This is a genomic window from Clostridium sp. BNL1100 (genome assembly GCF_000244875.1).
In the GTDB taxonomy this organism is placed as follows: Bacteria; Bacillota; Clostridia; order Acetivibrionales; family DSM-1351; genus Ruminiclostridium.
Genome location: NC_016791.1, coordinates 403,700 through 461,370 on the forward strand (window position 1 = coordinate 403,700; position 57,671 = coordinate 461,370).

A 57,671-nucleotide genomic window follows, 5' to 3' on the forward strand; every position below is an offset into this window, starting at 1 on the left:
ACTATTGTAGGTGCCGGAGCAGCCGAAGGTGCCATAGATGCCTCAAACATACTCAAACCATCTCTTGCAAGAGGTGAAATTCAGGTTATCGGTGCTACAACCTTAAATGAGTACAGAAAACACATAGAAAAGGACGCAGCTCTGGAAAGAAGATTTCAGCCTATAACCGTAGGCGAGCCTTCGAAGGAAGAGGCTGTTGAAATATTAAAGGGTGTTCGTGATAAATACGAGGCGCACCATAGAGTAAAGATAACCGATGATGCTCTTGAAGCCGCAGTTAAGCTTGGGGACAGATATATAACAGACAGATTCCTGCCGGACAAGGCTATTGACTTGATTGACGAGGCAGCTTCGAGAATAAGGCTCAAAACCTTTACTGCTCCACCTGATTTAAAGGAAATGGAGGAGAGGGTTGAAAAGCTTAGTAAAGAAAAAGAAGATGCCATCAGATGTCAGGAATTTGAAAAAGCAGCAAGAATAAGAGATGATGAACAAAAGCTTAAAAATGAGCTTGATAAAATAAGGGATCAATGGCACCAGAAGAATCAAACAAAAACAGATACTGTTACAGAAGACGAGATAGCTGATATAGTTGCCAGCTGGACAGGAATACCTGTAAAGCGGTTGGCTGAGGAAGAATCCGAGAGACTACTAAAAATGGAGGAAACTCTTCATAAGCGAGTAATCGGCCAGGATGAGGCTGTTAAATCCATATCAAAGGCAATCAGAAGAGGGCGTGTTGGACTGAAAGATCCGAAACGACCGGTTGGCTCATTTATATTTATGGGTCCTACGGGAGTTGGTAAGACTGAACTTTGCAAAGCATTGGCAGAAGCAATGTTTGGCGATGAAAAGTCAATGATTCGTGTTGATATGTCCGAGTTTATGGAAAAGCACAGTGTATCAAAACTGGTTGGTTCACCTCCGGGCTACGTTGGTTATGACGAAGGCGGACAGCTTACTGAAAGGGTCAGAAGAAAGCCGTACTCAGTACTTCTGTTTGATGAAATAGAAAAGGCACATCCTGATATTTTCAATATACTGTTGCAGATACTGGAAGACGGCAGACTTACTGATTCACAGGGACGTGTGGTAGATTTCAGAAATACCATCATAATCATGACCTCAAATGTGGGGGCAAGAACTATTACTGAGCCTAAGAGACTTGGATTTTCAGCTTCAAACGATGAGAGCGCAAAGAATTATGAGGATATGAAGAACAATGTAATGGGAGAACTCAAAAAGATGTTCAGGCCGGAGTTCCTTAATAGAATTGACGATATAATTGTTTTCCACCCGTTGAGCAAGGAAAACATAAAAGAAATTGTACGTCTCATGCTGGATGTTCTTGTAAACAGGCTAAAGGCTAATGAAATAACAATGGAAGTAAGTGAAGAGGCTATGGACTATCTGGCGCAAAAGGGATTTGACCCTGTGTTTGGAGCAAGACCCTTAAGACGTGCAATACAAAGCATGGTTGAGGATAAGCTTGCGGAAGACATGCTGGAAGGCAAGGTAAAGGCCGGAGACAGCATCAGAATAGACTTTGACGGAGAAAACATTGTTGTTAATAAAAAGTAAGGAAAAACTGTTATTTCCGATTAATTAAAAAACGAATATGAGAATATAAAACCTCTCTTTGGCGACAATAGCCAAACGAGGGGTTTTATAATGTCTTGATTATTTCCGATATGTTTGACGTCGTAACCTCACCGATATACAATTATTTACAATAAAGATAGAAATTGTAATAAACTCAAATATCGGAAAGGAAGTCTGTTTTATGATTATATATAAGCTTTTAAAGACTCCGTTACAATATTACGTTTATGACAGAAATAAGAACAAAATCCTAAATATAAGCAAGGAGGAATATCAGGAACTTGACAGATTAAGTAAAAAACAGATTACTGAAAAAGAAGCAGTCTGTCTTAAAAAATACCAGAAGTGCGGATATTTAAAAGATAATGTTGTTGAAAAAATAGTTCATCCGGAAACAAAATATATTAAACATTATCTAGACCACAGAGTACAGTTCCTCATATTACAGGTTACACAAAGCTGCAATCTCAGGTGTGATTATTGCACATATTCGGGCCAGTATAACACAAGAGTTCACTCCGGCAAGTCAATGACATGGGAACTGGCGAAAAAGTCAATTGACTATCTATATGATCATTCAAATGAAATTGAAAAAGTCAGAATAAGTTTTTACGGCGGAGAACCATTGCTTAGATTCGACTTAATAAAAAAATGCGTAGAATACGTCAAAGAAGCTTATCCCGATAGAATTACAAACTATGGTATCACTACAAACGGTACACTTCTTTCAGGTGAGATAGCTCAATTTCTAATAAATAATCAATTCTCTGTTACCATAAGCCTTGATGGCTCCAAGAAGGATCATGATGCAAACAGAAAGTTTGCAAATGGAGGAGGCAGCTTTGATACTATCATTAATAATATTAAAGAGATAAGTAAACATAACAAGGAGTTTATTGAAAATATCAGATTTAATACTGTTTTAAATCCAAAATCTGATTATGGTACAGTGAGAAACTATTTCAGTTCAGAAGATGTTGTATGCGATGCCGGAGTCGGTCTTAGTCTTATGGAGGAAATCAACTATAAGGGAGATATATCCTTTAGCAATGAATTTGTTAATATAAGAAGATATGACTACTTTCTATTATTAATGGCAATGGTAAAGAAATTAAAAAAAGAAGCAATACCAAAGTTTATGTCTGAAATAAAAGCAGGTATTGATATTGATTACTCTACAATGGAGGATATTAACGACCTGAATAAAACATGGCACCACGCAGGACCTTGTATTGCGGGCGCAATGAGAATGTTTGTGAATACAGATGGCGTAATATACCCCTGTGAAAAAGCGGTTGAAACCAGCAAAGCTACGAAAATAGGCAAAATGGATGAAGGTACCGATCCGGAAAAGGTGTCAAAGGTAATGAATATAGGAAGAATAACCGAAAAGGATTGTAAAAACTGCTGGGCCATAAACTGGTGCTCTGTGTGTGCATTATATGCTGAGAAGGACGGAAAATTTGACCCGGCTACCAAAAGGAAGAATTGTGCCAAATCTCTTATAGAAGCTCAAGACAAACTTCTAAACATATGTGCTTTAAAAGAATTCGGATATAAGTTCGGAAAGGAGGAAATGTATGTATAAGCTTCTGGTTTACCCCTTCAATATGGAGGATAATTGCATAACAAAATATTGTAATATGCTTCGTGGCTACGAGCTTACAAGTCTTGTATGTCTTGAGGGTGCATACGAAAACGGCAGAGATGCAGGAGAGTTTGACGAAGTTGAAACCGGTTTGATAATAACTGATGATTATAACATTGAAATTGATAAATGCGATGTAGTACTTTTGTTGGATAAAAATTTTAATGAATTGAAAGACACATACATTAAAAGGATTAACACTGCCGTAGCAAAAAACAAAATTGTTATGACAAATAAGAAGATATACGATTTTTGTCTCGAAGAATTTTCCTGCAATAAGAATATCAGAATACTGGACAATATTCAGGAGACCGGACTGAATTATTTTACATATGACAATAGTATGATACAGCCGGATATTCCTGTGATTACTGTCATGTCAATTGGAGAGAGCTGTAATAAATTTGAGGCACAGCTTGACCTGAGAAAAAAATTTCATGATAAGGGATACAAGGTGTTACAGTTTGGTACAAAGGATTATTGTGATTTATTCGACTTCAAAAAGATTCCGTCCTTTCTAATGTCAAAAGACATATCAATTGATAAAAAAATATACATGTTTAATTACTATATAAACAGAGAAGCATTAAAGGACGATTACGATGTGATTATAATAGGGGTCGCGGGAGGTCTACTTCCTGTTAACAGGTATGTCACAAATTATTTTGGAGAGATTCCTCTGATTGTATCTTCTGCGCTGAATATAGATATAAATGTTCTATGCTCCTATCATAATGATGAAATAAAGGTGGAGAATCTGTATGAATGTCGTAACTTCTGCAAAGGGAGGCTGGGATGCTTTACAGATTACTACTATATGTCTGACAGACAATTCAGGATTTCTTATGAACATGATATAGAATACTTTATTCTGGACAGAAAGAACTGTGTAAATAATATACCGGTTATTAATGATGAAACACTTAAATTCTGTCATGTGTTGGATACTGATGTCAAGGATAGCCTGCTGGATTCCTTAGTAGAAGAATTAGAAGGCAATGTGGCACTTGTTTAAAAAGGGGGAACCTATGAATAAAAGGGAAGTAATGAATGAAATAAAAGAAACCGTTTTGAAGATAACAGGGATTAATATAGAAGATGAAAATGATAATATTATTGGATGTCATCATAAATATCCGATTGTATATGCCATCTATATTGTTGAAGAACTTGAAAAAATATTCGGAAAAGAGATTTCAAATATATTTGCTGAAAATGATTATACCGTTTGGAAATTATCTAATCTGGCAGAGGCCATAATAAATATATGCAGTAATTCTTCGGATAAGCTTCAAGCAGTTTAATGATAGCAGGGGTATATCATTTATTTAATTAAATGATTACATAAAAAAACTTTTAAGGAGGTATTTTTATGAAGAAACTATCAAAAAGAAGTAATTTAGTTTTTAACACAATTACGGCATTTGACCTTTGCACTAGTTCATGTCAATGCTGGAATTTCTGCACTTCACATTGCGGTGGTAACGGAACAGCCCAATCAGCTATAAGCAGCAGTCTCAGTAGTAGCTTATACAGTGATGTAAAAGCATACGCAGGATAAGTCAAAACTCATACTTACAAACCCAAAAGAGGAGTGCCCCATGGCATTCCTCTTTTGGGTTTGTAAACACTTATGAGAACGAAGCCATAGAGTTATCCGTTGCTGTTCTCCAATTCACTTATACTAATCTGTCTTGTATGGACAGTGTGGTTCCACTCTTTGTTGTTTTTCTCCAGAAAGCCTTGTATTGTAATGGGAACCCATGTAAGGCAGTAATAGGGATATATAATAAAACCAAGTATAACTTTAAGACTGAACTTCTTCTCTGCGAGAATAATCAAAGGCCCGTAGAGTACCTCAAATAGGCCCATTAAATACCACACCTGAACGGGAAACACATATTGTACACTGTAAAGAGGAAATTGGGGATAAACCGTTTGAACCCACATCATAACAGTCATTAATCCCACAAAAATAAATCTTATGGGTTGAAACAAATATAAGGCACAGTCAAGAGATGTAAGGTCACCTTTAAAAAAAGCTTTCTTAAATAAAGCTCCAAGATATTTCTGAGCACACTCCGCATGTCCCTGCATCCATCTTTTTCGTTGGTGCCATGACTGTCTAAGGGTAATGGGTTTTTCATCATAAACCACGGCTTCGTGGGACCATCCTATTTTAACTCCATTTAAGGCAAGTTTCATGGTATATTCCAGATCCTCGGTCAGACATGTGGCTCCCCATTTTAAAGATTTAAGTATGGAAGTATCAATACAAAATCCGGTTCCGCACAGCCCACAGCTTAGCTTGAGATAGTATCTCGGCAACTGAAAAATTCTGTTTGAAAGCCAGAAGGCAATGGAATAAGAGCAGGTTATCCAGCTGTCATACGGGTTTTTACTGTCAATGTAGCCCTGAACTACCTTGAAGCCCTTGCACATCTGCTTGTTCATTTCCAGCAGAAAGTTTGGCGAGACCAGATTATCAGCATCAAAAACAGCAACGGCATCATAATTTGTGTCCATATCAAAAATCCTGTTAAACATCCATTCAAGTGCATGTCCTTTTCCCCTTTTCGAGGCATCCTCACGGATATGTACCTTGGCTCCGAACTTTCGGGCAATTAAAGCAGTATTGTCTGTACAATTATCAGCTATTACAAAAACATCATATAAATTTCTGGGGTAGTTTAGTTTAAAAAGGCTGTCTACAATGTGGCCGATTACAAGCTCCTCGTTATGGGCGGCTACTACAAGAGCAAACTTTTTTGCAGGGACAATAGTTCGTGAGAGTTTTTCCTTTCTTTTAATCCAGCCGAAAACAGATATTCCAAAAAAATAGCAGCCTGCTATGAATACCAATATCTGTATAAGCTCACTAATATAAAAAATTAAATTAATAAATAAAGTATGCATTTTTTCCTCCATAATAGTATTTATCCGAAATAGTTTGTGCATAAACTGATTAAATTATTTATATAATTTGATACTCTGTAAATTCAATATGCTATAATGAGGTAGTAAAATGCGGAGGTTTTTATGCAAAAATCATATTATAACAACGCAATCTCAGGGAATTCTTCAATGCTGGCATGTTTTAGCGAAAAAGCAGAACTTTTAAGACTTTTTTGGCCTGATATTGATTACGTACAGCATTTAGATAAAATGTTTCTGGGGCTATTTGACAAAAACAAAATCGGAAGCACTGTATGGCTTAATGATATCCGATGCGATAATCATCAGGAATACCTTCCTGATTCCAATATAATTAAAAACACGGTTACAAATTTTTTTGAGGGATACAAGGTAGTACTATATGACTTTGTACATCCTGAAATGGATGTTTTGGTACGAAGACTTGAAATTGAGAATCTTCATAATGAGAGCAGGGAATTGGGACTAATGAGTTTTTCAGCCGCCGCCAGTAGTGATTCCGAGGTGGCATGCAGCTTGTTTGATTTCATGAATGAAGCAATGGTTCACTATAAGCCGGATAGCTATATTGCCATTACTTCAGATATTCCGGTATACCAGTTCCAAATCGGGAATAATGCCAATGATGCCGCAATTAATACATATCTGTACGGCAAGGACGATATAGGAATGATGAAGGATGCAGCCGTCTCATGGGATCTGGGAGTTTTTCAGCCTCACACCGTAAAGACCGTTAATGTATATCTATGTGCATCAGATAGCTTAAAATCATGTAAAGCTCTTGTAAGAAAAGTAAAAACAGTAGGAGGGCTCACGGCCTTCAGGGAAACGGGACAGTACTGGAAGAACTATCTGGAGAAAACAACACAACTAAAGTCAGGTAACACATTTTTGGATGAATTGTACAAAAGGTCACTTCTTGTATTCAAATTAATGTACAACAAAAACAGCGGAGGGTTAATGGCTGCTCCCGAAGCCGATGAATACTTTACGAAATGCGGTAAATATGCTTACTGTTGGGGAAGGGATGCTGCCTTTATAACAGGTGCATTGGATATTGGCGGGTTAAGCGAAAGTGTAGCCCATTTCTATAAATGGGCTGTAAAGGTTCAGGATGAGGATGGCAGCTGGCAGCAGAGATATCATATGAATGGTAATTTAGGCCCGTGCTGGGGTCTTCAGGTGGATGAGACCGGGACAATTATATGGGGAATGTTAAGCCATTACAACTATACAAAAAACACAGATTTTCTGAAATCCGTATGGGATAGTGTTAAGGCAGCGGCAAATTTCCTTGTAAGGTTTATAGACAGTGAAACAGGTCTTCCAAGCCCTAGCTTTGACTTATGGGAAGAAAGGTACGGCGAACATGCATACTCTTCCGCTTCGGTATGTGCAGGACTCAGGTCCGCTGCGGAAATAGCACGTATACTTGGAAAAGCACCGGAAGATTTTACTATATGGCATCAAACAGCAGACAATATTAAAAAAGCAATAGTAAAATACTTCTGGAAAGAAGATTACAGACGATTTATCAGAAGCATTAGGGTAAAACTAAATGGCTTCGGACAGGAACCATCCGGCGATACAATGTTAATTACAGTAAATCCAAAGGGTTACGTGAGGGATGTAACCAAAGAGGATTGGATTGTAGATGTAAGCCTTGTTGGGCTGGGTATACCATTTGGAATTTTTGATTTGGATGATCCTATGCTGAGAGATACGGTTTCTTTAATCGAACAAGTCCTCACAGTACAAGGAGTCGGAGGTATAAAGAGATATGAAAACGACACATATATAGGTGGGAATCCATGGATTCTTACCACCCTTTGGATAGCATTGTACCATGCGAAATCAGGCAACTATGAAAAAGCAAAGGAATACCTTATATGGGCTGTAAACGGAAAAACAGAAATGGGACTGCTGCCGGAACAGGTTAACAAGGACACGGGAAAACCCGAATGGATAATTCCCCTTACATGGTCTCACGCAATGTACGTACACGTCTATTCAGAGCTTATAAATGCAGGTGTGCTGTGATGTGCAATATATAAGGATAAATTAAAAGTAAAAAATGGGGTTGGTTAACATAAAAAATAAGACGGTTTTCAAATGCAGCAATTGTGGTTACGAATCCTCAAAATGGGTGGGGCGATGTCCGGAGTGCGATAGCTGGAACACCTTTGAAGAAAAGGAAATACAAAATCAAAAGAATACCCGGTCTGCTTCGGCAAGGGTAACAAAGCCCATAGTAAAGCTGACTCACGTTAAGGCCGGTAACAGTGACCGTATTGTAACGGGCATCAGTGAGTTCAACAGGGTTATGGGCGGAGGAATAGTCAAGGACTCAATAACTATCATCACAGCTAAACCCGGTGCAGGAAAATCCACTCTGCTTTTGCAGGTTGCTGGAGATGTTGCTTCAAAAGGGCTGAAGGTGCTTTATGCATCCGGTGAGGAAAGCGAAAGCCAGATAAAAAGCAGAGCCGACCGGATCTTTAGTAAGATTCAGGATAGCGTGTGGGTATATTCTGACAATAGTATGGATAATGTACTAAGTGTTGTATCAGAGGTAGACCCGGACCTTTTAATAGTAGACAGTATACAGACATTTGTGCTGGAAGGCTTCCCCGGTTCCAGAGCAGGTTCTCCTACACAGACTATGGAGTGTGCCAATGAACTTCTGAAACTGGCAAAAGACCCTGTCAGGCCCAGAGCGGTTTTTCTGGTAGGACAGATGAATAAAAGCGAGGAAATAGCTGGACTCAGGGCCCTTGAACATTTGGTGGATGCTGTGCTTATATTGGATGGCGATAACGAAGAGGAACTCAGAGGGCTTTCAGTATCTAAAAACAGATTTGGCAGTACATGGGAACGGGGCTATTTTTCAATGACAGAAAACGGCCTCGAATCAATAGATAATCCGTCGGAATATTTCATGACCACCAGGGATAAAAATGAAAAAGTGTCAGGAAGTGCACTTACCGTTGTAAAAGACGGTTCACGACCGATTATAGTAGAGATAGAAAGCCTTGTATCAAAGACATATACGCCGTTTCCTTCCAGAATCGGAGAGTGTGTGAGAAGAGAACAGCTCAACACTCTGATATCCATACTTGAACAGAGGGGAAAAATATCTCTGTATGATAAGGATGTTGTTATAAAGACCACAGGGGGCTTAAAGTTTAAAGAGCCTGCTGTAAACCTGTCAATAATTATGAGCATTGTATCATCTGTTTATGATAAGGAAATACCCAATGACACAGCTTTCATATCCGATGTCGGACTTACGGGAGAACTTAAAAAGGTGCCTTCTCTTGAATTGAGAATCAGAGAGCTTGACAGGAGAGGATTCAGACATGTTTATGTAGCTAAGAATGCACTTATAAGATCACTTGACATAAAGAATATAAAAGTACATGAAGTAAAGTCAATTCAAGAAGTAATAGGTATGGTTTTTAAATAATACAAATTGTTATATATATCAATTTATTGTAAAATAGTCTAGGATAAATATAAAGAATAGAGTCAAATGGAGGAGCAATTTAAAATGAGGTTGGAGAGATTAAAAAATGACAGCTTTTTAGATGTTTTGAGGATGATGGCACCGGGAACTTCACTCCGAGAGGGTCTGGAAAACATATTAAAGGCAAAAACCGGTGCCTTGATTGTAATCGGGGACTCTCCAGAGGTAATAAAGATAGTTGATGGCGGATTTACCATAAATAAACCTTATACCTCATCACACCTTTATGAACTTGCAAAAATGGACGGAGCAATAGTGGTCAGTAAGGATTTAAAGGTGATTCTGTATGCAAATGCACTCCTCATACCTGACGCTAGTATAGTAACCACTGAAACAGGGACAAGACATAAAACAGCAGAGAGATTTGCAAAACAAACAGGAGAGATTGTTTTATGTATTTCCCAAAGACGAAATGTTATTACTCTTTACAAGGATAGCAGGAAATATATTCTAAGGGATACTTCCACAATATTAACCCGTGCAAATCAGGCATTGCAAACGCTGGAAAAGTATAAAAGCGTACTTGATGCAGGAATAAAGAATTTAAATGTACTGGAACTCGAGGATATAGTTACACTCAACGATGTGGCATATGTTATCCAAAGAACAGAAATGGTAATGAGAATTGTTGATGAAATTGACAGGTACATTTGCGAATTGGGCAATGAAGGAAGACTTAGCAGTATGCAGCTGGAGGAACTTCTTCAGAATGTTGAGAACAATGTATGGCTTGTTATTGAGGATTATCAAATAAAAAAAGACGGGCAAAATACAAATGACATAATAAAACAACTTCGCAATTTGTCAAACGATGAACTCGTAGATCTTGCAAGCGTTGCAAAATTATTGGGATTCTCAGGAGCCGCAATTTCACTGGATACTGCCGTTTCACCAAGGGGATACAGAATGTTGAGTCGGTTGCCAAAACTTCCTGTTACCATAATGAAAAATATAATTGGTGAGTTTCAGAATCTTCAGGGAGTAATAAAGGCAAGTATAGAAGATCTGGATAAAGTGGAAGGCATCGGCGAAGTACGGGCAAAATCCATTACTGAAGGTCTTTCGAGAATAAAGGAACAGACTATAATGGATAAAAGGTCAATATATTAGTCAGTTATCAGGGAAATAAAATCAAGGGATTAACATATTTGTTAATCCCTTTTAATCATCTCAGATTATATTTGCCAAGCATCCGTATTCTGTCGTTTTCCTTTAAAATAATATCATAAAGATTTAAATCCAATGTGTTGCAGATGGAAGCCAGATAAAACAGATTTCTTCCAATATCACGTTCTATCGCATCCCTGCAATTGTCACATAAAGCACCTTCAACATGTCCGTTCACAGAGTTCTTCATTTCATCAAAGTTGGCATCAGCAGGAATATCCTGTTTGTGGGCATTGATGGTTAAACAGCCACATTGAGTAACAGATTTAATAACCGCTCTGTTTACTCTGGAATTTGAATCCTGATATTTCGTAATTAAGTCTAGAATACTCCTATTTCTTACAAGCAGCTCCTGCGCAGTGTATTGAAAATCATCTACAAGTATATCCTTCATGTGATTCACCTCAGTATTTAGATGTCTGATTTTATTATACTTTTACCTATAAGTACTGTCAAACCCCAAAAAACAATATTTAACAAAAATAATTTTAAATGTTAATAGATATGTTTGATTTTTGACATTAAATATTCTTTGTAGTATACTTGAATTATTGAGACAATTTTATATAAATTAATCCAAACGCACTCAACTATAGTATTAGTGCGTTTTAGTATTTTTTGTTTTATTTTTATTAACAGCTTGACTGAATATAGATATTGCGTTTAGATTCACAAGAGCTTTTGGATATACAAATAGTGGATAGATTTGCGTTATTTTTTATGGAGGAATGCTATGTATAACGTAGGAGATAAAATTGTATATCCCATGCATGGTGCGGGTGTTATTGAATCCATAGAGGAGAAGGAAATACTTGGGAAGAAATGCAGCTATTATGTTATGAAAATACCTATCGGTGATTTAAAGGTTATGATACCTACTAACAACATTACTGATATAGGCATAAGAGGCGTAATAAGTGTTTCTGAAGCTGATAATGTCTTTAATTTTTTAAAGAACGGCCAGCATGAAATTCCATCCAACTGGAATAAACGCTATCGGGAAAATATGGTCAAGATTAAGAGTGGTGATATTTTTGAGGTAGCTGATGTTGTACGAAGCCTTATGCAAAGAGAAAAGGAAAAAGGGCTTTCTACTGGTGAGAGAAAAATGTTAAGCAGTGCCAAACAGATATTAATAAGTGAATTAGTTCTTGCAAAAGGCATTAATCAGCATGAAGTTGAGATTAAAATCCAAGAGTACCTTTACGGCTGAAAAGCCTTTGAAGGAGAATGAATGTGCTAAATAGGATTATTAAAATATCTTTTTCTATTCTAGGAGCTATTACCGGGTTTACTATTTTACATACAATTTTATCAATGAATATAAAAATTGGTGAAAACTTAAGGGTACCATTAGTGATACTGTTTTCATCTGTTTTCTGTGCCATTTTTTATTTTATGGCGGCTAAGATAATTGAAGTGCTTACGGGTTTCATTGATAAGATTGAAAAAGGGATACAGAATGTAACAATGTCAGAGCTGGTTCTGGGAGCCGCAGGACTTATACTTGGACTTATCGTTGCAAATCTTGTAAGTATACCAATAATAAAAATTCAGATAATAGGGCTCCCCTTTGCAGTAATTATTAATATATTATTCGGACTTATGGGGGTTATCCTGTCCCAAAGAAAGAAAAATGAAAGCATAGCAGATATTTTTAAGGAACAGTCTTCCGCTCGTAATAAGAAACTTGTTGACACATGTACAATTATTGACGGGAGGATTCTTGATATATTCAATGCAGGGTTTTTGGAAGGTGACATTGTAATTCCGGCTTACGTCCTTGAAGAATTAAGGCATATAGCTGATTCTCCTGACGGGCTAAGGAGAGCCAGAGGCAGAAGAGGATTGGATATCCTTAATCTGCTTCAAAAGGAAGGTAATAATATTGTAAGAATAGACGAAACAGATTTCCCTGACATACAGGAGGTTGATGAAAAACTTCTTAAAACAGCCCAAAAGCTCAAATGCAAACTGGTAACAATAGATTACAACCTTACAAAAGTTGCGGCTTTAAAGGGAATACAGGTTCTCAATATAAACGACCTTGCCAATGCGGTTAAGCCTGTTGCTCTACCCGGGGAGGAAATGAATATACTGGTTGTGAAAGACGGTAAGGAAAACGGGCAAGGTGTAGGGTTTTTGGAGGATGGAACCATGATTGTAGTGGACGGGGGTAAAAAGTACCTTGGTCAGACAATCCCGGTAATGGTAACAAGTGTACTTCAGACATCTGCAGGCCGTATGGTTTTTGTAAAACCCAATATAAGTGATTAACTTTACGCAAGGATATGGAGGCAATTCGATTTGAACTCAAATGATATATCTAAAAAAGTAACGGCTATTATAACCGCAGCAGGAAAAGGTACAAGGATGAATTCCAGTATTAATAAGCAGTATTTAAAAATAGCCGGAATACCTGTACTTGCCAGAACAATAAGTGCATTTGAGAGTTGTTCTGAAGTTGATAATATAATACTTGTTGTTAATGAGGATCATATAAATTTTTGTAAGCATGAAATAGTTGAGAAATTTAATTTTACAAAGGTAATTTCCCTTGTGAGCGGAGGTGCTGAACGGCAAATCTCGGTTTATAAGGGACTTTGTTCTATTAGGGATGAAAAAGGAATTGTATTGATTCATGATGGTGCAAGACCTTTTGTAACAAATAAAAACATCGTGGATTGTATAAATGCCGCAAGAGAATATGGAGCTTGTGGAATCGGGGTACGGTCAAAGGATACTATCAAGATTTCGGATGAAAATGGGTTTGTTCAGTCAACTCCGGACAGAAGCAGTCTTTGGAGTATTCAAACACCTCAGGGTTTTATGTATGATATTATAAAGGGTGCCCACGATAAAGCCGTACAGAATGACTATATCGGAACGGATGACATGGTTTTGGTTGAGAAATTGGGCATACCGGTTAAAATCGTGGAAGGAAGCTATCAGAATATAAAAATTACTACTCCCGAGGATTTAATAATGGGAGAGTCTTTGCTATCTTCAAGTAAATAGTACGAAGGGAATGTGATTTATGGGGAGCTTAAAGAGTCTACTTAAAATAATACCATTTATCAAAAAGTACCGTTTATTTTTTTGTATAGGCATTACAGGTACTATATTGTGTTCAGTTGTTTCTGTTCCCATACCTTACTTTATTGGGTATATACTTGATAATGTAGTGGCAGGGTCTAAGAGCTACAAAGAATTATATTATTATATTGGATTAATTGCATTGCTATATGTACTCAGGTATGTTATTTCTTTTGTAGCACAGTATATGTTTGCCAAAGTAAGCAATGAAGTTACCAATGAAATGAGATACTCCGTAATAGGTAAGGTCTTGGACCTTCCAATGAGTTATTTATTAAATACAGAAAAGGGATATATACAAAGCAGAATAGGGGAATGTGGTAACGTCAGTGTTGTATTTTCGCCGTCAAATATAGGGTTGGTTCTTGGTCTCGTTGATGCAGTGGCAGCGGCAATAGCTATGTTTTCGTTGAATTTCAAAATGGCTTTGGTTACTGTCATTCTATCGCCTGTATTTTACTTTTCCTCCAAGGCGTCAGCTGGTGGATTCATGAAGGTAACTCACCAGATGATGGAATCAAATGCTGTTTTAAACGGAGAATGTTTTGAAATAATCAACGGGATTGAAGACATAAAGGTATTGAACGGAAAAGAAAATCAGCTGAAAAGGTTTAAAAACAAGCTTGACGACCTTGTAAAGAAAAGTATTAAACAAAGTAAATCGATATTAGTTTTTATTGAGAATATTACAATCGCCAACAATATGGGAACTCTTTTAATACTGCTAATTGCAGCAATTCTTATTATTAGAGGTCAGTTTACAATAGGTCTGTATACTTCTTTTTCACTATACATAGGAAGGGTTTTTGGCGCAAGTCAGGGGTTAGCAACAGTGGGAACCACAATAAAGCCGGCGTGTCTGAGTATAGAAAGATTGTATGAGCTGTTGGACATGAAGGGCGAAAATGAAGGCAAAACGGAGAATATAGAAAGTAAAATAGATTCCATTAAGGTACAAAATGTGTCATTCAGATATAACAGCAATGCCAAAAACGTTATTAATTCATTAAACTTTGAAATAAACAAAGGCGAAAAAGTCCTTTTACGTGGTGAAAACGGTTCGGGAAAATCAACACTCATAAAGCTTCTGGTTGGATTATATACGCCGGAGGAAGGAAAGATATTTTTTAATGATACGGATTTATCCACTATAAATAACAAAAGTCTGAGAGATAGAATTGGTATTGTGTCCCAAAGTATTTTCCTATTCAGAGGGACTGTTTTGGACAATATACTATACGGTCAGAACGAAAAGAATCGAGAGGATGTTGAGTTACTGATTAAACAACTGAATCTGGAATCGTACATAAACAGGCTTTCAAATGGATTAGATTCGGAAATATCCCAGAATACGGCTGGGGTTTCGGGCGGACAGGCACAGGTAATTGCCTTTATACGGGCCATGCTTTTGGAAAAGGACATTGTAATACTTGATGAGCCTATTTCAAATGTGGACGTTGAAACAAGGGATATTATATTGAATATTTTGAAGAATAATGAATTTAAAGGAATTCTCATTGTTGTTTCCCACATAGTAGATAATATGGAATTTATAAACAAAGTGATTGAATTTTAGTTAAAAATGGTTTTACTGTTTTATCGGTACTCCCGTATAAAATTATATCAATGATTGCTTCCAAGATATTTGCAAGAGTTTTTTGCGGCTCATCTTTGGATATTTTACCGTCGCTCACATTCATCGTCCATGATTCATTGTGTCGCTAAACTTACATCGTGTAGGTTTTCCGGTAAAATATCCGCGTTCGCCCATAAACAACTGCAAATATCTTTAACCAAGCTTCCATTGATACAATTTATACTCTGAGTATAGGCTAAAACATCAGCCCATTTTTTACAGTTTTTATATTGCAGTAACTATACAAAAAGCCTGAACGCCTTTACCCTGACCAAATGCGGTTAGACCTTCACCGGTTGTGGCTGTTATTCCGACACAGTTTTCCGGAATACTTAATAATTCAGATATGGACTTGCGCATTTCGGGAATCTTGGGTGATATCTTAGGGTAGGAACACTCTATTGAAATTGAGACGTGTACTACTTTAACATCAACCAGATATTTGAGAGCCTCCCGCAAATATTCGGAGCTATCTGTAATTCCTCTATCAAGGCACATTTCATCGCTGATTTTTCCAAGTATGTTGACGCAAGTTACACCGGATATTGCGTTGGTAAGTGCATGGAGAACTACATCTGCATCGCTGTTTCCATCTAATGGCGTTACATCATCAAAAACCACGCCGCCTAGTATAAACTTTTTAGTGTTGTTGTGAAAATCAAATTTGTGGCTGTCCTGGCCTATTCCAACTTTCATAGTATTCTCCAATTCTTAAAAAATGTACAAACACATTATATTATAACCTTTGAGGCCCGTGCAAGTGCTATTGACATACCATGGTAAATATATTATATAATAGTAGTTAGAACTTTTTCGACTTATCTGCCGGGATTGTTAAATAAGTCGGTGGGCAGATTACTGATTAATAAATATTAATAAGTGTTCAAATACAGTACTGGAGGTAACGATGGCTAAGGATAAAAAACTGGTAGAAGAAATAACTTCTATGAATGATGATTTCGCTCAGTGGTATACCGATGTTATAAAGAAGGCTGAACTTGTAGATTACTCAAGTGTTAGAGGTTGTATGGTTATCAAGCCTTATGGCTATGCAATATGGGAGAATCTTCAGGAGGCACTGGATACAAGATTTAAGGCTACAGGACATGAAAATGTTTATATGCCTATGTTTATACCTGAGAGCTTACTGTTAAAGGAAAAGGAGCATGTTGAAGGATTTGCACCTGAAGTTGCATGGGTAACTCACGGAGGAGATGAAAAGCTGACAGAAAGGCTTTGCGTCAGACCTACGTCTGAAACCTTGTTTTGCGAGCATTATTCAAACTCTATCCAATCCTACAGAGACCTGCCAAAGCTCTACAACCAATGGTGTTCTGTAGTAAGATGGGAAAAGACTACAAGACCATTTTTGAGAACACTGGAATTTCTGTGGCAGGAAGGGCATACTGCACATGCTACAGCAGAGGAAGCTCAGGAAGAGACCATAAAAATGCTTAACGTATATGCTGATGTTTTGGAAAATGTACTTGCAATCCCTGTTATAAAAGGAAGAAAAACCGACAAGGAAAAATTTGCAGGAGCTCATGCTACCTACACGATTGAAAGCCTCATGCATGATGGAAAGGCTTTACAGTCGGGTACATCCCATAATTTTGGTGATGGGTTTGCAAAAGCTTTTGATATTCAATATACAGATAAGAACAATCAACTCCAATATGTACATCAGACCTCATGGGGTGTAACTACTCGTCTTATAGGTGCTATCATAATGGTGCACGGAGATGACAGCGGTTTGGTTCTTCCTCCGGCAGTAGCGCCTACACAGTTGATTATAATACCTGTTTCTCAGCATAAGGAAGGTGTTTTGGAGAAAGCAAATGAATTAAAAGACAAGCTTTCCACTAAGTTCAGGGTAAAAATGGACGATAGCGACAAAATGCCCGGATGGAAGTTCAGTGAATATGAGATGAAAGGTGTTCCTATGCGTCTTGAAATAGGGCCAAAAGATATTGAAAAGAATCAGGCTGTATTGGTAAGAAGAGATAACAGAGAAAAGATATTTGTTTCTTTGGACAATCTGGAAGAAACAGTTAAAAACACTCTTGAAGATATACAAAACTCACTTCTTGAAAAAGCAAGAGAGCTAAGGGATAAAAAGACTTATACTGCGACAACTATTGATGAGTTTGAGCAAATCATAAATAATACACCCGGCTTTGTAAAAGGTATGTGGTGCGGCGACCGTGAGTGTGAAGACCTGGTTAAGGAAAAGACAGGTGCAACGGCAAGATGTATGCCTTTTGAGCAGGAACAACTGTCAGACAAGTGTATGTGCTGCGGAAAACCTGCAAAATCAATGGTATACTGGGGTAAAGCATATTAAGTAATAATACTAAAAATACAAAACAGGCAGGATATCATATATTATGATGTCTGCCTGTTTTTTTGTTCTTTTCATTAATATTTCTCAATATTGTAAATAATTATGGAAAACATGTCAATACTATCAACATAAGGTGATTTATCCAAATATAGTTATTTAGAAGCAGGAGGGGTTGTAGTGAAAACAAGGAAAAAAGCAGCGATAGTATTGAGTATTATGGTTTCCGCATTTACCTTTTTACCTGTTAGTACATTACAGTACAGGGTAGATGCATCACAATCTTATCAGCAAGTGGCTTCAACAGCCGGAACGGTTACGGCACAGGATGTACACTTGCGTACCGGCCCAAATACCAAATTTGACAGTCTGTGTAAACTGAAAAAAGGGCAAAAGTTAACTGTCATGGGAAAGCTGGGAGACTGGTATGCGGTTTATGACAGTGCCAATGGAAATATAGGTGCAGTATCATCCCGGTATTTCAAAGTTATCCAGCCGAAGAAAGCTACAGTCAAAACAAAGCAGGCCAGTACAGCTAAAGAAACGGTTAAGACCACTGCACAGCAGACTGTTGCAGCTAAGGTTATAGATGTTTCGCCTGATGAAAAGGCCATGCTGGATATGGTTAATAAGGCCAGAAAAGAAGAAGGGCTGAATCCTCTGGTTTTTGATGAAGAACTTTTAAAGTTAGCCAGAATGAAGGCAACTGATATGAAAAATAATAATTACTTCAGCCATACATCTTCATATTACGGAACTCCATTTGATATGATGAAAAAATACGGTGTAAAGTTTAGTGTTGCAGGTGAGAACCTTGCAGGAAATCAATCAATGGAAAAGGCTTTGACAGCATGGCTTAAAGAAAGCGGAAACAATCTCTACAACAAAGAATTTACCCACACAGGGATTGGTGTTGTAGAGAGTCCCACATACGGCAAGCTGTTTGTAGAAATGTTTATGAAGAAGTAAAACACAAAAAATGACTTCAATGAATTGGTTGAAGTCATTTTTTTGTTCACGGTTTTTTACTCTGATTACCGGCTACCTGTTTCAGACTGAATGGCGGGTCAATGGTAATCGTTTTTTTATTCAGATAATTTAAATGTCTGGCAGAGCTTTGAAAGTCAAAAGTAAGCCTGCTGGCACAAAGAAGCTGATATTTTGCATTATACTGCTTGTTTTCGGTGTTTTTGCCATATTTGCCGTCTCCTATTATTGGATGGCCATAATAGGCAAGATGGGCCCTTATTTGATGGGTTCTGCCTGTAACCAGCTCTACCTCCAGCAAGCTAAGGGAATTCAAAGAATCCATGACACGGTATCTGGTTATTATCTGAACGGAATTTCTGGTTTTTTCAGAGGTTATAAATACCCTACTGAGCTTTTCGTTTTTGTCCAGATAGTCAACCAGTTCTGCTTTCTTTTTCTCCATTTTACCGGATACAATGCAACTGTAGTACTTCTGTATTTCTCTTTCCTTTATTTTATCCAGAATAACTTCAAGGGTGGCATTATTTTTAGCGATTATCACCAGCCCACTGGTATTTCTGTCAAGTCTGTGACATAAGGCCAGATTTGACCCGTATATGCTTTGAAGTTTATCAATCAGAGTTGCTTCTTTTTGATTTTTATCAGGATGAACAGGAATTCCTGCTTCCTTGTTTACAATCAAAAGGTTGTCATCTTCATAAACCACTGAAAAACCTTCGTCATTACGGCCAAACAGATAATCGTCAATAATATAGACATCTATTTTGTCTCCGCAACTGACAATATAGTCCTCTTTTATACGTATTCCGTTTACTTTTATATCCTTTTTGCGAAGTGCCTTGTATAACATACCCGAGGCAAGATTGGGGAAAAAATCACGTACTACCCTGTCAATCTTTTTACCTTCATGGTTTTCTTCTGCTGTAATTGTCCTCATATTAACTATTTGTAATAATCCTTTCAACAATATTGTGAAATCTGACACAATGTTCTTTGGCCGTAATTGCAGAACTTCCTTCAGAAATTATTTTAAAAGCCGGAGTATCGGCATCAGGTATTATAAGCACCCAGCCGTCTTCAAGGTATAGCTTAATTCCATCGAGAAGTTCAGCTTTTTTGTCTTTATTGTCATTTATTATTCTTCGCATTACCATGCCTTTTAACTCCCAGGGACAGTAAATGCTCTTTTTGTCTATGTAAATTTTAGGAATTTCCAAAAGCAGCTGGTTTAAGGTTATTCCCGACACACACATGTATTCAATTATTTTAACAAGACCTGCTATAGCATCAAAATTAAGTACAAGCTGGTCAGAACCGGCTGAGCTGCTTCTTTCACCTAAAATCTCATCCATAACAGCCTGTAGACAATTTTTAGTTCTTTTTACAACACAACGGTATCTTGAAGCAAGCCTTTCTATTACATCAGAACTTGTAATAGGTACATAAAAGGTCGTTCCCGGTGATCTTTTAAAAATAATCAGGGAAATAAAAGCTTCAAATAAATCATCTTTTACAACAATACCTTCTCTGCTTATCAGAGTAAGATTTTCACCGTTACTGTCAATTATAGCACCAAATTCGCAATTAGTTTCAACTAATACTGAAGTTACCGAGGATATATCAGAGTAGTTTTCATAGCAGATAGTCTGGCAGCCCATGTTTGTAAGCATAGGGCCCACAATGTAACAAACAAATTCAGATTTGGAAAATATACATATCCTTGGGCTGTGCTGCATTATAGCATTTACATTGGTATTCTTGATAAGGTTTCTTACGTAATAGCTGCTGAAATCAGTAATGTTATTTAATCTGCTGATCTGTTGGGATGAGCATCTTTTAAAGTCTTCACGAAAGAAGGAATTTTCTATTTTGCGTTCAGAGAACTTACTTATTGAAGTACCTCTCGAATCCATAAAATCCACTCTTATTAAATTGGGATTATCCATATCAGTCTTTATATGGATTCCCCCTTCTGCTTTTAGAAAGCCTATAGCATATCTTGATATTGGAGTAAGAAGACTGCTCATATTGAATACTTCAATACCTACAGAGAGTATTCCGGAAATAAAAGCATGTTTGAACATCCGGGCGGAGTTTGAATTAGTTGAGCTGACTACAACTTTAGAACCTGTTTTAAGGTGAGAGCCATAAGCAGCCCCAAGTCTTGTAGCGTATTCAGGGGAAATATCTACATTTATAATACCAGATATACCGTTTTCTCCGAAAATCTTACTATTATGTTTTGACCCCCAAATCATGTTTCTATCAACTATGGCAAGGGGTTCTACAACTTTTTCCGGCCAAAGCCGTATATTTGGCTTTATTATAGACCTTTCATTTATTTTACAGCCTTCACCTATTACAGAATTTTCAAATACTGAGACATAATTCTTGAGATTAACATGATTACACAGTATTGCCCCTCGGAGTTCGCTTCCATTCTCAACATAGCAGTTGTCCCATAAAATACTTCTTACTACGGATACATCGTTTTTGACAATTGTGTTATTGCCAATAACGGCATAGCTTCCAATAACTGAACCACTACCGATTTTACAGTTGGAACCTATAACACACGGAGGTATAATCCGGGCACTTTTATCAATAACCGTACCGGGGCCAACCCATACATTCTCATTTAATTGGTCGCCGATATTTATTTTTAGTTTTCCATTGAGAATATCACAATGGGAGTTAATATAAGAATGTGTATCGCCTATGTCGCACCAGTAGTCATTGGTGACATAGCCAAAGATTTTTTTGGATGAGGAGAGGAGAGTAGGAAATACATCCCGGCTGAAATCCGTATTTTTACCCGATTCAATATAGCTCAGAATTTCGGGTTCCAGTATGTATATACCGGTGTTAACCATGTCGCTGAAAATCTCACCCCAGCTGGGCTTTTCAACAAATCCCTTTACAGAGCCGTCTTCATCCGTTAAAACAACTCCATATTCCAGAGGGACATCAACCTTTGCAAGTATAAGTGTAGCAATAGACTTTTTAGATTGGTGATATTTCAGAGCTTTATCAACATCCAAATCAGTAAGAGAGTCCCCGCTTATTACAATAAAGGTCTCATCTAAAAAGTCCCGGGCATTTTTTATCCCGCCTGCAGTACCTAAAGGAGATTCTTCAAGAAAGTAATATATATTTACTCCGTGAGAATGTCCGTTGCCAAAGTAATCTTTGATTATTTGAGGATGGTACAACAAAGTTATACCAATGTCTGTAATACCATAACTTTTTAATAAACCAATAGTATGTTCCAATACAGGTTTGTTTATTATAGGAACCATCGGTTTTGGTAAATCACAAGTAAGGGGTCGGAGCCTAGAACCTTCGCCGCCTGCCATAATAATAGCTTTCACACTATCACCCCGCATTCCTGGTATTTGATGCTACTGGTTAAGTTTTCCTATTATATAATATTCATCTTTTATTGTAATAATCCTTTAATATTTTAATGTCTTCAACTCCATAACTTTCTTCAAGCACAGAAACTGCATTTTGTTTATTGTGAGGTTCCACTTCAACTACCACTTTTACAACAGTTGAAGGAAGAGCTCCGGGAAATTTTCTAATTAACTGTTTCTGGCTTATGCCGATATGAAGTCCGAATTCAGTAGTGGTCAGGTATGCCTTTCGTATTCCGTTATCCTTCAAATTGCCCAGTACATTTTTTGCATCTGATAAATTGGTATATAGAAAAACAAGTTCTTCCTGCATAATCAACCAGCCTCCTTGATTTAGTTACAAATAGTATTTGTAACATTGCAAGGAATTAAGCCGGTTTTTTCTGTTAATCCTTAAACGTAAATATTTTATTCAGCAAAAAGCTTACAAGGGTATAAAAAACCATTCCTATAAGCTGAGAAATATTTTTCTCAATGTGAATTGTTTCCACAAGCAGAATAACAAATCCCAGCTGTACTGCATAGCACCCTGCAAAAACCAGTGCAAACCGTATAAACTGGCTTAATGTGGACTTCTGATTACCTTTGAATGTCCATAATTTATTTAAAATAAAACTGTTAATAAATCCGCATACATAGCCTGCACCGTTTGCAAGCTTGTAGGAAACACCAAAAGCATTCTGAAGAACAAAAAGTACTATCATGGTGATAAGTGTATTAATTAAGCCTACAAGGCCATATTTTATCATCTGACCTATAACATTGCCGAATTTATCCTTTAAGATACCGAAAGAGTTCATTATATTCATCACCCTTTTTAAACATATTTGCGTATTATATAAGTATATATAATACTATGGCAAAAGCCTTAGTTGTCTAATAATTTTACCATAAAAATTGCCTGAAAAGCCAGGATGGTGAAAACTGCATTAATATAATTTGATTGGAGATAGAATATGTCTAAATTCATGAAAAAATTTTCACTTCTTGACACAAGGAAAGCCCAGATTCCTTTTAGAAAAAACCGTGTTCTGCACGCAATGATTGCAGCCTATTTTATAGTTTTTATCATTTTATCAATAAAACCTGTTGAAACCTTTGAATGGTGGTTTGAAAGTATTATTCCCCTTATCGTAATAGTAATTCTTGGATTTTTATACACAAAAAACAGGCTTACAAATACAGCTTATTTCTGTATTCTGACGGTCTTAGTTTTACATGCAGTAGGGGCTCATTATACCTATGCTGCCTGTCCTGTAGGAGCTTGGATTAGCAGACTTTTTGGTGTCCATAGAAATCATTTTGACAGAGTGGTTAATTTTGTTTTTGGTCTTCTTATTTCAATACCGGTTTTAGAAAGTATATATTACAGGTTGCGAATCAGATACATTGGTGCGTGTATGCTTTCGGTGGTAATTATTCTGGCGGCAGCAGCACTCTACGAAATTTTTCAGCTGTTTTCAACAATGATTTTAAACGACGTACGTATAGAAGCTTTTTTGGGCTTTCAAGGAGATTTATGGGACTGTCAAAAAGATATGGTATTAGCGATACTTGGAGCATTTATTTCAATGAGTACCTGCATAATATTAAGGATTAATAAGAATCATAAAATATATATGGTAAAATGCCGAAAAAATTAGTTTAAATGGAGAAACAAATGATATTCAGACTTGGATTTGTAGCAATGACACTGGACCTTGAAGACTGTTCACCGTCAGGAACGGTAACATATTCCCTATACAGTAAGATCAAGGATGAAGCCGGAAAACGTTCAAGATTGGAACGGGTTGCAAAATGCAATATTAACAATACCTTGAGGATTCTCAAAAATAGTCTTGCATTAAATATAAAAGTGTATCGATTGACTTCGAAACTAATTCCGTTGGCTACTCACGGTGACCTGAAGGATTGGGATTATGTATCCGACTTTCATGATGAATTTGAACGTCTGGGTGAATATATACGAACCAATAATTTTAGGATAAGTGCACATCCTGACCATTTTACAATACTAAACCCAACTAAGCCTGAAATTCTGGAATCCTCAATTCGTGATCTGGATTACCATGTGAAGCTTTTCGAGGCTATGGGATTAAATGATTTTAGATACAAGTTGGTTTTACATGTGGGGGGACTGTACGGTGACAAAGAAAAATCCATTAACAGATTCAAGGAGAATTTTTTGAAATTACCTGACAGAATATCAAAAAGAATAATTCTTGAAAATGACGATAAATGCTTCACGGCAGCCGATGTCTTGGGAATTTGCGAAGATTTGAAAATTCCCATGCTTTTGGATGTTCATCATCATAGATGCGTTAACTATGGAGAGGAATTAGGAGATTTACTTGACAGAATATTCAATACCTGGAACGCGGAACCGGACCCGCCCAAAGTACATTATTCCAGCCCAAAAAGCGAAAAAGAGTTCAGAAGCCATGCTGATTATGTTGACTTATCTGAATTTATGGATTTCCTTCATACAGCTAAAAAAACAGATAGGGATATTGATATAATGCTGGAAGCAAAAATGAAGGACAGGGCATTGCAAAGGCTTTCTGCAGAGCTTTTGGAGATTCCGGAAATCGACAGATTGGATAAAGCAACGTTTCGGATGTAGCAAACAATCTTGCAAAAAGTTGGTTTATAATTTTTATATAGTTTGTATAAAATAATGCTGATGGCTTGCAAAACAGTCATTAATACTAAAGGTAAATAACTTAAAAAGGGGTGCTGTATATGGATAAAGGTAAACCAAAAAGCAGTGACAATGAAAAACTTACATTTGAAAACGACCAGCTTGGAGAAAATCAGGATAATAGAGAAGTAAGACAGCAGTCATGTGACTGCAATAAAGAAAACAAGTAATCGAAGAAATCACACAAATAAGAATCGGCTTAAATGTCGGTTCTTATTTGTTTAAGAGACGGTTCCTTTTCTTGCGGGAAAAATTAATATATAATATCTATAATTGTTTATTAAAAACAGGATAAAATTACCTATATTTATCATAACAGCGGAGGCAAGATATATGACAGATGTAGTCGGACAGTTAACCAGGGAATTCAACTTGAAGACTTTTCAGGTACAAAATACAGTTAAGCTCATAGATGAGGGAAATACAATACCATTTATAGCACGTTATAGAAAGGAAGTTACAGGAGAACTTAATGATCAGGTTTTAAGGGAACTGTACGAACGCTTAGTATATTTAAGAAATCTGGATGAGCGTCGGGAGGATGTAAGGAGGCTTATAGATGAGCAGGGTAAACTCACAGAAGAAATAGTAAAATCCTTAGATAAAGCCGTTACTCTGCAGGAGATAGAAGATATTTACAGACCTTACAAGATAAAAAGGAAAACACGGGCATCTGTGGCTAGGGAAAAGGGTCTTGAACCACTTGCTACTATTATATATTCACAGCTTCCATCCAGAACTCCCTTAAATGAAATTGCTGCAAAGTATATTGACCCGGCAAAAGGAGTAGGCAGTGCAGATGAAGCTATTGCAGGAGCGTTGGATATAATAGCCGAAGAAATTTCTGATAATGCTGAATTCAGAAAAGCTTTAAGAGAAATAATATTTAAAAACGGTCTTGTAGTGTCTTCGGGTAAAAAGGATGAAGACTCAGTATACAGAATGTACTATGATTTCAAGGAGCCTGTTTCCAAGATAGCAAGACATCGTGTACTTGCCCTAAACAGAGGAGAAAAAGAAGATTTCCTCAATGTACGAATTGATGTCAACGAGGATTTGTGTCTGAAATTTTTGAAGGCTGACACTATTAAAAAAACAAACCCTGAAATGGCTAGATATGTAGAATCAGCTGTGGAGGATTCTTTCAAAAGACTGATTTTTCCTTCTTTGGAGCGAGATATACGCAATCAGCTTACGGAGTTGTCTGAGGACCAGGCTATAAAAGTATTTTCTGAAAATCTGAGAAACCTGCTGTTACAGCCTCCTGTCAAGGACAGGGTGGTACTTGGGCTTGATCCGGCATACAGGACAGGCTGTAAGCTGGCAGTAGTGGATGAAACCGGTAAAGTACTGGAAACTACCGTGATTTATCCGACTCCCCCTCAGAACAAAATCGATGAAGCTAAAAAGAAAGTAAAACAACTTATTGAAAAGTACAAGGTCGACATTATTTCAATCGGGAATGGTACAGCTTCCAAGGAATCTGAGATATTTGTCGTTGAACTGCTGAAGGAGATAGAAAGAAAGGTTTATTACATGGTGGTTAGCGAGGCAGGTGCATCGGTATATTCAGCTTCAAAGCTTGGTGCTGAGGAATTTCCCGATTTTGATGTTGCCCTCCGAAGTGCCGTATCAATAGCAAGAAGGCTTCAAGATCCTTTGGCCGAGTTGGTAAAGATCGACCCCAAAGCTATCGGAGTGGGACAGTACCAGCATGATATGAACCAAAAAAGGCTTGATGAATCTCTTGGTGGGGTAGTAGAGGATTGCGTAAACAATGTAGGTGTTGATTTGAATACAGCCTCTGCACCTTTGCTTTCATATGTTTCAGGAATAAGTACTGCAATTGCAAAGAATGTTGTTGAGTACAGAGAGGAAAACGGTAAATTCAAGGCAAGAAATGAACTAAAGAAGGTAAAGAAGCTGGGAAATAAAACTTTTGAACAGTGTGCAGGTTTTTTGAGAATAACTGACGGTGGAAATATTCTTGACAATACATCTGTTCACCCGGAATCTTATAAGGCAGCAAAGCTTCTTTTGGAGAATATGGGTTACTCTTTGGAAGATGTAAAAGACAAAAAACTGGCGGGACTTGATACTAAGGTTGCTCAGGCAGGAACGTCACAGGTTGCAGAAATGTTGGGCATTGGGATACCAACCTTAAAGGATATAATGAGTGAATTGCTAAAGCCGGGAAGAGACCCCAGAGACGAACTTCCAAAGCCAATGCTTCACTCTGATGTACTTAACATGGAGGATCTGAAAGCGGGAATGATACTAACAGGGACTGTAAGAAACGTGGCTGATTTCGGAGCTTTTGTCGATATAGGAGTTCATCAGGATGGACTTGTCCATATATCCCAGCTGGCGGATAAATTTGTAAAGAACCCCATGGATGTAGTAGCTGTGGGGGATATAGTAAAGGTTAAGGTTTTAGAGGTGGACGTTGAAAGAAAAAGGATATCACTGACCATGAGAGAAATAAACTAAAACTATTTATTTATGGGTTATTGTGGTATTATTAAAATTAGTTTTTTATAAATAAAAGATGGGAAGAAAATTATATGGGGATAGTTAATAAAGCGGTACATTTGATTGCCAAGAGACCATCAGTGTTGTTGCTTACGGCACTTCTCAGTACTGTGGTTTGTGTATTTGAATATTTTTTTATGACTCTTTTTTATGGACTGACAATGTTTAAAACAGGAAGTCCTTTTGATGACTACGTAAATATAATACAATTTGTAATAAATACAATTTCAGTACCCGAGACAGCAGTGAAAATCATTTTGGCACTTGTAATTGCAGTCGTTGCAGCGTCTTTGATTCTTGGACTAATATTCTCAGGATGTTTCAATATACTTTATAATGCGGTTGAAGGCAAAGAGAAAAAAGCAGGAAGTGAATTTGTTCAGGGAGTAAAGAAATATTTTCTAAGGATGATTTCACTTAATCTTTGGACTATATGCGCATTTGTTATTTTTATAGTGTATGCTTTAATATCAATTATCCCTGCGGCTATTGTTGTGGATAATTCAATCAGCGGATCAATGAACCCGTTGGCGGGAATTGTTCTTTCAATAATAACTGCGGCAGTACTGTTTTTTAGCTATACTTTTTTCAGGCAGTATATAGTATTTTGGTATCCGTCGGCTATGGTACATGATAAGAATCATTTTAAGCTGGCAAAAAAAATATCAGACAGAAACTTCTGGCCCTTACTGTCCAAATTCGTAGCATTTGATATTACATTGGTTCTGTTCGATATTCTATACATAATTGCTAATTTTACATTGGCCAATACACAGGTGGTATCAGGGACTATAAATACTATCCTAATTGTTATAAATATTGTATTTAAAACAATAGTTTTTGCAATTTTAATTTGTTTTGTGTTTTCATCTTTTAAAAAATGCAGTGATGATTACAAAAATAAAAAAGCAATCCGTTAGAATATATCCAATAACAGATATAGGAGAATAATCAGCAGAAGTTCATCTTCTGCTTTATCTGTATATAGCAGTACAATAAGACCTACAAGCAGCAGGTCATCCAGATATATATCGTAATCAAAAACCGTAAACAGAGGGCTTCCTGATCGTTCTGTTTTATCTCCGGTTCCCAGAAGCGATGAAAGGAAACCCAAAGGCTTCGGTGTTTTTGTTTCATGTCTTTCAGAAGCTGGAGCAGATAATGCCTCTTCTGCCCGAATATTCACCGGTTGTTCTTCTGCTACGGATATATCTGTAGTAATTTGCTCGTGCTCACTATTTGTCTGAGCAGAGTGATTTTTATTATATCTGCGGGATTTTGGGGGATGCTTTCTGTAAACCATACTATCCACTCCTAAAAAACCTTTGGGTATGACCAGAGAGTAAATTGTTTTGCTTAAACAGAACGTCCCTCCGATTCATCCAACAACTTGGTTAAACTGCCAATTTTAATAATTTTCATACACTTCTGAAGTTTTTTTTGCCTATTGTCATTTAGGTAGGGCTTTATTGCGTTGAGCAGATTAACTCTCGGATCATTATTCGTGTTAAGCATATTCATAGCCTTTTTCATTTTTCTGGCCATATCAGCTAGGTCATCTGTATCAGCTCTGGAAGATTCTTCAGACGGTTTTTCCTTTTCTGAAGAGGTGTCATCTGATGAGGTTTCATCCTTTGAATTATTTGATGACATGAACATATTCAAAAGCCCTTTTACGTTGTCAGGGATACCGCTGTTTGAGTCCTGCCCCAGCATTTCGGCTATCTGTTTTATCTTATCTCCCATGTCGTCACTCATCAAAATACCTCCAAGCAATTGATTATATGTACAAAACTAGGAATTTAGAAAATCATTAACCTTTTTCATTATTGCATCGCTGTCTTTACCAAGTATTTTTTGGAGCTTATCAAGATCCTTTTGGGTAACTTTCTTCTTTATCTCTTCCTTATCGATTTTTATATTTTTGAGTTTTTCTTCGTCAAATTCGTTTATTTTTTCCATTAGTTCATCCTTGTCGATAGATGAAAGCTTTTTTTCAAGATCTTTGGGACTATCTTTCTTCAACATTTCTATAGCTTTATTTACTTTTGACTGAACCATTTTATCCTGCATCATTTCTTGGATTTTTTTCCCTAAAGATTCTCCCATGTAAAAACCCCTCCTATATACTTATTTTGCAATATTATTACAGTGTATGCACTATGGTTGGACTAATATGTTGGATAATAACCCTTAATCTGAAATAGAAGCTTGGATATGTAACCCAAGCTTCTATTTAAAACTACTCTTAACAGCTTTGACAAAATTAATCGCAACAGTGATCTCCATCATTGCTAAGGAAGAAAATAAGAAGAATAACTGCCAGTACGACAAGCCATTCGCAGTTATCGAATAAATCCGATGTTCCACCGAAAAATCCATTGTCACCACCGCAGAAGCAGAAGATAATAATTAATAATATTATTATCCACAACCAACTAAAACAATTATCAGAACCACCAAAACATCCCATGATTTTACCTCCAAATAAAATATTTAAGATACTGCATATTATGAATTTGTAATAAAAGGTGTTACACATGAAAAAAATAATTTTTAAAAAATATTTGTTTGATTAATATATAAAAAGGGTATAGTATTCAGATATATTGCATGTAACAAAAGCTGTCTCATGGAGGAAAACAATATGGTTGATGTAATTATAATAGGCAAGGGGCCTGCGGGTATTTCCGCTGCACTGTATACAGTACGTGCGGGGCTGAGGACGTTGGTTATAGGATTGGACAACAGCGCACTTTGCAAAACAGATAGAGTAGAAAATTATTATGGCTTCGCTGAGCCGGTTTCGGGAAAATATCTTCTGGAACAGGGAGAACAGCAGGCTAGACGCCTTGGGGTAAAGTTTGTTCAGAGTGAAGTAGTAGCTATAGAGAAATCCGAGTATTTTGAAGTATATACCACCGAAGAAAATTATTCCGCCAAAGCAGTACTCATGGCTACGGGGCAACAAACAAAAAAGGTCAATATAGATGGTCTGGAAGAATTTGAAGGAAGAGGGGTAAGTTATTGCACCACATGTGACGGATTTTTCTATAGAGGGCTGAAAGTGGGCCTTGTAGGCTTTAAGGATTACGCAATACACGAGGCTATGGAATTGGAGCCATTAACAAAAAATATAACTATTTATACAAACGGCAATGAACTGGAGCTTACTGAAAAATATAAATGTCATGCTTCAAGATTTTCTATCAATAGTAAAAAGATAAAAAATGTAGTAGGAAATGAAGTTATTGAGGGCATAGCGTTTGAAGACGGTTCAATTGAAAATCTTGACGGTTTATTTATAGCTTTTGAATCAGCATCTAGTGTTGATTTTGCCAGAAAGTTGGGGGTAATAACAAAAAATAGTTCCATTGTGGTTAATGAAAATCAAAGTACAAACCTAAAGGGCCTTTTTGCTGCTGGAGACTGTACAGGAGGTTTCAAACAAATTTCAACTGCCGTTGGACAGGGTGCCATGGCTGGGAGGAGAATTATTGAATTCATAAGAAACAATTCCTAAAAAACGGGCAAATTTCCCTGAAAAACGGGCAAAAAACGCATGTTTTCGAGGGAAACAACTTGCATACAGTATTTACCTTGTTTTAGTACATATTGAAAATATTTACAATTAGTGATAAAATATGACCACGCCTAAAAGTAAAATAGTTGCTTGAATAGGAGATATAATATGTTTGTCATATTTATTTTATTGTGGATAATTTCTATTCTGTTAATTTATGCAAACCCTAAAGAATACTGGGCGTGGTGTGCCAGCCTCTGCCTGCTATTTAACGGCTTTGGCGGGTTGGCGGCGGTTATAAGTGAAAATTTTATTCCATTTATACAAGGTTATGGCAATGAAAATCTGATTCTGGCCAGCCGTATACTTAAGGGTACAGCCGATATTTTTCAGCATTACTTTGCTACATATCTATTTTTGGTTTTTGTTCTTCTATTTACAAACTTCCTTAATATTCAAATAAAATCAAAGGTTAAAAAAGTAGTTGTGGCTGTTTTGTCCCTTCCAAGTCTTCTCATGCTTTTCATTTATCCTATTACTCCCGATTTTAATCCCGATTACAGAATCTTATCTTGTTGGGTATGTGCCTATACTCTTCTGGGCAGTGTAATTCTTATAATAAGTATAATTAAGGAAAGGGATGACTATACCAAAACCCAGAGAATTCTCACAGCTTTATTTGCACTACCGTCTACAATCTGCATTCTCTGGACAAGTTATATATCGGTGGCTATGGGGTATACAAATGTTTGGCAGATTAATGTATGGGTAATAGCCGGTGAATTCATTTTGTTTTTTGTCTTCTGTATAAAATACGGAATGTTAGGGATACATTTCAAAATAGAAAGAATAAATATTGACAACAATATAAATTCTGTTATCGGTGGGATGAGTATTGTCTCACATGCAATAAAAAATGAAGTTTCAACTATTAATCTATGTGTAGAAACTATTATGTGCGTTGAAAAAACAAGCCCCGGAATGGATAAAAAATTATCTATTATAAAGGATTCCTGCAAAAATCTTTTGGAGTTCACCAGAAAACTTAACGAAATAAAGCTGTATAAGATGAATTTTAAACCGTGTCTTTTAAGTGAAATTATATCAAAAGTAATAAATCAGGTTGCACCTTCTATCTGCGAAAAGAATATACGGATTATTAATACCAGCAAAATAGATATTACTATGCTCATTGACCCCGTTCACGTATCAGAAGTTTTGAAAAATCTTATTATAAATGCTATTGAAGCTATCCAGACGGAGGGCGTTATTAAAGTAAATACGGAGTTTATCAATAACAAAAAATTGTGTATAACAGTTTCAGACAATGGAGTAGGTATTCCAAAAGATTTTATAAATAAGGTAATGACCCCATTTTTCTCTACAAAAAAAGGAAAAAATAATTATGGTCTAGGATTAAGCTATTGCTTTAAAGTTATGAAATCACACAACGGAAGCCTCCAAGTAAAGAGCAAGGAAAATCAGGGAACAGAAATGTGCTTGATATTTCCTTTTAATAAGGTTGTACATGTTTATAATAAATCATTACCTCAAACTAAAAATTATAATACATAATTAATGTGTATCTCCTATCAAAAAATATTGACAAGTTTAGAATACTTCCGCATGCTTGGGCATAAAAATAAATGTGTAAGGGATGAATATTCATAAATACAACTTTTAACATTTTAATGTGAGGTGCATGAAAAAATGCGAAAACTAATATGTCTATTTATGGTATTTGGAATTGTTTTTACTATGCTTGCAGGCTGTGGGGCTAAAAGTGAAGATGCTGACAGTGATGAACTGACTCCGGTCAGCAGTCTTACAATGGGGCAGGATGAAGCTAATGGCTTAAAGGATAAAACTCCGGTTCAGTTATACTTTATCAATGAACAGGGTACAAAACTTGCTGCAGAAACAAGGTATATTCAAAATACAGATGCAGGTAAGGGTAATGAACATATGGCAACGGTTGTTTTAAAGGAACTTATAAGCGGTCCTGCAAAAGGCAGTCTCTTAAAAGCTTCTGTTCCTACAGAAACAAAAGTAACTACAGATGTTAAGATAAAGGACGGTGTAGCAACTGTGGACCTTTCAAAGGACTTTGTTGAAAAGCATCCCGGCGGCAAAAAGAATGAGCAGCTTACGCTCTATTCTATTGTAAACACCTTAACAGAAATAAAGGATATCACATCCGTACAGTTTAGAATAAACGGAAAAGTAACTAAAGAATTCAAGGGTAGCTATCAAATTGACATAGCTTATTCAAGAGACACCCACCTTATTAGTAATGAGCCCGGAAAAGACAGCTCAATAAAAACAACAACAGAAGACAAGGATGATACACGGGATAAAACAGCACAGCCAACAAAAGAAGATGAGACAAAAAAGACAAATCCCGATACTAAAACAAATGCTGATTTGGATGATGAAATTCTAGAATAATTCCGGTTGGCCATCTGTTATATACAGCAAGGTATCTTTTAGGATAATAATAGCCTTTAAGATACCTTGTTTTTTTACAGTGATAATTCACATTCCCGGAAGGGAAAATCAGTGGTTACAGCACCCGCCGCATACATGCCTGTTGGGACAGTCTCCGCCGGAGTCTTTTCTGGACTGAATAATATTTACATTTTTAAATATGGTTTCAAGATCATTGCTTCCGCAGTCAGGGCATTTAATCTCTTTGTTTTCACGTTGGGACATTTTAGCCATCACGTTGAATTCACTACCGCACTTACTGCATTTAAGATCATAAAATGGCATAAATCTACCTCCTTTATTATTTTGTATTATATCATCTAAAAAAACAGGGATAAATAGTTGAATAAATAAAAACTTAAATACGGACAATAAATATTAATAATGGAGGACCAATTATGCATACAGTTTGGAAGGGCTCTATAAGTTTCGGTTTGGTTAATATCCCTGTTAAAATGTTTACGGCAACGGAAGACAAGGATATCCGGTTTAAGTATATTCATAAGGAATGTCATAGCCCGGTAAAATATAAAAAGGTGTGTCCTGTCTGTAATAAGGAGGTTCAACCTGAAGATATTGTCCGGGGCTTCGAGTATGAACCCGGTAAGTACGTTATAATGAACGGCGAGGATTTTGAATCTCTACAGGTTAAAAGTGAAAAAACAGTTGAAATAGTGGACTTTGTAAAACTTGAAGAAGTTGATCCCGTGTATTTTGACAAAACATATTTTCTTGCACCTCAGGAAACCGGAGGAAAAGCCTATACACTTCTGCGAGAAGCCTTGGGACAGAAGGAAAAAATCGCTGTTGCCAAAATAACAATAAGAGACAGAGAATCACTGGCTGTTATAAGGGTATACAAAAATGTACTGGTTCTTGAAACAATATTCTATCCTGATGAAGTAAAAGATTCGGCTCAGGTACCCGGTATACCTGAAAACGCAAAAACAACCCAGGCAGAGCTGGACATGGCAACACAGCTTATAGATAATCTGACTACGGATTTCGACCCGTCAAAATATGTGGATACCTACAGGGAGAGACTTGTTGAACTCATTAATGCCAAGGTTGAAGGAAAGCAGGTAGTAGCAAGAAAAGAAGTTGAAAAAGAAAATGTTGTAAGCCTTATGGAGGCATTGAAACAAAGTATACAAATGTCAAAGGGGACTAATAAAAATGAAAAAGATAAGGACACTGATAAGATTGATAAAAGTACTAAGAATGTTAAAAACAACAAGAAGGACCCGGTATCAGAGGTAGAAAACAGCGATAGCACAATTGAGGAAAAACCAAAGAAGAGAACAAGGAAAGCAAGAGAGAAGGTTGAATCATGAACTGGATTATACCAATGGAGCCGGTAATTTGTCCTGATGTAAAGGAGGGTTCCGGCTGCATCCATGAAATAAAATGGGATGGTATAAGAGGAATGGTTTATATACAGGATGGAAACGTTAAAATCTACACAAAGAAAGGTAAAGAGAGGACAGGCTTCTATCCTGAACTAGATGTTTTAAGAAAAGGCCTTGGAGGCAAAAATGCAATACTGGATGGTGAATTTGTTGTTCTGGATGAAGACGGGGTTCCCTCCTTTTATAAAAGCCTCATACGGGAACGTGTTCGTAATAGTGGCAAATTGCAATACTACACAAGCTCGTACCCTGTTTGCTATATGGTATTTGATATTTTGCAGTATGGGGACGACATCCTTGTGAATATGCCCTTAATTGAAAGAAAACAAATTCTTGAGGAAAATCTAAGTTCGTTAACTGGCAACGATACTAAAATATTTTTAGCGAAGATGTACAAAGACGGCAAAGAACTGTTTGAAAAAATGAAAAAGCAAAACATGGAGGGTATTGTTTCCAAAAAGACAGACAGCCTGTATATAGGCGGCAAAAAACACGATGCATGGTTTAAGACGAAATTTATTAAGAAAATGCTTTGCATAGTTGGAGGAATACAATGGAAATCCATACATCCCAATTCCCTGGTTCTGGGTATAAAGCCCCCGGACAGCGAAAAGCTTGTATATGTAGGTAAGGCATCTATTGGACTTAAACAATCGGATTTAATGCTTATAAAGGAGTATAGCGGGCAACTTGAACAGGAGGAATGTCCCTTTACAACTGATGAAATTATTCAGCTGGACAAAACGGGAGAAAAGTTTACATGGCTCTATCCTGCTCTTACTTGCTGGATTAGCTTTCTGGAACTGACAAATGATGGGCATTTGAGACATCCCAAAATAGAGGGGTTTGCCGTACTTCCTGTGGAAGAGGCAGATGGAAAGGTGTTGACTGATTAATGGCTGCTGTAACAGATATTATAAAAGTAGAAATTGAAAACAGAGTAATTGATATAAAAAATCCTGACAAATTATTTTGGCCGGAAGCCGGGGTTACTAAGCTTGAGTTTGTGAAAACCATGACAAAGCTGGCTCCCTTTTTAATAAAATATTCAAAAAATAGAATGTTGACATCAATACGTTACCCTCACGGTATCAACGACAAAAGCTTTTTTCAGAAGGAAAAGCCTCAGGGTACCCCCGAGTGGGTGGAAACAGTGGAATTCAATCAAAAAAACTATATTGCCTTAAACTCGGCTGCCACACTTGTATGGCTTTGTACTCAGGCGGCGCTGGAGCTTCACACCAGTTTTAATGTACATGAAAAACCAAACCATCCGTCCAGTCTTGTATTTGACTTGGACCCGGACGATGACCTTCATTTTGAAGATGTTGCAGAGCTTGCTGACAGAATTCATGAAACGTTGGAAGCTCTGGGCATAAAGGGCTTTATTAAAACCTCCGGTGCAACGGGGCTACAGATATTTGTTCCTACCGCATCGAAGTTTGACTATGACACCGCCCGCAGCCTCAATGAGTTTTTTGCACAGTATTTTGCTGAAAAACTCATAAGTACAGTGACAATAGAAAGAATGAAGAAAAAAAGGGATGGCAAGATTTATTTTGACTGGCAGCAAATGTGGATTGGAAAAAGCATGATAACCGCTTATTCTGCAAGGGCAGTGAAAAGTGCCGCTGTTTCGGCCCCAATAGAATGGAGTGAGCTGAATAGTATACGCCCGGAAATGTTTACTCTTAAAAATATAGTGAACAGATTAGAGCAAAAAGGAGATATCTTTGAACCAAGTCTGAAATTGGACAATTCACCGCAGCTTAACGAAATATTGAAACAGATAGATACTGCCAGGTGAAGTAAAATGTTGTTATATTAATAAATATTGTATAAAATATGGTTATGGTTAATTTAAAGAGTATCATCGTATGAGGAAAATATAACGTAAATAAAATATATCGGGGGGAGTCACATGAAAGTATTAGTAACCGGAGGGGCCGGATATATCGGTACCCATACATGTGTTGAATTGCTTGGGGCCGGTTTTGAAGTTATCGTAGTTGATAATCTTTGTAACAGCAAGGAAACAGCAATAGAAAGAGTAGAAAAAATCACAGGCAAAAAGGTAAAATTCTATAAAGTTGATATTTTGGACAAAGAAGCACTTGAACAGGTATTTATAGATAATAAACCGGATTCTGTAATTCACTTTGCAGGACTAAAGGCCGTAGGCGAATCTGTTTCAATCCCGTTAAAATATTATCACAACAATATAACGGGTACATTGATTTTGTGCGAATTAATGGAAAAATACCAAGTTAAGAATCTGGTTTTCAGCTCATCAGCTACTGTATACGGAGATCCTGCCAGTGTTCCTATCGCTGAGGAATTTCCGCTGTCTGTTACAAATCCATACGGCAGAACCAAACTTATGATAGAGGAAATATTAAAAGACCTGCATGTAGCGGATGCGTCATGGAATATCGCTCTGCTCAGGTACTTTAACCCTATCGGAGCTCATGAAAGCGGTACAATAGGAGAAGACCCAAATGGAATTCCAAATAACCTGGTACCCTATATTACACAGGTAGCAGTAGGAAAGCTAAAGGAAGTAAATGTATTCGGAGATGATTACGATACGGTTGACGGTACCGGGGTAAGGGATTACATACATGTTGTAGACCTTGCAAAAGGCCATATAAAGGCTTTGGAAAAGCTATTCCGTGAACATGTGGGTGTAAGGGAGTATAACCTTGGAACCGGTAACGGATATAGCGTTCTTCAGGTAATCACGGCATTTTCGGAAGCCTGCGGAAAAGAAATACCTTTTAGGATTGTAGGCAGAAGGCCGGGGGATATAGCAGAGTGCTATGCAAAGCCGGACAGGGCAAAGAATGAACTTGACTGGACAGCTGAAAAGGGACTCCCTGAAATGTGTGTAGATTCATGGAGATGGCAGTCCCAGAATCCAGAGGGATATAAATAATTAAAATCGTGCAAGGAGAATTTGACATGAAAAATAACACAGCTTTAGTAATAATGGCAGCAGGTATGGGAAGCAGATATGGCGGTTTAAAGCAGATTGACCCTGTAGGGCCCAACGGCGAAATTATAATGGAATATTCTATTTATGATGCCATCAGAGCCGGATTCAACAAGGTTGTATTCATAATAAAAAAGGAAATAGAGGACACCTTCCGAGAGGTGGTTGGTAAGAAAATAGAGGGAATTATTGACGTAGAGTATGTATATCAAAAAGTAGATAATCTGCCTCAAGGCTTTAGTGTTCCTGAGGGAAGAGTGAAACCCTGGGGAACGGGACATGCGGTGCTAAGTGCCAAAGATGCCGTTAAAACTCCATTTGCAGTTATAAATGCGGATGATTTTTATGGGGCTGAGACATACAAGCTTCTGAATGGATTTCTGACAAATAATCAGGATTCAGATAACAAATACACGTATTGTATGGTGGGATTTGTTATAGAGAACACACTTACTGAAAACGGCCATGTTGCAAGAGGCGTCTGCAATGTAGACAATCAGGGAAATCTCATTGATATTCATGAAAGAACAAAGATAGTGAAATTCGGAAATGAGACCAAATACACCGAGGATGATACAAACTGGATTAAGATACCTGAAAAGAGTATTGTGTCTATGAACACATGGGGCTTTAATCCAAGCATTTTACAGGAACTTGAGGAGCGCTTTCCTGAATTCCTGAGAAGTAATAAGGATAATCTTTTGAAAGCGGAGTATTTTCTGCCTACAGTTGTGGATAATCTTATCAAGGAAGGTAAAGCGGATGTCAAGGTGCTCTCAACTGCGGATAAGTGGTACGGTGTTACATATCAGGAAGACAAACCGGTTGTAAAGAAATCAATAAGTGACATGGTGTTGGAACATAAATATCCAAACCGTCTTTGGGAAAATACAAAATAAACTGTACTTAATTTACTACTTCGGTCAACTTATAGGTAACTATTGTATCAACTGTATAACTATGGAAAATTAATTATTGAAAAATAGGGTCATATGTAATATAATGTAAAACAAATACCTGTGAAGTGAGGGAGATAAAATGTACACTGACAAAACCTTGGTTTGCAAAGAATGTGAAAATGAATTTATTTTTTCTGCGGGTGAACAGGAGTTCTATGCTGAAAAGGGTTTTCAGAATGAACCCACCAGATGTAAAGCTTGTAGAAGTAAGCGTGACCATTCATCAAAAAGAGAATTATTTGAGGCTGTTTGTGCAGAATGTGGGCAAACCACAAAGGTTCCGTTCAAACCTCATTTAGATAAGCCTGTATTATGTAGCAAATGTTTTGCTAATAAAAAATAGTACATACTTAATAGACATATTAATAAAAAAATAATTGGGTTGACTGTAAGGTTTATATTATCTGAGAGTCAACCTGTTTTTGTATTAAGAAATCTACAGCGGTTTGGATGATTATCCACAGTGGAAAATTCCTATATTATAAGTTATAAACAAGGTTATACACATTATCCACAGAAACATATACACAAAACAGGTGTTTTGTTGAATACCTGTGCAAAACTTTTGTGATTCCTAATTGAAATTAAACATAAAATAAGTTAAATTGTTATAAAATTATGTTTATTAGCAAAGTTTGGGGAGGATTTTCTTGGTACGGCGTAGAATAATAGATTCATAACATGTACCGCTATTGGATATTATAAAGTAATACTTAGACAAAAATGGAGAGGGGCTGTTATTATGAATATAATTATTAGCGGAAAAAATATTGAAATTACAGAGGCACTCAGAGAAAAAGTAACAAAGAGGGTAAAGAAGCTGGAAAAATTTTTTAACAGCGATACTGAAGTGCATGTAACATTGAGCGTTCAGAGGGTCAGCCAGATTGTTGAAATAACAATACCATTCAATGGGGTAACATTAAGAGCAGAAGATCAAAACGAAGATATGTATACATCTATCGATAGAGCAGTAGACCTAATAGAAAGACAGATAAGAAAAAATAAGACCAGACTGGAAAGAAGATTCCACGAGAACGATTTCAGAGTAGATAACTCAAAATTTAACGATGATGTTCAGGAGGAAACTGAATTCAAGGTTGTAAGGTCAAAGAGGTTTGCTATAAAGCCTATGGATGTTGAAGAGGCAATATTGCAGATGAATCTGCTGGGACATGAGTTCTTTATGTTCTACAATGCAGATTCAAGGCAGGTCAACGTAGTTTATAAGAGAAAAGACGGAAATTACGGACTGATTGAACCGGAATTCTAATAACACGACAATAATAAACAGTATGTATCAGTAAGGTAAATGGCCGCTGATACATACTGTTTTATTTTTTGTAAGAATAAGTAAAAACTCAACAAATTTACATGTACAATTTTAGAAAACTTGTTTTACATTTAACCTGTAAAGTAATATAATACATACAGTCTATATATAATTTATAAAATTTTCGGGAGAATTGTATTTATGCTGGGAAAACCTTCATATGGAATAGTCATGGCAAATCGCAGGGGTTTTGGCCGTAAAACACGGATAGTTGATTATCTTACTCAGGAATGGATGTCAATATTGACTCTTGCAATACTTCTTTTTAAATCAATAGTTCTTATGGGATTTGTGTACAGCCCGGATAAATCTATTATTGACATAGCCCGTGGTTTTAGTAATATCAGGTATATGTCTGTATGCGTAGCTTTTTTACTTATAATTGTATCCTTCAACTTTTTGGCTAAAGGAAAAGGGAGGTTATGGCTTCTTCTGATACTCAATTTCCTATGTTCATTTCTTTTTGTATTTGATGCAGTGTATCTTAGGGCAAACGGGAATTTTCTGTCGACCCAGCTATTGAGGCAAACCGGAAATGTAAATAATCTTTGGGGCAGCATTTTTGCAATGTTCAGGCCCTGCGATATAATATTTTTTATTGATATACCAATTCTTGCAGCAATACTTATAATAACAAGAAAGATGTATTACTCATCGCCATTATTTACAAGTCTGAAAACCAGACTTATTGCCTTCGGTTCATTATTTACCCTTTCTTTGGCTATTATTGTAGGCAGCTATATTGTTACCGACGTGTACGGAAATAATAAATACGCTTATATCTTCCACACTTACTGGAAGCCAGAAGCCACCATATGCAATGCATCTCCTTTAGGATATCATGTATATGACTGTTATGTATTCTTTGCAGATTTCCGGCCATATAAAATTTCAGAAAAAGACCGTACAGAGATTCAGAAGTGGATTGATGACAAAAAGGAAAATCTGCCGGATAATAGCTATAAAGGCATGTACAAAGGTAAAAACCTGTTTGTGTTACAGGTGGAGTCTCTTGAAAACTTCGTAATCGGACAGTCTGTAAACGGACAGGAAATTACTCCTACACTGAACAAGCTTTTGAAGAACAGCATATATTTTGACAACTATTATACTCAAGTTAATGAGGGAACAAGTTCTGATGCAGACCTAATGACGAACACCTCTGTGTTCCCGGTGCGAAAAGGAAGTACATTTTTCAGATTCCCATATACTGAGTATAATTCTCTGCCTAAGATAATGGAAAAGAACGGTTACTCCACCAAAGCGATTCACCCGGATGACGGTGCATACTGGAATTGGAAGGAAGCACTGACAAACATGGGCTTCCAGCAGTGTATAGATGCAAAAAGCTTTAAAATGGATGAGGTAATATTCCTCGGATTAAGCGACGGTTCTTATTTCAGACAGATAAAAGATACTATTATAAAGCAGAAGCAGCCATTTTACAATTTTATGATTACTCTTACAAGTCATTCTCCATTTGAAATGCCTAAAGAGCACCAAGATTTAAAATTGGATAGATACCTTCAAAATACAAGGCTTGGGGGTTACTTCCAGAGCATAAACTATACTGACAGATGTATAGGAACTTTCCTCGATGAACTTGATAAGGCAGGAATACTGGATAATACAGTAGTAGCTATTTATGGTGATCACGATTCAGTTCATAAGTATTTTGATGACCAAATCAAAAATATAAAGCCGTCTCAAAGCTGGTGGCTTGAAAATGATAAAAAAGTACCCCTTTTACTGTATGAAAAAGGGCAGGCACCCCAGGTTATTAACACAACCGGAGGGCAGATTGATTTAATGCCGACGCTTTTATACTCTTTTGGAATAGAAAAGAGTGAATATGAATCAACTGCATTCGGAAGAAACCTTCTTAATACACAGCAGGACTATGTATTACTGGCTGACGGGGAATTCCGAGGGAATATTGATAAGGCAAAGCAAAAGGAACTGCTAAACGCACTTGAATATGCGGATATGGCAATAAAGACAAACTTTTTTAAAAAATAGAGGCTTTTCGGAGGGAATATGAAAAATATTATTCTTATTGGAATGCCAAGTGCGGGTAAAAGTACCGTGGGAGTTATTGTTGCAAAGCATCGCGGGATGTCATTTGTTGATACCGACGTGCTGATACAGACAACACAAGGAAGGCTACTACAGGAAATCATAAATAGCGATGGAACAGATGCTTTCCTTAAAATAGAAGAGTCTGCAATACTATTTCTCAGTTGCTCTGACACAGTTATTGCAACAGGGGGAAGCGTGGTATACAGCGAGAAGGCAATGGAGCATTTAAAGAAAACAGGAATAGTAATTTACTTGTATGTAGATATGGACACTGTCTACAAAAGACTGAAAAACCTTAAAACAAGGGGCGTTGTTTTAGGCCCTGGGCAAAGTCTGGAAGACATTTATAGAAAAAGGAAGCCCTTGTATGAAAAGTATGCAGATATAATAATAGATTGTTCAGAGGGTTCAATCGATTCAACAGTGGAAATGATACATGAAAAACTTGATTCCTTGTCATAAAACTTGAAATGAAATATAATTATTATGCCGGGTAGAACTTATCCGGCATTTATAATGTTAATTACTTAATCTGATAAATTATTTTTAGCAATATACTGAGGTGACGGAGGGGAAAAATGGATTTATTAAGCGGCTTGAACAGAGAGCAAAAAGAAGCAGTACTTCATAATGAAGGTCCTCTTTTGATATTGGCCGGTGCGGGGTCAGGCAAAACAAGAGTTCTTACTCATAGGATAGCCTATCTTATTGAACAACATGGAGTATACCCTTCAAATATACTGGCTATAACCTTTACTAACAAGGCAGCAAGAGAAATGAAAGAGAGGATAGCCGGACTTATAGGTGATTTGAGTAACGACATGTGGGTGGGTACCTTTCACTCTATTTGTATAAGAATACTCAGAAGGGATATCGAGAAGCTTGGTTACGACAGAAGCTTTGTAATATATGATACTCAGGACCAGCAGGTGGTAATAAAGGAATGTCTTAAAGAATTAAGCTTAAACGAAAAGAACTTTCCTCCTAAATCAGTCCTTGAAACAATAGGAAAGCAGAAGGATGAACTTATAGATGCCGAGCATTATGAAAAGCAGTATGCATCGGATTTTAGAATGGGTAAGATTGCAAAAGCTTACAAGCTTTATGAAAAGAAGCTTAAAGCAAATAATGCCCTAGACTTTGATGATATAATAATGAATACGATAAAGCTTTTCGACAAGTATCCGGAAGTCCTGGAATATTATCAAAGAAGGTTCAGGTATATTCTTGTGGATGAGTATCAGGATACAAATACTGCCCAGTACATGCTTGTCCGAAAATTGTCTGAGGCACATGAAAACCTTTGCGTTGTAGGTGACGACGACCAGTCAATATACGGCTGGAGAGGCGCCAATATCAGAAATATCCTTGATTTTGAGAAGGATTTCAAGAAATGCTGTACTATCAAGCTGGAGCAGAACTACAGGTCAACACAGAACATATTGGATGCTGCAAACCATGTAATCGGTAATAATACAGGCAGAAAAAACAAGAGCCTCTGGACCGACAACAAGGGTGGAAGCAAAATAGTAATATGTGAAAATGACAATGAACATGAAGAAGCTCTTTATACAGCAAGGGAAATTCAGCGTATAATATCCGATGAAGACAGGAAATACAAGAATTTTGCAGTACTTTACAGAATTAATGCTCAGTCACGTGTACTGGAAGAAATGTTCATGCGGGAAGGAATACCCTACAAGATTGTCGGTGGACAAAAATTCTATGACAGAAAAGAAATAAAAGATATAATTGCGTACATGCGGTTGGTACAAAATCCCGGGGACAATGTGAGCCTGAAAAGGGTTATCAACGTGCCTAAAAGGGGAATAGGGGATGCCACTGTTGAAAATGCAGAGGTATTGGCATACCAAACAAATGTATCCTTGTTTACGGTTATATCAAATTCAGAAGAGTTTCCTTCATTAAAAAGGGCTGCTCAAAAATTAGGAAACTTTTCACTTATGATTAATAAATTCAGGACTATGAAGGAAAATATGTCAATATCCCAACTGTTGGATATAGTAGTTGAAGATTCAGGGATCCTGAGAGAATACGAAATTGAGAATACAGTTGAAGCTCAGTCAAGAATTGAGAATATAAAAGAATTAAAATCGGTTGCCATTGAGTTTGAAAAACAGAGTGAGGACAATTCACTGGAAGAATTCCTTGCACATATATCTCTGGTTTCGGACATTGACAGTCTCCAAGAGGATCAGGATTACGTGGTTCTTATGACAATGCACAGTGCAAAGGGACTGGAATTCCCGGTTGTATTTATTCCGGGTCTGGAAGAAGGCGTTTTTCCAGGCTACAGGGCAATTACCGAGGGCCCGGAACAGCTGGAAGAAGAGAGAAGGCTTTGCTATGTGGGTATTACCAGAGCAAGAGAGAAACTCTATATGTCAAATGCCCGTTTCAGAACTCTTTTCGGAAATTCAAGCTACAACAGACCATCCAGATTTTTAGCAGAGATACCTGAAGAACTCGTGGAATATCCATTTAAATCATCAGGAAGCTCCTCAAGATCCAAGGAAACACTCTCGTGGGGTAAGAGTTCAGGTTCCGGCAATGCTCAAACCTGGAGTACAGCTCAGAGTTCCGGAACACAATCTGCTTTTGGCACCTCAAAATCAACTTCATCAACAACTTCGAGTACACCTGCCGGTTCAGGTTCCTTGAAGGATTTATTAAATTCAAATCTTGTTACACGTGGATTTGGTGGCAGCTCAGCAGGTACATCGGTAAAAAGTCCTGCCAGTCAGCAGATTAATGGCTTTGGACGCAGTATACCGATGAAACCTTCATCCGGGGGTTCCAATACATCGGGTGATTTCAGTGTAGGTGATAAAGTCGAGCATAAAAAATTCGGAAAAGGAACTATTTCGAAGGCAACAGCCGACAGCGGCGATCAGGTATTGGAAATACAGTTTGAAGGGGCCGGAATGAAAAGACTAATGGCTTCTATGGCAAATTTAAGAAGACTATAAAAACAAAGGGTGGGTGTTAATTTAATGGCATTCAAAGAAGGTTTTGTTTGGGGTACAGCAACAGCATCATATCAGATTGAGGGAGCTGTAACCGAAGGTGGCAGAGGTGAATCTGTTTGGGACGAATTTTGCAGAATGAAAGGCAAAATAGCTGACGGTGATAACGGAGACTTTGCATGTGACAGCTATCACAGGTATTCCGAAGACGTACAGCTTATGAAACAGATTGGTATTAAAGCATACAGGTTTTCCATCAGTTGGAGTAGAATTTTACCTGACGGTACAGGTGAAATAAATATGGAAGGTGTAAATTACTATAATAATCTTATTAATGAGTTAATTGAAAACGGCATAGAGCCATATGTAACTTTGTTTCACTGGGACTACCCGATGGAACTTCAATATAAGGGCGGATGGCTTAATTCTGAAAGCCCCTTTTGGTTCGAAAATTATGCGGCAATATGTTCAAGATTATTCTCTGACAGAGTAAAGTATTGGGTAACAAGTAATGAATCCCAATGTTACATTGGATTCGGTTACGGCACAGGCTGGCATGCACCGGGCTTAGAGCTTCCAATAAACCAGGTGGTAAGAGCATGGCATCATAATTTAAAGGGATTAGGACTGGCTGCAAAAGCAATACGTGAAAATGCTAGAGGGGAAGTCAAAGTTGGACTGGTGTCCTGCGGAGAGGTTGGAATTCCAGTATCAGATAGTGAGGCAGACATGCAGGCTGCACGCAATGTACTTTTTGACAGAGAACGTTCTGAGGATTCAATCGACTTTGGATTTGGAGACCTTTTTGAGCCTGCGTTAAAGGGAGAGTATCCGAAAAGCCTGATACCGTATCTTCCTAAAGGCTGGCAGGAGGATATGAAGGATATCTGCGTTCCCCTTGATTATATAGGCATAAATGTTTATATAGGTTCAATTGTGGAATCCTGCGAAAATAAAAAATACAAACACCTTAAACTACCTGTTGGTACAGGACAAACCTCCATGGAATGGGCATTTAAACCGGAAACTCTGTACTGGGTAACTAGATTTATATCTGAGAGATATAAATTGCCTGTATACATTACAGAAAATGGTATGGCAAATAATGACTGGGTAAGCACTGACGGAAAAATTAATGATACTCAGAGAGAAGATTACATGAATCAATATCTTTCTGCACTGTCAAAGTCTATAGATGACGGGGCCGACGTAAGAGGATATTTTTACTGGTCACTCCTTGACAATTTTGAGTGGGCATATGGGTATGCAAAGAGGTTTGGACTAGTATACGTAGATTATAGCAATTACAGCCGTACACTTAAGCAGTCGGCATTAAGGTATAAGAAAATTATCGAAACAAATGGCGAAATTTTAAAATAAACCCCAAAATAAAAAAAGTTTTAGGAAAATTTATCTTTTTCTAAAACTTTTTTTATTTTAGTGTGTATATATAATCAAGGCACATTAAAAGGGTGGGAGAAGTATTTGGATGTTTCGGATATAACCATATTGAAAGAATACAAAAAGAATAGCAGACGCGGTCTGGAACTTGTTTACGACAGATATAAAAAATATGTTTATACCATAGCATTCCATTATGCCGGTAATAAGGAAGATGCTCTGGATATAACCCAGGAGGTTTTCATATCTGTTTTTAAATCAATGGAAGGCTTTAAGGAACAGTTTTCCCTGCTGCCCTGGATTAAAAAAATTACCGTAAATAAGTGCCTTAATTTCTTGAGAAGTAAGAAACCAAACTTATCTCTTAATGAAACCAATGAAAACGGAGATGAACTGCAAAGTATTATCAGCTCAAACGAAACAACAGATGATGCAGTCTTATGCAAAGATACAAGGCAAATACTTCAACAATCAATCGAACAGCTTCCAGAACGGGAGAGAATGGTCGTACTGTTGAGACACGTAAAGCAAATGAAATACAGTGAAATTGCAATTGTAATGAAGCTGCCGCCAGGTACTGTAAAAACACTTATACATAGAGCGAGAAAGACAATCAAGGAAAATATGATTAGCCTGGGTATTTGGGAGGTATAAACATGAGCTGTGACAAAGTAGATGCTTCATTGCTTCAGGAATATTTAGAGAGCACAATTGATCCACTTGAAAAAATATTTGTTGAAAATCATTTAAAAATATGTAATAAATGCAGAAGGGAATTATCAGAGTTAAAGCTGTTGCTTTATGACCTTGATGATAAAAGTAATTATGTAATTGAAATTCCGGCAGAGCTGGAAACCATGAGAGACGATATAATTGACTCCTTTTTGGGAAAAAGGAAAAGCCCGTCCAAGAGAATTATTGAAATGCAGGTTGAAACCATCAAAACTACAGGTAAATTTATTGAGTTTTTGCCCGGGGCAAAGCAAACTCCAAAAGTTTTAAAGCAAGCATCAAAAGGATTGAAAAAAGGAGTCAAAAAATTAATTGCCAAGTAATGCATGTAAACGGAGGCACGGATGGTAGCTCTTATAATAACTCTTAAAATAATTTTATATGTGTTTTTGATTATTGCTGCCTTAGTTTTATTAATTGTTTTTGTACCTTTCAAATACTACGCAGAGGGATCGAAGTATAAGACTATCGCTGTAAAAGGCTATGCAAGCTGGCTTTTTGGTACTGTTAAGATAAACTTCAACTACAGCACCCAAGATGGCTTTGGTACAAATTTCAGCTGGTTTGGTTTTAAGAAAGGCTTTGAGAAAAAAAATGAAGACAATTCAGTAAAACAAGCTCAGGAAAGTAAAGTAAAAAAGGTAAAGGATAAGCCGGCATATAGTTACTTTACATATGAAGTATTTATGCAAGGATTAAAATCTGTTTTTAAGATACTAAACCATTACAAACCAAGCAGATTCAGGATAGATGCCAAAGTAGGCTTTGAAGACCCAATGTACACGGGCTTACTCTGTGCTGTAAGAAATACATGGTTTGCAATTTTAAATAAAGACAGCATTCGTATTCAGACAAATTTTGAAGACGAAACTCTAGAGGGTAGCTTTTTAATCGGTGGAGGAATTCAAATTTTCTATTTAATACTAGTTGGAATAGAATTTGTTTTTACAAAGCCTTTCAAAAGTATATTGTTTAAAAATATTAAGTATAAAATTAAGAGGAGGCTAAAAAAATGGCGAATAGTTTCAATTTTAGTGAAGGCATGAGTGTTATCTTTGACAAACTGGAAAATTTCTTAAAGACAAAGACAGTAGTAGGTGAACCTATAAAGATTGGTGATGTAACATTGGTACCGTTTATAAATATGAGCTTTGGTCTTGGAATAGGCGGAGGTACCGGTAATGATGATAAGGGTATGGGAGGAGAAGGAGGCGGAGGAGGAACAGGAGCAAAAATTTCTCCTACAGCCGTTCTGGTTATTAGTGGTGACAAGGTAGAGCTCCTTCCCATAAAGAAATCCGGTGGTTTGGATAAACTGCTTGATATGGTACCGGGTATTGTAGAAAAGATACAGGAAAAGAAAGAAGAGGAAAACTCTAAAAATGAGTTAAAGGAAGAGCAATAGACCCCTAATAATTATATTACAATTTAAAACGGTAAAAACTGCTTGAAAAATGGTGAATTCAAGCAGTTTTTTTTGCATTTAAAAAATTATAATAAATTCCTTTCTAATACTTTTTAACAAATTAATGGTAAAATTAAATATATTATCACTTCATCTAATATCAAGCCAATCCGTCACTTTCCTTAGCCAAATACCATATGAAGGGAGGGCAAGTTTTTTAATTTTTTTCAACAGGTGAATGAAAGTGAGGAATATATACAGGATTCATCTACTTAAAAGAAAGAAAGGAAGGAAAAACCTATGAATAAAATGTATTTTATAATATCCTTGCTGGCTGCTTTGTTCATATTCCCTATAGCAGCAAACGCAGCAACAGACTCAACCCATCCCGGATTTAGAGTCGAAGGAAGATTTCTGTACGATAATACAGGAGAAAAGGTAATTCTCTATGGTGTAAACAAAATGTGCATATGGACTGATAAGGACGGTGTTCCGTCTTTTTCGGAAATAGCAAAAACAGGCGCAAATTGTGTAAGAATCACATGGGGAATAGACGGTTCGGCGGAAGATTTAGATACCGTTATTCGCAATTGCCGTGCTGAACACATGATTCCCATTATTGAACTTCATGATGCCACCGGTGACTGGTCAAAGCTACCTTCGCTTGTAAATTACTGGATAAGACCTGATGTAGTTAATGTAATAAAAAAACATCAGGAATATTTGCTTGTTAATATAGGAAACGAAGTAGGTCAAAGCGTAACTGAAGCCACCTTTAAAACAGATTACGAGTCTGCCGTTAAGAAAATGAGGGAAGCAGGAATTCATGTACCTCTGGTTATAGATGCCTCCAGCTATGGTCAGAGCATAGATATGCTGCAGGCGTGCGGACCTTATCTCATATCTGCCGATCCCGATAAAAATTTAATGTTCTCCGTACATATGTGGTGGCCCTATATGTGGGGGCATTCAGATCAGGAAGTAATTGATGAAATTGCACAATCAGTAAATATAAACCTTCCTCTTATTGTAGGTGAATTCGGACATAAGTGGGATGAAACGGAAAACGGTAAAATACCATACCAAACAATTATGGAACAGTGCTATAAAAATCAAATTGGTTATCTCCCATGGGAATGGGGCCCTGGAAACAACCCCCAGACATTTTTGGATATGACATCAGACAGTACCTTAGCTACATTGAACGACTATGGTAAGGAAGTTATGCTTACCAACCAGTATAGTGTAAAAAATATAGCCAAGAGACCTGCCTCTATAATGTCAAACCTTCCGCCGGTTCTCCCAAAAGAACCGCTGCCATACGGGAATCTAGCCTATATAAAAACGGTTACAGCTTCATCTATAGAAAGTACTCAAAACAATGAAAGTAATATAGTAGACGGCGATTTTGAAACAAGGTGGGCTTCGCAGGTCTCAGACCCCAGTTGGATTTGTGTTGACCTTGGTGCGAAAAAAGAAATAGACAGACTGATTATATGCTGGGAAGCTGCATATGCAACTCAATATAAAATTCAGGTATCAGATGATGGAAATACATGGACTGATGTGATTACCCAGTATAACGGAACAGGCAAAACCGAGGATATAAAACTTTCGTGCTTCGGCCGTTATCTGAGGATATACGGAATGCAGAGGGTAAATTACCAATGGCCTTATTCAATCTGGGAGATAGGAGTATATGGCCCTGAATCAGAATTGAGTGCATCTATATCCCCTACAGTAGCAGTATTTGATAAGAATCCTGCCAATGCGGCAGATATACCTGTAACACTGGACCCAAAAAGTAACACACTTAATGCCGTATTAAACGGACCTTCAGTAAAGTTGGTAGCAGGACAAGATTATATAATAGAAAATAAAACAAATCTCATTATAAAAAAGGAATATCTGTTGGGACTGCCTGCAGGTACAACTAAACTGATTTTTGATTACAATAATGGAGTTGACCCAGTACTAGCCATTGCTGTCGGAGATACAACACCGGGAGGCTCTGTCCAAAGTCCATTAATCAGTCCATCTAATGTAACATTTGACAGAACATCTTCAACGAATTTGAGGGTAACTATATCTCCTAACGGTAATAATCTTACTTCAATTATGAATGGTTCAGTACCTCTGGTTCCAAATATAGATTTTACTATTTCAGGAGATACTGTAACAATTATGAGGAGTTACCTTGCATCGCAACCTTCCGAAAATGTAAATCTTACTTTTGACTTCAGCGGTAATGGAATTGACCCTGTACTTACAGTTACTTTTCTCAAAGACACTACTTGTGGTGATGCAAATCTGGACGGAGTTATAGATGCCCTTGATTATGCAATTCTCAAACAACATCTTTTAGGGCTGACAACTCTGAATCATGATATTTTACACTTTCTTGACCTTAATCTGGACGGTACAACCGATGCAATTGATTTATCTATCTTCAAACAGTATTTGCTGGGGAAAATAACCTACCTTCCTGTGACCCAATAAAAATTATAGAAAACCGGCTCTCAAAGGGCCGGTTTTTATGCCTCTTTAGTAGTTCTAAAGGATATTTGCTATTGACTCATGGAATAAAATGAAATATAATGAATATAATTTAGTAATTTAGCACTTTAATTAGATAAAGGAAAATAAAAAACTTCTAAATCAAATTTAATATATGAGAGGTATTTGCTTATGTCCAGATGGAAAATATATACCCCTGACGGTGTACAGGATATCCTGTTTGATGAATGTTACATAAAGCGAGAAATAGAAAAAAGAATCAGAAACACATTCAGGTCTTATGGCTATTATGAGATAGAAACTCCAACAATAGAATTTTTTGATGTATTTTCATCAGAAATAGAGCATTTTCCTCAGGAATCAATGGTAAAGTTCTTTGATCAAAAAGGAAGAATTCTTGTATTAAGGCCAGATATAACTGTTCCTGTTGCAAGAATAACTGCCACGAAAAACAGGGATGTGCAGCTTCCAATAAAATACTCATATATAGGCAATGTATTCAGATTTAACGAAGTTGGGGGCGGCCGCCAGAATGAGTTTACACAGGCCGGGGTTGAGATGCTTGGGGATTCATCCTCGGAAAGTGATGCAGAAATAATCGCAATGGCAATAAATACACTTAAATCCGCCGGTCTCAAGGAATTCAAGATAGAAATCGGTCAGGTTGAATTTTTTAAAGGTTTGGCAGAAGAGGCGGGATTCTCTAATGAGGATATAGATGCTATATCCAAACAAATTGACAAAAAGGATCTTGTCGGTGTAGAGGAGATTCTTAACCGATATGAGATAAGTACAAGATTAAAAGAGCTTATTTTAAAGTTAACGGGATTATTCGGAACGGTTGATGTAATAAAGAAATTCAAAAATTCTGCAATAAACGAAAGAAGCCTTAAAGCAATTGAAAATGTAGAAGAAGTAGTATCTATATTGTGTGATTACGGCTTATCGGAATATGTGTCAATAGACTTAGGAATGTTAAAAAGCCTCAATTATGATACCGGAATAACCTTCAGGGGCTTTACAAACGGAGTTGGATTCCCGATACTTTCAGGAGGAAGGTACGACAACCTTACGTCCAGCTTTGGAAAGGAGTGTCCTGCTACAGGCTTTTCAGTAAGGATAAATATGCTTATGACAGCAATGGAAAACTCAGGTCTTACCTTTGAAAGACCTTCCGTTGATTCATTGATATGTTACGATAAAGCAAACAGAAAAAGGGCAATAGAAATAGCTGAAGCTCTCAGAAAGCAGGGTATGAAAATAGAAACTTTTGTTCTGACAGAGGATATTAACCAAGCTAAAAGATATGCTTCTTCAAAAACAATCGGAGGAATCATATATATTGGAGACCATGATAAAATCACCGTGTACGATATGATAAACGATACTAAAGAGGAAACAAGCTTCAATGCCCTTTTAAACATTGAATAATTAAACCGTTTATAAGTTTATAAAATAAATTTTTGTGGGGAGTTAAAAAATGAGATATTTGACAATTGCTCTTTCAAAGGGCAGACTTACAGATATGTCGGTAGAAATCTTTGAGAAGATTGGAATAGACTGTACGGAACTTAAATCATCCACCAGAAAGCTTATACTGTCTGATGAAAACAACAAGATAAAGTTTTTCCTTGCTAAACCTGCAGATGTGCCAACCTATGTTGAGTACGGGGCAGCAGACATAGGAATAGTGGGAAAGGACACATTGCTAGAGGAAGGCCGAAATCTATATGAGGTACTTGATTTGGGATTTGCAGCCTGCAGAATGGCATTGGCAGGGCCGGCAGAATTACAGGGAAAGATAGAAGAGCTAAATATAAAAAGAGTAGGTACAAAGTATCCGAATATTGCAAGAAATTATTTTGAAAAAGCCAGAAGAGAAAGCGTAGAAATAATAAAACTCAACGGTTCTGTGGAACTTGCACCTTTGGTGGGTTTATCAGAGGTTATTGTAGATTTGGTTGAAAGCGGCAGAACACTGAAAGAAAACGGCTTGGTAGTACTTGATACAATAGCAGACATCAGTGCAAGAATGGTTGTAAACAGAGTAAGCATGAAAATGGAAAACCAACGAATACAGAAAATAATAGACGGAGTTAGAGAAGAATTATCCGCAAGGGGGTAACATTATGCTAAACATTGTAGATTTACGCAGTGACTTTGACGGGTCTGCCGCAAAGGATTTATACAGAAAATTAACACAGAGAACCGGAACCCAAAACGGCGGGAACGTAATCAACATTGTAGCAGAAATAATTGACAACGTTAAAGAAAATGGTGACATTGCTTTAAAAGAATACACAAAGAAATTCGATAAAGCAGAAATTGAAACCATAAAAGTCTCGGAAGAGGAAATTACCTCTGCATACAAAAAGGTTGACCCACAGCTATTGGAGACTATAAAAAAATCAAGACAGAATATATGGAGCTTTCATGAAAAACAGCTTCAAAACAGCTGGATAAATCCAAAAGAAGACGGAACCATGCTGGGACAGCTTGTAAGACCTCTTGAAAAGGTAGGCTTATATGTTCCCGGGGGAACAGCACCACTTATATCATCGGTATTGATGACAGCGGTTCCCGCAAAAGTAGCCGGAGTGGAAAAGCTCATAATGTGTACACCACCTTCACAGGATGGAAGCATAAACTCCGCAATACTGGTTGCAGCCAGAGAAGCAGGGGTGGATGAGGTATACAGAGCCGGAGGCGCACAGGCTGTGGCCGCAATGGCATATGGAACAGAAACAATACCGTCGGTGGATAAGATATGCGGCCCCGGCAATATTTATGTTGCTACAGCCAAGAGACTGGTTTTTGGAGACTGCGACATTGATATGTTTGCAGGTCCAAGCGAGATACTGGTAATTGCAGATTCAAGTGCAGTACCCGAGTACGTAGCTGCGGACCTCATTTCACAGGCGGAGCATGACATATTGGCATCCTCGGTGCTGGTTACAGATGATGTAAGTCTTTTGGACAGCGTAAAAACTCAAATAGAAAAGCAGCTTTTAATTCTAAAAAGGAACGAAATAATCGAGAAATCATTAAAAAACTATGGATTCGGAATACTGGTTGATAACATAGAAGAGGCAATAGAGGTATCAAATAACATAGCACCTGAGCACTTAGAGTTATGTATAAAAGAGCCAATGAGTATACTGGGAATGATAAAAAATGCGGGAGCAATATTCGTTGGAAACTATTCACCCGAACCCTTGGGAGACTACATGGCAGGGCCGAGTCACGTTCTTCCGACCAGTGGAACTGCAAGGTTTTCATCACCAGTAAACGTAGATCAGTTTATTAAAAAATCAAGTTTGATTTATTACAACAAAAAATCACTTGAAACAACAAGCAACGATATTGTAAGGTTTGCGGAAGCGGAATTATTGGATGCCCATGCAAATGCCATTAAGGTAAGATTCAATAAATAAACTGAAATTCGTTTTATTACTGAAAGGAAGGTTACTATGATAGAAGAATTAATAAGAACGGAAATACGTTCATTTATACCATATAATGCAAATCAGCAGCCCTATAAAATAAAACTGGATGCCAACGAGAGTCCTTTCAATCTTCCGTCAGCAGTTAGAAAAAAACTCGCTGATTATATATTGGAAGATCCCCAACTGAACATGTATCCTGACACGGATTCTATTCAATTAAGGGAAGCCTTAGGAGCATACTGGAACGTAGATAAAGAAAATATCGTAGTGGGAACAGGCTCTGATCAGCTAATACAGATTATAGCAAATGTATTTCTGGAGAAAGGCGAAAAAGTTCTCTATCCTGCTCCCTCCTTCGGTATGTATAAGGACTCATGCATAATAGCAGGAGGCAAGGCCATAGACTATATTCTGGATCAAAATAATAATTTCTCCTATTCGGCTGATAAAATAATACAGGTCTATGAAAAAGAAAAGCCAAAAATTATTTATATATGCAGTCCAAATAATCCCACCGGCAATCTGATGCCACAGGATGAAATAATGAAAGTACTGAAGGCATGTACAAAATCAATAGTTGTAGTGGATGAGGCATATGCAGACTTTTCCGATACAACTGTAATTCCATATATAAAAGAATATGAGAATTTGCTTATACTACGTACGTTTTCAAAGGCTTTCGGATTAGCCGGCATAAGGTGCGGATATTCCATAGCCTCGGAAAAGCTTACGAGGGCTGTAAATCTGGCAAGACCTCCTTATAATATCAGTTCAGTATCACAGTATGCTGCTACACTGGTTTTATCTAATATAGATGAAATCAAAAATAACATAAAATATCTCGTAGAAGAAAGGGAACGTGTTTCCTCCAAACTTGTCGAGATAGATGGAATAAAAGTGTACGGCTCAGCAGCAAACTTTATATTGGTGAAAATTCAGAACTCTAAGGACGTTTATACAAAATTATGCGAAAGAGGTATTTTTATCAGAGCCTTTGGTTCTTCGACCCTTTTATCTGATTGTATGAGGATAACCATAGGAACACATGAACAAAATTCCATATTGCTTGATGAACTATGTACTATCTGCTATAATAAATAACGAACATTACAACGAAAAACATAAAAAAAGTTCGGGTTTTAAATTGAACGGAGGAACACATATGAGAGAGGGTTTGGTCACACGAAACACACAAGAAACTCAAATCAATGTAAAAATAAATCTGGACGGCAAAGGTGACTGTCAGGTGAATACCGGCATAGGCTTCTTTGACCATATGCTTGTATTATTTACAAAGCACGGACTTATGGATGCCTGTTTTGATGTAAAAGGTGATTTGCATGTGGATTCCCATCATACTATCGAGGATACGGGTATAGCTATGGGAATTGCAATAAGGCAGGCACTTGGGGATAAGAAATCCATAAGAAGGTATGGAACTGCCTATGTTCCAATGGACGAATCCCTTGTACTTGTATCTCTTGATTTGAGCGACAGAGCGTATTTGGTATTTGATGCTAACTTCTCACAGCCCATGGTAGGACAAATGGATACCCAAATGGTAGAGGAATTCTTCAGGGCAGTTGCATTTAACGCTGGAATTACTCTCCATATCAAAGTTCTTCACGGTTCAAACTGCCACCACATAATAGAAGCAATGTTCAAGGCATTTGGCAGAGCTATTGACGATGCAACGAGATTGGACACCAGAATTGAAGGTGTCATGTCAACAAAAGGTACGTTGTAATTTAAAAAGTTAATATATACAGGAGGTAGTAAAAATGCTAATAAACAATACAGATTTCATCGACTTACCATTATTTGTAAAAGGAAAGGTAAGAAACGTATATGATTTGGGAGATCAGCTCCTTATAGTAGTAACAGACAGAATATCAGCCTTTGATGTGGTATTTGATGAATTAATACCTAATAAGGGAACAGTCCTAAACAGTATATCCGCATTTTGGTTTGACTTTACAAAGGATGTTATCGAAAACCATGTAATAACAACCGATGTCAGCAAATATCCAAAAGAACTTTCAGCTTTCAAGGATGAATTGCAGGGCCGTTCAATGTTAGTAAAGAAAGTACAGATGCTTCCTGCCGAATGTATTGTAAGAGGATATCTGGAAGGATCAGGACTTAAAGAATATCAAAAAACAGGAACCGTGTGCGGTATAAAACTTCCAGCAGGATTGAAGCAGGCTGACAAGCTGCCCGAACCAATATTCACACCATCCACCAAGGAGTCAGAAGGTCACGATATAAATGTGTCTTTTGAAGAACTTTGTGAAAAGATAGGAACAGAAATGGCCCAAAAGCTAAAGGATGCTAGCTTGAAGCTATACGAAAAAGCCAGCCAACATGCTGAAAGCAAGGGACTCATATTAGCAGATACAAAATTTGAATTCGGAATGCTGGACGGAGAACTGGTTGTAGGTGACGAAATGTTCACACCTGATTCCTCAAGATTCTGGGCAATGGATGAATACCAGCCGGGAAGAGCACAGAAGAGTTTTGATAAGCAATATTTAAGGGAATACCTTGAAAGTATTACATGGGACAAACAACCTCCTGCACCTGAGCTTCCACAGGAAGTAATCAGAAAGACAGAGGAGAAATATATAGAAGCATATGAAAGAATCACTGGGAAAAAGTTTCAGGGAGATAAGCTATGATAGCTATTATAGACTATGGCGTGGGTAATCTTGCCAGTGTTAACAAGGCATTCAGCTTTATAGGATATGATTCGAAAATAACTTCTGACCATAAAGAAATACTTGCAGCCGACAAGGTTGTCCTGCCCGGTGTC

At 37.2% G+C, this 57,671-nt stretch carries 57 protein-coding genes (2 of these 57 running past the window's edge); 45 read left to right on the forward strand and 12 right to left on the reverse strand.

Going from position 1 to position 57,671, the window contains the following annotated elements; all coding sequences use genetic code 11:
- The 5 genes from CLO1100_RS01755 to CLO1100_RS01775 all read left to right on the forward strand — a co-directional run.
- On the forward strand, positions 1-1,581 hold the 3' portion of the coding sequence (locus tag CLO1100_RS01755) for an ATP-dependent Clp protease ATP-binding subunit (RefSeq protein WP_014312046.1). Its footprint begins 852 nt before the window's first position; 1,581 of the gene's 2,433 nt are visible here — the last part of the coding sequence; its start codon lies beyond the left edge, outside the window; the stop codon is at positions 1,579-1,581.
- Between the two features lie 202 nt (positions 1,582-1,783).
- Positions 1,784-3,190 (forward strand): Cys-rich peptide radical SAM maturase CcpM, encoded by a 1,407-nt coding sequence (ccpM, locus tag CLO1100_RS01760; protein ID WP_014312047.1) that lies wholly within the window; start codon positions 1,784-1,786, stop codon positions 3,188-3,190.
- Complete coding sequence (locus CLO1100_RS01765; RefSeq protein ID WP_014312048.1) at positions 3,183-4,265, forward strand: TIGR04066 family peptide maturation system protein; 1,083 nt, start codon at positions 3,183-3,185, stop codon at positions 4,263-4,265. Before ccpM ends, CLO1100_RS01765 begins: the two co-directional genes overlap by 8 nt.
- 13 nt (positions 4,266-4,278) lie before the next feature.
- Positions 4,279-4,554, forward strand: coding sequence for a hypothetical protein (locus CLO1100_RS01770; RefSeq protein ID WP_014312049.1), 276 nt, complete (start codon positions 4,279-4,281; stop codon positions 4,552-4,554).
- A 68-nt stretch (positions 4,555-4,622) separates the two neighbouring features.
- Positions 4,623-4,811 (forward strand): CLI_3235 family bacteriocin precursor, encoded by a 189-nt coding sequence (locus CLO1100_RS01775; protein ID WP_014312050.1) that lies wholly within the window; start codon positions 4,623-4,625, stop codon positions 4,809-4,811.
- Between the two features lie 92 nt (positions 4,812-4,903).
- Here CLO1100_RS01775 and CLO1100_RS01780 read toward each other — a convergent pair whose 3' ends face one another.
- Positions 4,904-6,166: a glycosyltransferase family 2 protein gene (locus CLO1100_RS01780; RefSeq protein WP_014312051.1), complete on the reverse strand. Its 1,263-nt coding sequence runs from the start codon at positions 6,164-6,166 to the stop codon at positions 4,904-4,906.
- 123 nt (positions 6,167-6,289) lie between these two features.
- Between CLO1100_RS01780 and CLO1100_RS01785 the strand changes: the two genes are divergently transcribed.
- The 3 genes from CLO1100_RS01785 (at position 6,290) to disA (ending at position 10,820) form a co-directional block, all read left to right on the forward strand.
- On the forward strand, positions 6,290-8,224 hold the full coding sequence (locus CLO1100_RS01785; protein ID WP_014312052.1) for a glycoside hydrolase family 15 protein: 1,935 nt from the start codon (positions 6,290-6,292) through the stop codon (positions 8,222-8,224).
- A 34-nt stretch (positions 8,225-8,258) separates the two neighbouring features.
- Positions 8,259-9,650: a DNA repair protein RadA gene (radA, locus tag CLO1100_RS01790; protein WP_014312053.1), complete on the forward strand. Its 1,392-nt coding sequence runs from the start codon at positions 8,259-8,261 to the stop codon at positions 9,648-9,650.
- An 84-nt stretch (positions 9,651-9,734) separates the two neighbouring features.
- Positions 9,735-10,820 carry a DNA integrity scanning diadenylate cyclase DisA gene (gene disA, locus CLO1100_RS01795; protein ID WP_014312054.1) on the forward strand — a complete coding sequence of 362 codons (1,086 nt, stop codon included), beginning with the start codon at positions 9,735-9,737 and terminating at the stop codon, positions 10,818-10,820.
- 55 nt (positions 10,821-10,875) lie between these two features.
- Here the strand turns inward: disA and CLO1100_RS01800 are convergent, their stop codons facing one another.
- Positions 10,876-11,271 (reverse strand): hypothetical protein, encoded by a 396-nt coding sequence (locus CLO1100_RS01800; protein WP_014312055.1) that lies wholly within the window; start codon positions 11,269-11,271, stop codon positions 10,876-10,878.
- A gap of 339 nt (positions 11,272-11,610) precedes the next feature.
- Between CLO1100_RS01800 and CLO1100_RS01805 the strand changes: the two genes are divergently transcribed.
- The 4 genes from CLO1100_RS01805 to CLO1100_RS01820 are packed head-to-tail and all read left to right on the forward strand — an operon-like array spanning position 11,611 to position 15,549.
- A complete protein-coding gene (locus CLO1100_RS01805; protein WP_014312056.1) occupies positions 11,611-12,090 on the forward strand; it encodes a CarD family transcriptional regulator in 480 nt (159 codons plus the stop codon).
- A gap of 23 nt (positions 12,091-12,113) precedes the next feature.
- Positions 12,114-13,154 carry a PIN domain-containing protein gene (locus CLO1100_RS01810; RefSeq protein WP_014312057.1) on the forward strand — a complete coding sequence of 347 codons (1,041 nt, stop codon included), beginning with the start codon at positions 12,114-12,116 and terminating at the stop codon, positions 13,152-13,154.
- A 30-nt stretch (positions 13,155-13,184) separates the two neighbouring features.
- On the forward strand, positions 13,185-13,895 hold the full coding sequence (ispD, locus tag CLO1100_RS01815; RefSeq protein ID WP_014312058.1) for a 2-C-methyl-D-erythritol 4-phosphate cytidylyltransferase: 711 nt from the start codon (positions 13,185-13,187) through the stop codon (positions 13,893-13,895).
- A gap of 19 nt (positions 13,896-13,914) precedes the next feature.
- Positions 13,915-15,549, forward strand: coding sequence for an ABC transporter ATP-binding protein (locus tag CLO1100_RS01820; RefSeq protein WP_014312059.1), 1,635 nt, complete (start codon positions 13,915-13,917; stop codon positions 15,547-15,549).
- 285 nt (positions 15,550-15,834) lie between these two features.
- Here CLO1100_RS01820 and ispF read toward each other — a convergent pair whose 3' ends face one another.
- Entirely contained in the window at positions 15,835-16,305 is a 471-nt protein-coding gene (gene ispF / locus CLO1100_RS01825; protein WP_014312060.1) for a 2-C-methyl-D-erythritol 2,4-cyclodiphosphate synthase, read from the reverse strand.
- A 211-nt stretch (positions 16,306-16,516) separates the two neighbouring features.
- Here ispF and proS point away from each other — a divergent pair, with 211 nt between their 5' ends.
- Together proS and CLO1100_RS01835 are read left to right on the forward strand one after the other, a co-directional pair.
- Entirely contained in the window at positions 16,517-17,953 is a 1,437-nt protein-coding gene (gene proS, locus CLO1100_RS01830) for a proline--tRNA ligase (RefSeq protein ID WP_014312061.1), read from the forward strand.
- 177 nt (positions 17,954-18,130) lie between these two features.
- Complete coding sequence (locus CLO1100_RS01835) at positions 18,131-18,919, forward strand: CAP domain-containing protein (protein WP_014312062.1); 789 nt, start codon at positions 18,131-18,133, stop codon at positions 18,917-18,919.
- Positions 18,920-18,965: 46 nt separating this feature from the next.
- On the opposite strand, the gene CLO1100_RS01840 is transcribed toward CLO1100_RS01835, so the two are convergent.
- The 4 genes from CLO1100_RS01840 to CLO1100_RS01855 form a co-directional block, all read right to left on the reverse strand.
- Entirely contained in the window at positions 18,966-19,877 is a 912-nt protein-coding gene (locus CLO1100_RS01840) for an RluA family pseudouridine synthase (protein ID WP_014312063.1), read from the reverse strand.
- Between the two features lies 1 nt (position 19,878).
- A complete protein-coding gene (locus tag CLO1100_RS01845; RefSeq protein ID WP_014312064.1) occupies positions 19,879-22,326 on the reverse strand; it encodes a mannose-1-phosphate guanyltransferase in 2,448 nt (815 codons plus the stop codon).
- A gap of 46 nt (positions 22,327-22,372) precedes the next feature.
- Positions 22,373-22,669, reverse strand: a complete 297-nt coding sequence (locus CLO1100_RS01850; protein WP_014312065.1) for a hypothetical protein — start codon at positions 22,667-22,669, stop codon at positions 22,373-22,375.
- Between the two features lie 73 nt (positions 22,670-22,742).
- A complete protein-coding gene (locus CLO1100_RS01855; protein ID WP_014312066.1) occupies positions 22,743-23,156 on the reverse strand; it encodes a GtrA family protein in 414 nt (137 codons plus the stop codon).
- 156 nt (positions 23,157-23,312) lie between these two features.
- On the opposite strand from CLO1100_RS01855, the gene CLO1100_RS01860 reads away from it, so the two are divergent.
- From CLO1100_RS01860 to CLO1100_RS01875, 5 genes are all read left to right on the forward strand, one after another.
- Entirely contained in the window at positions 23,313-23,999 is a 687-nt protein-coding gene (locus CLO1100_RS01860; RefSeq protein WP_014312067.1) for a DUF2238 domain-containing protein, read from the forward strand.
- A 17-nt stretch (positions 24,000-24,016) separates the two neighbouring features.
- Positions 24,017-24,979 (forward strand): UV DNA damage repair endonuclease UvsE, encoded by a 963-nt coding sequence (gene uvsE, locus CLO1100_RS01865; protein WP_014312068.1) that lies wholly within the window; start codon positions 24,017-24,019, stop codon positions 24,977-24,979.
- A 119-nt stretch (positions 24,980-25,098) separates the two neighbouring features.
- Complete coding sequence (locus CLO1100_RS21195; protein WP_014312069.1) at positions 25,099-25,227, forward strand: hypothetical protein; 129 nt, start codon at positions 25,099-25,101, stop codon at positions 25,225-25,227.
- Positions 25,228-25,390: 163 nt separating this feature from the next.
- Positions 25,391-27,547: a Tex family protein gene (locus tag CLO1100_RS01870; RefSeq protein ID WP_014312070.1), complete on the forward strand. Its 2,157-nt coding sequence runs from the start codon at positions 25,391-25,393 to the stop codon at positions 27,545-27,547.
- A gap of 74 nt (positions 27,548-27,621) precedes the next feature.
- Positions 27,622-28,509, forward strand: coding sequence for a hypothetical protein (locus CLO1100_RS01875; protein WP_014312071.1), 888 nt, complete (start codon positions 27,622-27,624; stop codon positions 28,507-28,509).
- Here CLO1100_RS01875 and CLO1100_RS01880 read toward each other — a convergent pair.
- The 4 genes from CLO1100_RS01880 to CLO1100_RS01895 all read right to left on the reverse strand — a co-directional run bounded on the left by CLO1100_RS01880 (position 28,506) and on the right by CLO1100_RS01895 (position 30,062).
- On the reverse strand, positions 28,506-28,892 hold the full coding sequence (locus tag CLO1100_RS01880) for a hypothetical protein (protein WP_014312072.1): 387 nt from the start codon (positions 28,890-28,892) through the stop codon (positions 28,506-28,508). The two genes, CLO1100_RS01875 and CLO1100_RS01880, sit on opposite strands and share 4 nt — an antisense overlap.
- A 53-nt stretch (positions 28,893-28,945) precedes the next feature.
- A complete protein-coding gene (locus CLO1100_RS01885; RefSeq protein WP_014312073.1) occupies positions 28,946-29,347 on the reverse strand; it encodes a hypothetical protein in 402 nt (133 codons plus the stop codon).
- A gap of 36 nt (positions 29,348-29,383) precedes the next feature.
- Complete coding sequence (locus CLO1100_RS01890) at positions 29,384-29,698, reverse strand: hypothetical protein (RefSeq protein WP_014312074.1); 315 nt, start codon at positions 29,696-29,698, stop codon at positions 29,384-29,386.
- A gap of 157 nt (positions 29,699-29,855) precedes the next feature.
- A complete protein-coding gene (locus CLO1100_RS01895; RefSeq protein WP_014312075.1) occupies positions 29,856-30,062 on the reverse strand; it encodes a hypothetical protein in 207 nt (68 codons plus the stop codon).
- Between the two features lie 174 nt (positions 30,063-30,236).
- Between CLO1100_RS01895 and CLO1100_RS01900 the strand changes: the two genes are divergently transcribed.
- From CLO1100_RS01900 to CLO1100_RS01910, 3 genes are all read left to right on the forward strand, one after another.
- Positions 30,237-31,112, forward strand: coding sequence for an NAD(P)/FAD-dependent oxidoreductase (locus tag CLO1100_RS01900; protein ID WP_014312076.1), 876 nt, complete (start codon positions 30,237-30,239; stop codon positions 31,110-31,112).
- A gap of 168 nt (positions 31,113-31,280) precedes the next feature.
- Entirely contained in the window at positions 31,281-32,687 is a 1,407-nt protein-coding gene (locus CLO1100_RS01905; protein WP_014312077.1) for a HAMP domain-containing sensor histidine kinase, read from the forward strand.
- Positions 32,688-32,822: 135 nt separating this feature from the next.
- Entirely contained in the window at positions 32,823-33,560 is a 738-nt protein-coding gene (locus CLO1100_RS01910) for a GerMN domain-containing protein (protein ID WP_014312078.1), read from the forward strand.
- Positions 33,561-33,668: 108 nt separating this feature from the next.
- On the opposite strand, the gene CLO1100_RS01915 is transcribed toward CLO1100_RS01910, so the two are convergent.
- Positions 33,669-33,884 (reverse strand): zinc ribbon domain-containing protein, encoded by a 216-nt coding sequence (locus CLO1100_RS01915; RefSeq protein WP_014312079.1) that lies wholly within the window; start codon positions 33,882-33,884, stop codon positions 33,669-33,671.
- Between the two features lie 113 nt (positions 33,885-33,997).
- On the opposite strand from CLO1100_RS01915, the gene CLO1100_RS01920 reads away from it, so the two are divergent.
- From CLO1100_RS01920 to hisH, 23 genes are all read left to right on the forward strand, one after another.
- On the forward strand, positions 33,998-34,933 hold the full coding sequence (locus tag CLO1100_RS01920; protein ID WP_014312080.1) for a Ku protein: 936 nt from the start codon (positions 33,998-34,000) through the stop codon (positions 34,931-34,933).
- Complete coding sequence (locus CLO1100_RS01925) at positions 34,930-35,904, forward strand: RNA ligase family protein (protein WP_014312081.1); 975 nt, start codon at positions 34,930-34,932, stop codon at positions 35,902-35,904. Before CLO1100_RS01920 ends, CLO1100_RS01925 begins: the two co-directional genes overlap by 4 nt.
- Positions 35,904-36,815 (forward strand): non-homologous end-joining DNA ligase, encoded by a 912-nt coding sequence (gene ligD, locus CLO1100_RS01930; RefSeq protein ID WP_014312082.1) that lies wholly within the window; start codon positions 35,904-35,906, stop codon positions 36,813-36,815. The genes CLO1100_RS01925 and ligD overlap by 1 nt, the downstream gene beginning before the upstream one ends.
- Positions 36,816-36,929: 114 nt before the next feature.
- Entirely contained in the window at positions 36,930-37,943 is a 1,014-nt protein-coding gene (galE, locus tag CLO1100_RS01935) for a UDP-glucose 4-epimerase GalE (RefSeq protein ID WP_014312083.1), read from the forward strand.
- A gap of 26 nt (positions 37,944-37,969) precedes the next feature.
- Positions 37,970-38,899 carry a sugar phosphate nucleotidyltransferase gene (locus tag CLO1100_RS01940; RefSeq protein ID WP_014312084.1) on the forward strand — a complete coding sequence of 310 codons (930 nt, stop codon included), beginning with the start codon at positions 37,970-37,972 and terminating at the stop codon, positions 38,897-38,899.
- 139 nt (positions 38,900-39,038) lie between these two features.
- Complete coding sequence (locus tag CLO1100_RS01945) at positions 39,039-39,302, forward strand: zinc-ribbon domain containing protein (RefSeq protein ID WP_004619965.1); 264 nt, start codon at positions 39,039-39,041, stop codon at positions 39,300-39,302.
- 399 nt (positions 39,303-39,701) lie between these two features.
- Positions 39,702-40,232 carry a ribosome-associated translation inhibitor RaiA gene (raiA, locus tag CLO1100_RS01950; protein ID WP_014312085.1) on the forward strand — a complete coding sequence of 177 codons (531 nt, stop codon included), beginning with the start codon at positions 39,702-39,704 and terminating at the stop codon, positions 40,230-40,232.
- Between the two features lie 201 nt (positions 40,233-40,433).
- On the forward strand, positions 40,434-42,311 hold the full coding sequence (locus CLO1100_RS01955; protein ID WP_014312086.1) for an LTA synthase family protein: 1,878 nt from the start codon (positions 40,434-40,436) through the stop codon (positions 42,309-42,311).
- A gap of 18 nt (positions 42,312-42,329) precedes the next feature.
- Positions 42,330-42,833 (forward strand): shikimate kinase, encoded by a 504-nt coding sequence (locus CLO1100_RS01960; protein ID WP_014312087.1) that lies wholly within the window; start codon positions 42,330-42,332, stop codon positions 42,831-42,833.
- A gap of 116 nt (positions 42,834-42,949) precedes the next feature.
- Positions 42,950-45,361 carry a DNA helicase PcrA gene (gene pcrA, locus CLO1100_RS01965; protein ID WP_014312088.1) on the forward strand — a complete coding sequence of 804 codons (2,412 nt, stop codon included), beginning with the start codon at positions 42,950-42,952 and terminating at the stop codon, positions 45,359-45,361.
- A gap of 24 nt (positions 45,362-45,385) precedes the next feature.
- Positions 45,386-46,738, forward strand: coding sequence for a GH1 family beta-glucosidase (locus CLO1100_RS01970; protein ID WP_014312089.1), 1,353 nt, complete (start codon positions 45,386-45,388; stop codon positions 46,736-46,738).
- A gap of 105 nt (positions 46,739-46,843) precedes the next feature.
- Positions 46,844-47,413, forward strand: coding sequence for an RNA polymerase sigma factor (locus tag CLO1100_RS01975; protein WP_014312090.1), 570 nt, complete (start codon positions 46,844-46,846; stop codon positions 47,411-47,413).
- Positions 47,414-47,415: 2 nt separating this feature from the next.
- Entirely contained in the window at positions 47,416-47,814 is a 399-nt protein-coding gene (locus tag CLO1100_RS01980; RefSeq protein WP_014312091.1) for a zf-HC2 domain-containing protein, read from the forward strand.
- Between the two features lie 21 nt (positions 47,815-47,835).
- A complete protein-coding gene (locus CLO1100_RS01985; RefSeq protein ID WP_014312092.1) occupies positions 47,836-48,537 on the forward strand; it encodes a DUF2953 domain-containing protein in 702 nt (233 codons plus the stop codon).
- Positions 48,504-48,896 carry a spore germination protein GerW family protein gene (locus CLO1100_RS01990; RefSeq protein WP_014312093.1) on the forward strand — a complete coding sequence of 131 codons (393 nt, stop codon included), beginning with the start codon at positions 48,504-48,506 and terminating at the stop codon, positions 48,894-48,896. Before CLO1100_RS01985 ends, CLO1100_RS01990 begins: the two co-directional genes overlap by 34 nt.
- 300 nt (positions 48,897-49,196) lie before the next feature.
- Complete coding sequence (locus tag CLO1100_RS01995; RefSeq protein ID WP_014312094.1) at positions 49,197-51,395, forward strand: X2-like carbohydrate binding domain-containing protein; 2,199 nt, start codon at positions 49,197-49,199, stop codon at positions 51,393-51,395.
- A gap of 189 nt (positions 51,396-51,584) precedes the next feature.
- A complete protein-coding gene (hisZ, locus tag CLO1100_RS02000) occupies positions 51,585-52,844 on the forward strand; it encodes an ATP phosphoribosyltransferase regulatory subunit (RefSeq protein WP_014312095.1) in 1,260 nt (419 codons plus the stop codon).
- A gap of 49 nt (positions 52,845-52,893) precedes the next feature.
- Complete coding sequence (hisG, locus tag CLO1100_RS02005) at positions 52,894-53,538, forward strand: ATP phosphoribosyltransferase (RefSeq protein ID WP_014312096.1); 645 nt, start codon at positions 52,894-52,896, stop codon at positions 53,536-53,538.
- Positions 53,539-53,542: 4 nt separating this feature from the next.
- Positions 53,543-54,847 (forward strand): histidinol dehydrogenase, encoded by a 1,305-nt coding sequence (gene hisD / locus CLO1100_RS02010; protein ID WP_014312097.1) that lies wholly within the window; start codon positions 53,543-53,545, stop codon positions 54,845-54,847.
- A 36-nt stretch (positions 54,848-54,883) separates the two neighbouring features.
- On the forward strand, positions 54,884-55,960 hold the full coding sequence (gene hisC / locus CLO1100_RS02015) for a histidinol-phosphate transaminase (protein ID WP_014312098.1): 1,077 nt from the start codon (positions 54,884-54,886) through the stop codon (positions 55,958-55,960).
- Between the two features lie 61 nt (positions 55,961-56,021).
- Positions 56,022-56,606, forward strand: a complete 585-nt coding sequence (gene hisB, locus CLO1100_RS02020; RefSeq protein WP_014312099.1) for an imidazoleglycerol-phosphate dehydratase HisB — start codon at positions 56,022-56,024, stop codon at positions 56,604-56,606.
- Positions 56,607-56,640: 34 nt separating this feature from the next.
- Entirely contained in the window at positions 56,641-57,537 is an 897-nt protein-coding gene (locus tag CLO1100_RS02025) for a phosphoribosylaminoimidazolesuccinocarboxamide synthase (RefSeq protein ID WP_014312100.1), read from the forward strand.
- A protein-coding gene (gene hisH, locus CLO1100_RS02030) for an imidazole glycerol phosphate synthase subunit HisH (RefSeq protein ID WP_014312101.1) crosses the window boundary here: on the forward strand, positions 57,534-57,671 show its beginning. The gene runs 498 nt beyond the window's last position; 138 of the gene's 636 nt are visible here — the first part of the coding sequence; it begins with the start codon at positions 57,534-57,536; its stop codon lies off the right edge, out of view. The genes CLO1100_RS02025 and hisH overlap by 4 nt, the downstream gene beginning before the upstream one ends.

What these genes read in the sequence shown, in the direction of transcription:
- ccpM (WP_014312047.1), top strand. Translation starts at nt 1,784, where the DNA reads ATGATTATATATAAGCTTTTAAAGACTCCGTTACAATATTACGTTTAT.
- CLO1100_RS01765 (WP_014312048.1), top strand. Translation starts at nt 3,183, where the DNA reads ATGTATAAGCTTCTGGTTTACCCCTTCAATATGGAGGATAATTGCATA.
- CLO1100_RS01770 (WP_014312049.1), top strand. Translation starts at nt 4,279, where the DNA reads ATGAATAAAAGGGAAGTAATGAATGAAATAAAAGAAACCGTTTTGAAG.
- CLO1100_RS01775 (WP_014312050.1), top strand. Translation starts at nt 4,623, where the DNA reads ATGAAGAAACTATCAAAAAGAAGTAATTTAGTTTTTAACACAATTACG.
- CLO1100_RS01780 (WP_014312051.1), bottom strand. Translation starts at nt 6,166, where the DNA reads ATGCATACTTTATTTATTAATTTAATTTTTTATATTAGTGAGCTTATA.
- CLO1100_RS01785 (WP_014312052.1), top strand. Translation starts at nt 6,290, where the DNA reads ATGCAAAAATCATATTATAACAACGCAATCTCAGGGAATTCTTCAATG.
- radA (WP_014312053.1), top strand. Translation starts at nt 8,259, where the DNA reads ATGGGGTTGGTTAACATAAAAAATAAGACGGTTTTCAAATGCAGCAAT.
- disA (WP_014312054.1), top strand. Translation starts at nt 9,735, where the DNA reads ATGAGGTTGGAGAGATTAAAAAATGACAGCTTTTTAGATGTTTTGAGG.
- CLO1100_RS01800 (WP_014312055.1), bottom strand. Translation starts at nt 11,271, where the DNA reads ATGAAGGATATACTTGTAGATGATTTTCAATACACTGCGCAGGAGCTG.
- CLO1100_RS01805 (WP_014312056.1), top strand. Translation starts at nt 11,611, where the DNA reads ATGTATAACGTAGGAGATAAAATTGTATATCCCATGCATGGTGCGGGT.
- CLO1100_RS01820 (WP_014312059.1), top strand. Translation starts at nt 13,915, where the DNA reads ATGGGGAGCTTAAAGAGTCTACTTAAAATAATACCATTTATCAAAAAG.
- ispF (WP_014312060.1), bottom strand. Translation starts at nt 16,305, where the DNA reads ATGAAAGTTGGAATAGGCCAGGACAGCCACAAATTTGATTTTCACAAC.
- proS (WP_014312061.1), top strand. Translation starts at nt 16,517, where the DNA reads ATGGCTAAGGATAAAAAACTGGTAGAAGAAATAACTTCTATGAATGAT.
- CLO1100_RS01840 (WP_014312063.1), bottom strand. Translation starts at nt 19,877, where the DNA reads ATGAGGACAATTACAGCAGAAGAAAACCATGAAGGTAAAAAGATTGAC.
- CLO1100_RS01845 (WP_014312064.1), bottom strand. Translation starts at nt 22,326, where the DNA reads ATGCGGGGTGATAGTGTGAAAGCTATTATTATGGCAGGCGGCGAAGGT.
- CLO1100_RS01850 (WP_014312065.1), bottom strand. Translation starts at nt 22,669, where the DNA reads ATGCAGGAAGAACTTGTTTTTCTATATACCAATTTATCAGATGCAAAA.
- CLO1100_RS01855 (WP_014312066.1), bottom strand. Translation starts at nt 23,156, where the DNA reads ATGAACTCTTTCGGTATCTTAAAGGATAAATTCGGCAATGTTATAGGT.
- CLO1100_RS01860 (WP_014312067.1), top strand. Translation starts at nt 23,313, where the DNA reads ATGTCTAAATTCATGAAAAAATTTTCACTTCTTGACACAAGGAAAGCC.
- uvsE (WP_014312068.1), top strand. Translation starts at nt 24,017, where the DNA reads ATGATATTCAGACTTGGATTTGTAGCAATGACACTGGACCTTGAAGAC.
- CLO1100_RS21195 (WP_014312069.1), top strand. Translation starts at nt 25,099, where the DNA reads ATGGATAAAGGTAAACCAAAAAGCAGTGACAATGAAAAACTTACATTT.
- CLO1100_RS01870 (WP_014312070.1), top strand. Translation starts at nt 25,391, where the DNA reads ATGACAGATGTAGTCGGACAGTTAACCAGGGAATTCAACTTGAAGACT.
- CLO1100_RS01875 (WP_014312071.1), top strand. Translation starts at nt 27,622, where the DNA reads ATGGGGATAGTTAATAAAGCGGTACATTTGATTGCCAAGAGACCATCA.
- CLO1100_RS01880 (WP_014312072.1), bottom strand. Translation starts at nt 28,892, where the DNA reads ATGGTTTACAGAAAGCATCCCCCAAAATCCCGCAGATATAATAAAAAT.
- CLO1100_RS01885 (WP_014312073.1), bottom strand. Translation starts at nt 29,347, where the DNA reads ATGAGTGACGACATGGGAGATAAGATAAAACAGATAGCCGAAATGCTG.
- CLO1100_RS01890 (WP_014312074.1), bottom strand. Translation starts at nt 29,698, where the DNA reads ATGGGAGAATCTTTAGGGAAAAAAATCCAAGAAATGATGCAGGATAAA.
- CLO1100_RS01895 (WP_014312075.1), bottom strand. Translation starts at nt 30,062, where the DNA reads ATGGGATGTTTTGGTGGTTCTGATAATTGTTTTAGTTGGTTGTGGATA.
- CLO1100_RS01900 (WP_014312076.1), top strand. Translation starts at nt 30,237, where the DNA reads ATGGTTGATGTAATTATAATAGGCAAGGGGCCTGCGGGTATTTCCGCT.
- CLO1100_RS01905 (WP_014312077.1), top strand. Translation starts at nt 31,281, where the DNA reads ATGTTTGTCATATTTATTTTATTGTGGATAATTTCTATTCTGTTAATT.
- CLO1100_RS01910 (WP_014312078.1), top strand. Translation starts at nt 32,823, where the DNA reads ATGCGAAAACTAATATGTCTATTTATGGTATTTGGAATTGTTTTTACT.
- CLO1100_RS01915 (WP_014312079.1), bottom strand. Translation starts at nt 33,884, where the DNA reads ATGCCATTTTATGATCTTAAATGCAGTAAGTGCGGTAGTGAATTCAAC.
- CLO1100_RS01920 (WP_014312080.1), top strand. Translation starts at nt 33,998, where the DNA reads ATGCATACAGTTTGGAAGGGCTCTATAAGTTTCGGTTTGGTTAATATC.
- CLO1100_RS01925 (WP_014312081.1), top strand. Translation starts at nt 34,930, where the DNA reads ATGAACTGGATTATACCAATGGAGCCGGTAATTTGTCCTGATGTAAAG.
- ligD (WP_014312082.1), top strand. Translation starts at nt 35,904, where the DNA reads ATGGCTGCTGTAACAGATATTATAAAAGTAGAAATTGAAAACAGAGTA.
- galE (WP_014312083.1), top strand. Translation starts at nt 36,930, where the DNA reads ATGAAAGTATTAGTAACCGGAGGGGCCGGATATATCGGTACCCATACA.
- CLO1100_RS01940 (WP_014312084.1), top strand. Translation starts at nt 37,970, where the DNA reads ATGAAAAATAACACAGCTTTAGTAATAATGGCAGCAGGTATGGGAAGC.
- CLO1100_RS01945 (WP_004619965.1), top strand. Translation starts at nt 39,039, where the DNA reads ATGTACACTGACAAAACCTTGGTTTGCAAAGAATGTGAAAATGAATTT.
- raiA (WP_014312085.1), top strand. Translation starts at nt 39,702, where the DNA reads ATGAATATAATTATTAGCGGAAAAAATATTGAAATTACAGAGGCACTC.
- CLO1100_RS01955 (WP_014312086.1), top strand. Translation starts at nt 40,434, where the DNA reads ATGCTGGGAAAACCTTCATATGGAATAGTCATGGCAAATCGCAGGGGT.
- CLO1100_RS01960 (WP_014312087.1), top strand. Translation starts at nt 42,330, where the DNA reads ATGAAAAATATTATTCTTATTGGAATGCCAAGTGCGGGTAAAAGTACC.
- pcrA (WP_014312088.1), top strand. Translation starts at nt 42,950, where the DNA reads ATGGATTTATTAAGCGGCTTGAACAGAGAGCAAAAAGAAGCAGTACTT.
- CLO1100_RS01970 (WP_014312089.1), top strand. Translation starts at nt 45,386, where the DNA reads ATGGCATTCAAAGAAGGTTTTGTTTGGGGTACAGCAACAGCATCATAT.
- CLO1100_RS01980 (WP_014312091.1), top strand. Translation starts at nt 47,416, where the DNA reads ATGAGCTGTGACAAAGTAGATGCTTCATTGCTTCAGGAATATTTAGAG.
- CLO1100_RS01985 (WP_014312092.1), top strand. Translation starts at nt 47,836, where the DNA reads ATGGTAGCTCTTATAATAACTCTTAAAATAATTTTATATGTGTTTTTG.
- CLO1100_RS01990 (WP_014312093.1), top strand. Translation starts at nt 48,504, where the DNA reads ATGGCGAATAGTTTCAATTTTAGTGAAGGCATGAGTGTTATCTTTGAC.
- CLO1100_RS01995 (WP_014312094.1), top strand. Translation starts at nt 49,197, where the DNA reads ATGAATAAAATGTATTTTATAATATCCTTGCTGGCTGCTTTGTTCATA.
- hisZ (WP_014312095.1), top strand. Translation starts at nt 51,585, where the DNA reads ATGTCCAGATGGAAAATATATACCCCTGACGGTGTACAGGATATCCTG.
- hisG (WP_014312096.1), top strand. Translation starts at nt 52,894, where the DNA reads ATGAGATATTTGACAATTGCTCTTTCAAAGGGCAGACTTACAGATATG.
- hisD (WP_014312097.1), top strand. Translation starts at nt 53,543, where the DNA reads ATGCTAAACATTGTAGATTTACGCAGTGACTTTGACGGGTCTGCCGCA.
- hisC (WP_014312098.1), top strand. Translation starts at nt 54,884, where the DNA reads ATGATAGAAGAATTAATAAGAACGGAAATACGTTCATTTATACCATAT.
- hisB (WP_014312099.1), top strand. Translation starts at nt 56,022, where the DNA reads ATGAGAGAGGGTTTGGTCACACGAAACACACAAGAAACTCAAATCAAT.
- CLO1100_RS02025 (WP_014312100.1), top strand. Translation starts at nt 56,641, where the DNA reads ATGCTAATAAACAATACAGATTTCATCGACTTACCATTATTTGTAAAA.